Annotated in this window: 52 protein-coding genes, 3 pseudogenes and 1 riboswitch (2 of these 56 cut by a window edge); of the genes and pseudogenes, 18 read left to right on the top strand and 37 right to left on the bottom strand. The window is 71.3% G+C overall.

The genetic code is table 11. The annotated features are described in order from the left end of the window. Positions 1-2335: the 5' portion of a heavy metal translocating P-type ATPase gene (locus tag IF06_RS0114515; protein ID WP_052166178.1), read on the bottom strand. Its footprint begins 11 nt before the window's first position; only the first 2335 of its 2346 coding nucleotides appear in the window; the start codon lies at positions 2333-2335; its stop codon lies off the left edge, out of view. Between the two features lie 493 nt (positions 2336-2828). On the opposite strand from IF06_RS0114515, the gene IF06_RS0114510 reads away from it, so the two are divergent. Then, on the top strand, positions 2829-3632 hold the full coding sequence (locus IF06_RS0114510; RefSeq protein ID WP_030271575.1) for a cytochrome c biogenesis CcdA family protein: 804 nt from the start codon (positions 2829-2831) through the stop codon (positions 3630-3632). A gap of 43 nt (positions 3633-3675) precedes the next feature. On the opposite strand, the pseudogene IF06_RS33130 reads toward IF06_RS0114510, so the two are convergent. The 3 genes and pseudogenes from IF06_RS33130 to IF06_RS0114495 all read right to left on the bottom strand — a co-directional run bounded on the left by IF06_RS33130 (position 3676) and on the right by IF06_RS0114495 (position 5944). After that, a pseudogene (locus IF06_RS33130) lies at positions 3676-4241 on the bottom strand (class F sortase). Between the two features lie 338 nt (positions 4242-4579). Next, positions 4580-5266, bottom strand: coding sequence for a DUF305 domain-containing protein (locus IF06_RS0114500; protein WP_047890780.1), 687 nt, complete (start codon positions 5264-5266; stop codon positions 4580-4582). A gap of 9 nt (positions 5267-5275) precedes the next feature. Then, positions 5276-5944: a DUF3105 domain-containing protein gene (locus tag IF06_RS0114495; protein WP_082171189.1), complete on the bottom strand. Its 669-nt coding sequence runs from the start codon at positions 5942-5944 to the stop codon at positions 5276-5278. Between the two features lie 488 nt (positions 5945-6432). Between IF06_RS0114495 and IF06_RS34870 the strand changes: the two are divergent. From IF06_RS34870 to IF06_RS32140, 3 genes and pseudogenes are all read left to right on the top strand, one after another. Continuing rightward, a pseudogene (locus IF06_RS34870) lies at positions 6433-7452 on the top strand (HAD-IC family P-type ATPase); the annotation flags it as partial. Between the two features lie 106 nt (positions 7453-7558). Further along, a pseudogene (locus tag IF06_RS34865) lies at positions 7559-8008 on the top strand (HAD-IC family P-type ATPase); the annotation flags it as partial. Between the two features lie 325 nt (positions 8009-8333). Then, positions 8334-8585, top strand: a complete 252-nt coding sequence (locus IF06_RS32140) for a hypothetical protein (RefSeq protein ID WP_225319877.1) — start codon at positions 8334-8336, stop codon at positions 8583-8585. Between the two features lie 295 nt (positions 8586-8880). Here IF06_RS32140 and IF06_RS33620 read toward each other — a convergent pair whose 3' ends face one another. Further along, positions 8881-9024 carry a hypothetical protein gene (locus IF06_RS33620; protein ID WP_157551500.1) on the bottom strand — a complete coding sequence of 48 codons (144 nt, stop codon included), beginning with the start codon at positions 9022-9024 and terminating at the stop codon, positions 8881-8883. Between the two features lie 226 nt (positions 9025-9250). Between IF06_RS33620 and IF06_RS0114460 the strand changes: the two genes are divergently transcribed. Next, a complete protein-coding gene (locus IF06_RS0114460) occupies positions 9251-9964 on the top strand; it encodes a ZIP family metal transporter (protein WP_030271561.1) in 714 nt (237 codons plus the stop codon). A gap of 605 nt (positions 9965-10569) precedes the next feature. Here IF06_RS0114460 and IF06_RS0114455 read toward each other — a convergent pair. From IF06_RS0114455 to IF06_RS0114430, 6 genes are all read right to left on the bottom strand, one after another. Continuing rightward, on the bottom strand, positions 10570-11247 hold the full coding sequence (locus tag IF06_RS0114455) for a DUF1775 domain-containing protein (RefSeq protein WP_030271559.1): 678 nt from the start codon (positions 11245-11247) through the stop codon (positions 10570-10572). Between the two features lie 98 nt (positions 11248-11345). Next, positions 11346-13358, bottom strand: coding sequence for a cytochrome c oxidase assembly protein (locus IF06_RS0114450; RefSeq protein WP_030271556.1), 2013 nt, complete (start codon positions 13356-13358; stop codon positions 11346-11348). Next, positions 13355-13942, bottom strand: coding sequence for a copper resistance CopC family protein (locus IF06_RS0114445; RefSeq protein WP_063778292.1), 588 nt, complete (start codon positions 13940-13942; stop codon positions 13355-13357). Before IF06_RS0114445 ends, IF06_RS0114450 begins: the two co-directional genes overlap by 4 nt. 72 nt (positions 13943-14014) lie before the next feature. Continuing rightward, entirely contained in the window at positions 14015-14929 is a 915-nt protein-coding gene (locus IF06_RS0114440; protein WP_030271552.1) for a cation diffusion facilitator family transporter, read from the bottom strand. Positions 14930-14992: 63 nt separating this feature from the next. Beyond that, the gene (locus IF06_RS0114435) at positions 14993-15466 is read right to left on the bottom strand and encodes a PH domain-containing protein (protein WP_167796919.1); all 474 of its coding nucleotides are present in this window, start codon (positions 15464-15466) and stop codon (positions 14993-14995) included. 622 nt (positions 15467-16088) lie between these two features. After that, positions 16089-16532, bottom strand: a complete 444-nt coding sequence (locus IF06_RS0114430; protein WP_030271549.1) for a hypothetical protein — start codon at positions 16530-16532, stop codon at positions 16089-16091. A 71-nt stretch (positions 16533-16603) separates the two neighbouring features. Between IF06_RS0114430 and IF06_RS0114425 the strand changes: the two genes are divergently transcribed. Next, positions 16604-17146: a hypothetical protein gene (locus IF06_RS0114425; RefSeq protein WP_123111663.1), complete on the top strand. Its 543-nt coding sequence runs from the start codon at positions 16604-16606 to the stop codon at positions 17144-17146. Positions 17147-17160: 14 nt separating this feature from the next. On the opposite strand, the gene ccsB is transcribed toward IF06_RS0114425, so the two are convergent. From ccsB to IF06_RS34335, 4 genes are all read right to left on the bottom strand, one after another. After that, entirely contained in the window at positions 17161-18090 is a 930-nt protein-coding gene (gene ccsB / locus IF06_RS0114420) for a c-type cytochrome biogenesis protein CcsB (RefSeq protein WP_030271546.1), read from the bottom strand. A 68-nt stretch (positions 18091-18158) separates the two neighbouring features. After that, a complete protein-coding gene (locus tag IF06_RS33120; protein ID WP_082171188.1) occupies positions 18159-18386 on the bottom strand; it encodes a cation transporter in 228 nt (75 codons plus the stop codon). 159 nt (positions 18387-18545) lie between these two features. Next, complete coding sequence (locus IF06_RS0114410) at positions 18546-18977, bottom strand: hypothetical protein (RefSeq protein WP_030271542.1); 432 nt, start codon at positions 18975-18977, stop codon at positions 18546-18548. 213 nt (positions 18978-19190) lie between these two features. Next, positions 19191-19655 carry a hypothetical protein gene (locus IF06_RS34335; protein WP_225319833.1) on the bottom strand — a complete coding sequence of 155 codons (465 nt, stop codon included), beginning with the start codon at positions 19653-19655 and terminating at the stop codon, positions 19191-19193. Positions 19656-19666: 11 nt separating this feature from the next. Between IF06_RS34335 and IF06_RS34330 the strand changes: the two genes are divergently transcribed. Continuing rightward, positions 19667-20002: a zinc ribbon domain-containing protein gene (locus IF06_RS34330; protein WP_230650663.1), complete on the top strand. Its 336-nt coding sequence runs from the start codon at positions 19667-19669 to the stop codon at positions 20000-20002. A gap of 417 nt (positions 20003-20419) precedes the next feature. Here IF06_RS34330 and IF06_RS0114400 read toward each other — a convergent pair whose 3' ends face one another. Beyond that, the gene (locus IF06_RS0114400; RefSeq protein ID WP_036310744.1) at positions 20420-21220 is read right to left on the bottom strand and encodes a C39 family peptidase; all 801 of its coding nucleotides are present in this window, start codon (positions 21218-21220) and stop codon (positions 20420-20422) included. A gap of 209 nt (positions 21221-21429) precedes the next feature. Continuing rightward, positions 21430-21570: riboswitch (cyclic di-AMP (ydaO/yuaA leader) on the bottom strand. A gap of 994 nt (positions 21571-22564) precedes the next feature. Here IF06_RS0114400 and IF06_RS0114395 point away from each other — a divergent pair. After that, on the top strand, positions 22565-24079 hold the full coding sequence (locus IF06_RS0114395) for a copper resistance CopC/CopD family protein (protein WP_030271539.1): 1515 nt from the start codon (positions 22565-22567) through the stop codon (positions 24077-24079). Between the two features lie 146 nt (positions 24080-24225). Here the strand turns inward: IF06_RS0114395 and IF06_RS0114390 are convergent, their stop codons facing one another. Further along, positions 24226-25647: an MFS transporter gene (locus IF06_RS0114390; RefSeq protein ID WP_030271537.1), complete on the bottom strand. Its 1422-nt coding sequence runs from the start codon at positions 25645-25647 to the stop codon at positions 24226-24228. A gap of 242 nt (positions 25648-25889) precedes the next feature. Here IF06_RS0114390 and IF06_RS34325 point away from each other — a divergent pair, with 242 nt between their 5' ends. Further along, a complete protein-coding gene (locus IF06_RS34325) occupies positions 25890-26174 on the top strand; it encodes a heavy-metal-associated domain-containing protein (RefSeq protein ID WP_036310742.1) in 285 nt (94 codons plus the stop codon). A gap of 86 nt (positions 26175-26260) precedes the next feature. Then, complete coding sequence (locus IF06_RS32130; protein ID WP_047890777.1) at positions 26261-26554, top strand: glutaredoxin family protein; 294 nt, start codon at positions 26261-26263, stop codon at positions 26552-26554. A gap of 37 nt (positions 26555-26591) precedes the next feature. Here the strand turns inward: IF06_RS32130 and IF06_RS0114375 are convergent, their stop codons facing one another. Together IF06_RS0114375 and IF06_RS0114370 are read right to left on the bottom strand one after the other, a co-directional pair. Further along, on the bottom strand, positions 26592-27515 hold the full coding sequence (locus tag IF06_RS0114375; protein WP_030271533.1) for a M56 family metallopeptidase: 924 nt from the start codon (positions 27513-27515) through the stop codon (positions 26592-26594). Then, positions 27512-27874, bottom strand: a complete 363-nt coding sequence (locus IF06_RS0114370; RefSeq protein WP_082171187.1) for a BlaI/MecI/CopY family transcriptional regulator — start codon at positions 27872-27874, stop codon at positions 27512-27514. Before IF06_RS0114370 ends, IF06_RS0114375 begins: the two co-directional genes overlap by 4 nt. Before the next feature lie 484 nt (positions 27875-28358). Between IF06_RS0114370 and IF06_RS32125 the strand changes: the two genes are divergently transcribed. Beyond that, on the top strand, positions 28359-28892 hold the full coding sequence (locus tag IF06_RS32125) for a hypothetical protein (RefSeq protein WP_052166171.1): 534 nt from the start codon (positions 28359-28361) through the stop codon (positions 28890-28892). A 93-nt stretch (positions 28893-28985) separates the two neighbouring features. Here the strand turns inward: IF06_RS32125 and IF06_RS0114360 are convergent, their stop codons facing one another. The 4 genes from IF06_RS0114360 to IF06_RS0114350 form a co-directional block, all read right to left on the bottom strand. After that, a complete protein-coding gene (locus IF06_RS0114360) occupies positions 28986-29666 on the bottom strand; it encodes a C39 family peptidase (RefSeq protein WP_052166170.1) in 681 nt (226 codons plus the stop codon). Positions 29667-29919: 253 nt separating this feature from the next. Beyond that, positions 29920-30576, bottom strand: a complete 657-nt coding sequence (locus IF06_RS0114355; RefSeq protein ID WP_030271527.1) for a DUF305 domain-containing protein — start codon at positions 30574-30576, stop codon at positions 29920-29922. Positions 30577-30647: 71 nt separating this feature from the next. Next, entirely contained in the window at positions 30648-31073 is a 426-nt protein-coding gene (locus IF06_RS33615) for a hypothetical protein (protein ID WP_071098622.1), read from the bottom strand. Positions 31074-31134: 61 nt separating this feature from the next. Next, the gene (locus tag IF06_RS0114350) at positions 31135-31587 is read right to left on the bottom strand and encodes a DUF2752 domain-containing protein (protein WP_030271525.1); all 453 of its coding nucleotides are present in this window, start codon (positions 31585-31587) and stop codon (positions 31135-31137) included. Between the two features lie 468 nt (positions 31588-32055). Between IF06_RS0114350 and IF06_RS0114345 the strand changes: the two genes are divergently transcribed. Further along, entirely contained in the window at positions 32056-32565 is a 510-nt protein-coding gene (locus IF06_RS0114345; RefSeq protein WP_230650666.1) for an ATP-binding cassette domain-containing protein, read from the top strand. Continuing rightward, entirely contained in the window at positions 32562-34130 is a 1569-nt protein-coding gene (locus IF06_RS0114340) for an ABC transporter permease (RefSeq protein ID WP_063778291.1), read from the top strand. Before IF06_RS0114345 ends, IF06_RS0114340 begins: the two co-directional genes overlap by 4 nt. Here the strand turns inward: IF06_RS0114340 and IF06_RS0114335 are convergent. Beyond that, positions 34111-36279 carry a heavy metal translocating P-type ATPase gene (locus IF06_RS0114335; protein ID WP_225319487.1) on the bottom strand — a complete coding sequence of 723 codons (2169 nt, stop codon included), beginning with the start codon at positions 36277-36279 and terminating at the stop codon, positions 34111-34113. The two genes, IF06_RS0114340 and IF06_RS0114335, sit on opposite strands and share 20 nt — an antisense overlap. A 198-nt stretch (positions 36280-36477) precedes the next feature. Between IF06_RS0114335 and IF06_RS0114330 the strand changes: the two genes are divergently transcribed. Beyond that, positions 36478-36696: a DUF2933 domain-containing protein gene (locus IF06_RS0114330; RefSeq protein ID WP_013476072.1), complete on the top strand. Its 219-nt coding sequence runs from the start codon at positions 36478-36480 to the stop codon at positions 36694-36696. An 84-nt stretch (positions 36697-36780) separates the two neighbouring features. Continuing rightward, the gene (locus IF06_RS0114325) at positions 36781-36999 is read left to right on the top strand and encodes an SHOCT domain-containing protein (RefSeq protein ID WP_013476071.1); all 219 of its coding nucleotides are present in this window, start codon (positions 36781-36783) and stop codon (positions 36997-36999) included. 22 nt (positions 37000-37021) lie between these two features. Here the strand turns inward: IF06_RS0114325 and IF06_RS0114320 are convergent, their stop codons facing one another. Together IF06_RS0114320 and IF06_RS0114315 are read right to left on the bottom strand one after the other, a co-directional pair. Then, the gene (locus IF06_RS0114320; RefSeq protein WP_013476070.1) at positions 37022-38137 is read right to left on the bottom strand and encodes a sensor histidine kinase; all 1116 of its coding nucleotides are present in this window, start codon (positions 38135-38137) and stop codon (positions 37022-37024) included. After that, a complete protein-coding gene (locus IF06_RS0114315) occupies positions 38134-38826 on the bottom strand; it encodes a response regulator transcription factor (RefSeq protein ID WP_013476069.1) in 693 nt (230 codons plus the stop codon). The genes IF06_RS0114320 and IF06_RS0114315 overlap by 4 nt, the downstream gene beginning before the upstream one ends. A 152-nt stretch (positions 38827-38978) precedes the next feature. Here IF06_RS0114315 and IF06_RS0114310 point away from each other — a divergent pair, with 152 nt between their 5' ends. Then, positions 38979-40511, top strand: coding sequence for a multicopper oxidase family protein (locus tag IF06_RS0114310; protein ID WP_013476068.1), 1533 nt, complete (start codon positions 38979-38981; stop codon positions 40509-40511). A 79-nt stretch (positions 40512-40590) separates the two neighbouring features. On the opposite strand, the gene IF06_RS0114305 is transcribed toward IF06_RS0114310, so the two are convergent. The 10 genes from IF06_RS0114305 to IF06_RS0114260 form a co-directional block, all read right to left on the bottom strand. Then, complete coding sequence (locus IF06_RS0114305) at positions 40591-41592, bottom strand: C40 family peptidase (protein WP_013476067.1); 1002 nt, start codon at positions 41590-41592, stop codon at positions 40591-40593. A gap of 144 nt (positions 41593-41736) precedes the next feature. Beyond that, on the bottom strand, positions 41737-43146 hold the full coding sequence (locus IF06_RS0114300) for an NADH-quinone oxidoreductase subunit N (RefSeq protein WP_030271518.1): 1410 nt from the start codon (positions 43144-43146) through the stop codon (positions 41737-41739). A gap of 3 nt (positions 43147-43149) precedes the next feature. Further along, positions 43150-44640, bottom strand: a complete 1491-nt coding sequence (locus IF06_RS0114295; RefSeq protein WP_013476065.1) for a complex I subunit 4 family protein — start codon at positions 44638-44640, stop codon at positions 43150-43152. A gap of 4 nt (positions 44641-44644) precedes the next feature. Then, positions 44645-46585, bottom strand: a complete 1941-nt coding sequence (locus IF06_RS0114290; RefSeq protein WP_013476064.1) for a proton-conducting transporter membrane subunit — start codon at positions 46583-46585, stop codon at positions 44645-44647. After that, entirely contained in the window at positions 46582-46884 is a 303-nt protein-coding gene (locus tag IF06_RS0114285) for an NADH-quinone oxidoreductase subunit NuoK (RefSeq protein ID WP_013476063.1), read from the bottom strand. The genes IF06_RS0114290 and IF06_RS0114285 overlap by 4 nt, the downstream gene beginning before the upstream one ends. Then, a complete protein-coding gene (locus IF06_RS0114280) occupies positions 46881-47444 on the bottom strand; it encodes an NADH-quinone oxidoreductase subunit J (protein WP_013476062.1) in 564 nt (187 codons plus the stop codon). The genes IF06_RS0114285 and IF06_RS0114280 overlap by 4 nt, the downstream gene beginning before the upstream one ends. Before the next feature lies 1 nt (position 47445). After that, a complete protein-coding gene (locus IF06_RS0114275; RefSeq protein ID WP_013476061.1) occupies positions 47446-48378 on the bottom strand; it encodes a complex I subunit 1 family protein in 933 nt (310 codons plus the stop codon). Next, positions 48371-49969 (bottom strand): hypothetical protein, encoded by a 1599-nt coding sequence (locus tag IF06_RS34955; protein ID WP_013476060.1) that lies wholly within the window; start codon positions 49967-49969, stop codon positions 48371-48373. Before IF06_RS34955 ends, IF06_RS0114275 begins: the two co-directional genes overlap by 8 nt. Then, entirely contained in the window at positions 49960-50283 is a 324-nt protein-coding gene (locus tag IF06_RS0114265; protein WP_176739798.1) for an NADH-quinone oxidoreductase subunit A, read from the bottom strand. The genes IF06_RS34955 and IF06_RS0114265 overlap by 10 nt, the downstream gene beginning before the upstream one ends. A 325-nt stretch (positions 50284-50608) precedes the next feature. After that, positions 50609-51781, bottom strand: coding sequence for a glycoside hydrolase family 3 N-terminal domain-containing protein (locus tag IF06_RS0114260; protein WP_225319486.1), 1173 nt, complete (start codon positions 51779-51781; stop codon positions 50609-50611). A gap of 171 nt (positions 51782-51952) precedes the next feature. Between IF06_RS0114260 and IF06_RS0114255 the strand changes: the two genes are divergently transcribed. Then, the gene (locus tag IF06_RS0114255) at positions 51953-52399 is read left to right on the top strand and encodes a DUF305 domain-containing protein (protein ID WP_013476057.1); all 447 of its coding nucleotides are present in this window, start codon (positions 51953-51955) and stop codon (positions 52397-52399) included. 132 nt (positions 52400-52531) lie between these two features. Here the strand turns inward: IF06_RS0114255 and IF06_RS0114250 are convergent, their stop codons facing one another. Further along, positions 52532-54589, bottom strand: coding sequence for a heavy metal translocating P-type ATPase (locus IF06_RS0114250; RefSeq protein WP_013476056.1), 2058 nt, complete (start codon positions 54587-54589; stop codon positions 52532-52534). A 351-nt stretch (positions 54590-54940) separates the two neighbouring features. On the opposite strand from IF06_RS0114250, the gene IF06_RS0114245 reads away from it, so the two are divergent. Further along, positions 54941-57671: the 5' portion of a glycosyl hydrolase family 65 protein gene (locus IF06_RS0114245; protein ID WP_052166169.1), read on the top strand. It continues 137 nt past the right edge of the window; 2731 of the gene's 2868 nt are visible here — the first part of the coding sequence; its start codon is at positions 54941-54943; its stop codon lies off the right edge, out of view.

The raw sequence follows: 57671 nt of genomic DNA, 5'->3' as shown, positions 1-57671 counted from the left end.
GCCGCAGCGCGTTGGCGACAACGGCCAGGGTGCTGCCTTCGTGGACCACGATGGCGGCGCCGATACCGGCGATCCCAAGGACGGCGGCGGGTAGCAGGACCGCGATGACGCACAGGGCGACGGCGAGGTTCTGGCGGATGACCCGCCGGGAGCGTCGGCCGAGCCCCACGGCGGCGGGAAGTTTGCTCAGGTCGTCGGCCATGAGGGCGACATCGGCGGTTTCGAGGGCGATGTCCGTTCCTGCGGTGCCCATGGCGATGCCGATGGTGGAGCGGGCAAGCGCGGGAGCGTCGTTGACGCCGTCGCCGACCATGGCCACCACACGATGCTGGCGGGTCAGGCCGGCGATGGCGTCGACCTTGTCTTCCGGCAGCAACCCGGCACGGTAGTCGGTGAGGCTCAGGCTGCGGGCGACATCCGCGGCGACGTGAGGGTTGTCGCCGGTGAGCAGGACCAGCGACGTGACACCGAGACGCCGTAGCTGCTGCAGCATGGGTTTGGCGCCGTCTCGGGGCTGGTCCGCCAGCCCGAGCACGCCGAGGAGGTGCCCGTCGGCGTCGACGGCGATGACCGTCCTGCCGGCGGCCTCCAGTTCGGCGACCGCACCGCGGATCTCGTCAGGCGGGTCCGACGGGAGGACATACCCGGGGCGGCCGACCCGGACCTGCCGGCCGTCCACGGCCGCCGTGATCCCTTTCCCGGCGGCGATGGTGACCTCGCCTGCCCGGCCCAGTGGCAGGCCCTGCGCCGCCGCCACGACAGCCCGGGCCAGGGGGTGGGTGGACCGGCTCTCCACGGTGGCGGCCGTGCTGAGCAGGGCCGCGGGGTCGACGCCGGCGGCGGGGCGGACATCGGTGACAACGGGGTGCCCGCTGGTGAGCGTTCCGGTCTTGTCGAAGGCCATCGCGTCGACCCGGCCCAGGTTCTCCAGGTGCACGCCGCCCTTGACCAGCACACCCGTTCGGGCGGCGCGAGCGATCCCCGACAGCACGGCCGCCGGCGTGCCGATGGCCAGCGCGCACGGCGACGCGGCCACCAGGACCGCCATGCCGCGCAGGAACGCCACCTGCCAGGTCAGCCAGCCCAGCAGCGGCGGCACCGCGATGACCGCCGCGGCCAGCAGCAGCACGGCGGGTACGAACACCGCGGTGAAGCGCTCGGTGAGCCGTTGGGTGGGGGACTTCTGGGTCTGGGCCTCCTGCACCATGGTGACCACCCGGGCCAGGGTGGACTCCCCGGCCAGCCGGGTCACCTCGACCTCCAGGACGCCGTCGTGGTTGACCGTGCCGGCGAACACCGCAGCGCCGGGCGCCTTGTCGACCGGAGTGCTCTCGCCGGTGATCGGGCTCTGGTCGACCGTCGACCGCCCGCCCCGCACGCTGCCGTCGACCGGTACGCGTTCGCCGGGCCGGACGATGACCACGTCGCCGCGCAGCACCTCCCGCACGTCGAGTTCGGTCTCAGTGCCCTCGCGGCGAACCCTGGCGGTGTGCGGGGTGATCGTCCCGAGTGCCTCGATCGCGTGGCGGGCCCGGCCCATCGCCCGGTGCTCGAGCGCGTGGCCGAGGCTGAACAGGAACAGCAGCAGCGCGCCCTCGGCCCAGGCCCCGACGACCGCAGCGCCGACGGCCGCGACGACCATCAGCGCGTCGATCTGCAGCCGTAGCCGCACCGCGGCGGCCGCCGCGTGCCGTGCCGCGGTGAATCCGCCGGTCAGATAGGCCAGCCCGTACGCGACCACGACAACCGTGGCGGGCCAGTCGAGGAACGTCTCACCGGCGAAGCCCATCGCGAGCAGTACGCCGGCGGCCAGCGCCAACAGCAGCTCCGCGCGGGTGCGCACCCACCCTCGCCGGCGCGGGACCTCCACGCCGTAGCCCATGGCGCGCACCAGACGGACCAGGTCGTCCAACGACACGACGTCGCTGTCGAACTCCACCCGCAGCCGCTCCGCGGCGTAACTAACCGAGGCGGCCAGCACCCCGTTCTGGCGGGTGAGGACGTGCTCGATGCTCGCAGAGCAGTCACCGCAGTCCATCCCGGTCACCCGGAGCCACGCATGCCGGTAGCGGTCGCTGACCTGCGCGCCGGTCTGAGACACCACCCGACGCAGCCGGTCCAGCGGCAGCACGACGGGGTCGTAGTGCACGCACACCACTGCCTGCCCGTCGCGGTCGTGCACGTGCGCGTCGCGCAGCCCCCGTGTCCCGGACAGCCGCTCCCGCAGCCGCTGCACGCACTGATCCCGCTCGTCCTGCGCGGCCGGCAGCACCGCTGAAAGCTGGACTTCCAGGGTGCTCTCCGAGCCGGCCGCCCGGCCGCCGGCACCTGCCACCGCGCCTCCCTCACCTTTGCCACCGAGCGGTGGTCGACTGGCAGCGCCACCGCGACCGTGGTCAGCGGAAGGTCGAGCAGCGCGGCGGGCTCAGGGGGTGCGGCGGGGACAGGCTCATCGATCACTGCCGTCCGACCAGAAGACTGTTATTCAGGCTAGATCCTCCGGTTGCGGCGAAGGGAGGAATCCAGGATCGCCGCCACGACCTGCGCGGCCGCCACCACGACGGAGGGTGCTGTGCATCTGACGGCCACGGGCGCGCGACACCGGCCGCGTCCGGGCGCGCCGCAACAGCCGACCCGCGCGGCGGGCCGGTCGGCGTCCCCTGCGGGGCAAGCCGTCCCAGTGCGCGGACGGCACACCCCATACTACGAAAGGTAGTAGCGGCGTGAGACGATGACCGTTGCGCAGCCAGCGCGACCTGAGGGAGGACACATGCCGCGACTGGTGGAACCGGACTCCGTGGCGCGCACGTCGGCCGGAGCCGGCTGACATGGGCGAGCAGTTCGCGGCCATCGCCGCGACCGGGCCCCTCCTGGCCGCGATGGCCGTCGCCGCCGCGGCGGGACTGGTGAGTTTCCTATCCCCCTGCGTCCTGCCATTGGTGCCGGGCTACCTGTCCTACGTCACCGGCCTAGCCGGTACCGACCTCGACGCCGCGGCGCAGCCCACCCCGCCCCCGGCGGCCGGCGCTGTCGCCGTGGCGACCCGGCGGCGGGCGCGGGCGCGGGTCGTGGCCGGCACGCTCGGGTTCATCGCCGGGTTCGCCGTCGTGTTCGTCACCGTGGCCGTGGCGTTCAACGCCGCCGGCCGCGCCCTGGTGACCAACGCGCGCACCATCGAGATCGCCGCCGGGACGCTGACCGTGCTCCTCGGCGCCGGCTACCTCGGGGCGTTCCCGCTGCTGCAACGGCAGGTCCGCGCCACCCGGCTCCCGTCCGCCGGGATCGCCAGCGCACCCGTGCTCGGCGCGACGTTCGGCCTGTCCTGGACGCCGTGCGTGTCCCCCACCCTCGGCGCAGTGCTGGGCCTGGCGGCGGTGGAATCCACCACCGGTAGGGCCACCGTCCTCGCCCTGGCCTACTGCACCGGCCTGGGCCTGCCGTTCCTGCTCGTCGGCCTCGGGTTGCGGCGCACGCTGACCCTCACCCGCTTCGTGCGCCGCCACCACCGGTGGGTCACCCGCCTCGGCGGTGCGCTGCTCGTCGCGATCGGGCTCGCGCTGCTCACCGGAGCGTGGACCGACCTGATGATCTGGCTACGGGCCACGGTCGGGCCGGGCCAGATCAGCATCTGACCGGGCCACACCACGGCGGGCCGGTCCCGGGGACCCCGCTCGGTCAGCGCTGGCGCGAGCCGACCAGCGAGGCGAAGGCGATGGTGTTGTCGGCGTAGCCGACGCTTCCGCCGATCCACGCGCCGCCGCAGGTGATCAGGCGGAGCCCGGGCCCGCCGTCGCCGCCGTAGACCCGGTCTGCGGGCAGGCGGTTCTTGTCGAACCGTTCGACCGAGGTGACCGCGAACACCGCGACCGAACGGTGAGCCCGAGTGATCTCGACGCGGGAGCCCTTACGCAGGTCGCCCAGCCGGTGTCGTCGGCCCGTTACAGCGGGGGCACGGCGATGGACCCGTCGGCCGCCACGCCGACCGGCCCCACCGCCGCGTTCACCTTGATCGCGTCAATGCTGATCCGCACCGGCCGGCTCGGACCCAACGCCTCCGCGCTGCCCCGCTGACCGACGAAAGGCAACCAGCCCAACAGGCCGCTGCCGCTGCCGTTGCTGCCGAGCCCGGCGCCGGTAGCGAACACCCCGGCAAGGATCAGCACGACGGCCAGCGCAACGTGCGGTCGCCGGGCCCGCTCGACGCGGCGCCCAGGCGCCGTCCGCACCCGCGCGCTGGCCATACCCGCTCCCTCCCCCTGCGCGCCAACCCGTCGCGGCGGCCGGGCACGCTGACCAGGACTCCGCCGTTGGAATCGGTCGGACCGCCGGCCACGTCCTGACGGTACGTCGACCACGCCGAGGCGGGCCGGCGGTCAGCGGTTCATCACCATGCCGCCCAAGCGGGCGTTTCGCGCACGGATCAGTGCCGCGCGCCGGCGGTATCCGGCGGCCAGCAGGACAGCCAACGCCCCGCCAGCCATGGCCCACTTTGATGCGGGACCGAGCCAGGTGGCCAGGGTGCGGGCGGAGGCGAGGCGCGTACCCGCCGGCGGCCTGGGCGGCGGGGCCGAGCGACGCGTCAGTTGGTGGACGCATCGGTGGAGGCGGTGGAGTGCAGCCGGTCCAGCAGCTTCTGCAAAGCGGTGATCTCGGCCTGCTGGCCGGCGCGCATCCGCGCCGCCAGGTCGCGGACTTCCGGGCGGGGCTCTGCGGCCAGGATCGCCTCGACCATGGCGAGTCCGCCGCGGTGGTGGCGGATCATCAGCTCGGCGAACCTGATGTCCAGGTTCCGGCCGGTGGTCTCGCGCAGCTGGGTGATCTCGGCCTTGGTCGCCATGCCCGGCATGGGTGCGGCGCCGGTCGCGTCTGCACCGCCGTGGTCCATGCCGTTCATGTCGTTCATCCAGGCCATGGCCGGTTGGCTGCCGGTCGGTGGCAGGCCCCACTGGGTCAGCCAGGTCCGCATGATGCCGATCTGCGCCTGTTGGGTGAGTGCGATGTCCATGGCGAGGGTGGCGACCTCGGGATCGTCGGTACGGGCGTGCACGATCATCGACATCTCCACGGCCTGGGCGTGGTGGGTTGCCATGTCCCGGGCGAAGCCGGCGTCGGCGGACGTGTCGCCGGGTGCCCGCACGGCCGGAACGAGCAGTCCCACGGCGACACCGACGGCGAAGACGACGAGGGCCGCGGCCACGAGCGGCCACCAGCGGCGACTCGCCGGCGGGTCCGGCTGGGGTTGCGGGGGTGTTTGCGCGTTGTCCATGGCTGGCCCCTACTGGCCCTGAGGGGCAAGGTCACGGGGCGTCGTGCCGGTGGCGGTGATCCCACCCGAGCACGTCGCGCCCTGCTCGGGTCCGGCGTTGACCCGGGCCGCGCGGATGAACTCGTCGATCCGCTCGTCGTCGGCGGAGGGGACGGTGAGGCGGTAGCCCCACGCCTGTAGCGAGATCGGCGCGTCGAGGTTGTCGTGCGGGCTGAGCAGCATGTAGTCGACGCCGCGGACCCGCCCGGCCAGGCGCTGCACCTCGTCGGCGGGCAGGTCGGACCGGTAGGTGATCCACACCGCGCCGTGTTCCATGCTGTGGGTGGCGTGCTCGGCGGCGATCGGCGCGTCGTAAACGTCGCCGGTGCAGTTCTGCCACGCGCTGTTGTGGCTGCCACCCACCGACGGGGTCACCTCGTAGGTCAGCGGGCCGCTCTTGTGCTCACTAGCCAGCCACGCCGGCTTCTTCGACGCGTAATCCGTCACGCCGGACAGGCCGGTCAGACGCTGCGCCCAGGGCCGGGTGCCCTGCCACGTGGCGACCGCGGCGTAGCCGATGATCGCCACGCCGAGCACGCTCACCGCCGTGACGACGGCGATGACGCCCCACGGCCGGCCGGGGCGCACCGCGACGGCCTTCGCCGGTCGGGTACGGGCAGAGGACTTGGAAGCTCTCATCACGATGCCTCTCACTAGTGGGAGTGGGGGATGCGCCCGATGGGCGGAAGACATGCCGATGTTCCTGGACGGCTCCAGTCGAATGGAGCCGGTGAGCAGCAGGTGGCTGACGCGTACCCATCGCCCTAACCCGCTCAGGAACGCGACGCGGGCAGGGGATGCGGGGGCCGGAAGCACACCCGGCCAGCGCGGGCAGTGCCTGTCCGGGGCGGTCGCCCGCCACGACAGCCATGGCGATACCCGGTTCCCGCTCGCGGCGGCGAGGCAGGCTGCCTGCGCCGCCGAAGCCATGCCACGCGGAGTGGCTCTTACGTGCGGGACACCGCCAACTGTGTCAGGCGAGGACACAGATGGGTCCCCGGGTCATCCTGATGGATCCGCTCGGCGGGCAACGGAGGCAGTCGCCGGCTCGTCAGAGTCAACGGCCGGATGAGTGAGGCCGTGACCGGGGTAGTGCTCGACGACTGGGTGGGGCAGGCCTGCTCAGCATGGCTGGGGCGGTCCTGGGGACAGTCCTGGCCGTGGTGAGCCACGCTGACACCGGCCAGCGGTTGGGTGTGCCTGCGCGCCGCGCTGGCGCCGGTGACCGGGTGGGCGGCGATCAGCGCCACGAGGACAACCAGGAGCAGGCAGACGACGCGGCTGAGGCGTCCGTCGCCTCGCTGCGCCGTGGTCATCTGCCAGCGTCTCATCGCGGAGATCCTATCCGCCCCGCCGCTGCCCTGCCGTTCCGACTGCATGACGGGATGGTCTGCCCTTCAGGCCCTGCGTCGGCGCTGCCAGGCGTACAGGGCCGCGCCGCCGGCGGCGAGGACGGCCACGGCGGCCCCGACCCGGATCCACAGCCCGAGCAGGCGACGCGGGTGGACCCCGACGGCGGCGAGACAGTGGTGGACACGGTCGAGCTGCGCTTCGGTGACCATGTGCGGGTCCGCCCGGGTGTGCGCATCGGCGCCGACGCGGTCGTCGTCGACGGCATCAGCGAGGTGGACCAGGCCACCATCACAGGGGAGCCGCTGCCTGCGGGCAAGTCGGTCGGCGACGAGGTGTTCGCCGGCACCCTCAACGGCACCGGCACGCTCGTCGTACGCGTGCACCGTGAAGCGGGCGAGTCCGTGATCGCCCGCATCGTCGCCCTGGTGGAGCAGGCGTCGGCGACCAAGGCCAAGACGCAGCTGTTCATCGAGAAGGTCGAACAGCGGTACTCGATCGCGGTGGTCGTCGCCACCCTGGCGCTGTTCGCCGTACCCCTGCTCTTCGGCGCCGACCTGCGCTCGACGCTGTTGCGGTCGATGACGTTCATGATCGTGGCATCGCCGTGCGCCGTGGTCCTCGCCACGATGCCGCCGCTACTGTCCGCGATCGCCCTCGCCGGCCGCCACGGCGTCCTGGTCAAGTCCGCCGTGGTGATGGAACACCTCGCCGACCCCGAGCGGGTGGCGTTCGACAAGACCGGCACCCTCACCGAAGGCCATCCCCGCGTCGTCGACATCCACCCCATCGGCGACGCCCGCCCGGAGGAGGTGTTGCGGCTTGCCGCCGGGGCCGAGCACGCCAGGCGAACACCCCGTCGGTGCCGCGGTCCTCGCGGCGGCGCAGGACCACGGGCTGCCGGTGCCGGCGGCGGCCGACTTCACGTCCGTGCCCGGCCGGGGCGTACGCGCGGTGGTCAACGGCCGGCAGGTGGCCGTGGGCAGGCCGGTCCTGCTCGACGAGCTCACGCCCATGGCCGTGGCCCAGGCCCGGGCCGTGGCCGCCGACGCGCAGGCCACCGGCCACACCGCCATGGTGGTGATCGTCGACGGGACGCCCGTCGGGGTGCTTGCCCTGGCCGACCGGATCCGCTCCGACGCCGTCATCGCGCTGACCCGCCTCACCGGGGCCAGGCCGATGCTGCTCACCGGTGACAACGCCGGCGCCGCCGGGCACCTGGCGGCGGAGGCCGGGATCACCGACGTGCACGCCGGGCTGCTGCCGCAGGACAAGGTCGACCAGGTGCGCGCCGTACAGGCCAGCGGCCGGCGGGTGCTGCTCGTCGGCGACGGCGTCAACGACGCACCCGCCCTCGCCGCCGCCAATCTCGGCGTCGCCATGGGCCGCGGCGGCTCCGACCTTGCCCTCCAGCGCCGACGCCGTCCTCGTCCGCGACGACCTGGCCACCCTGCCCAGCGCGACCGCCCTGTCCCGGCGCGCCCGCCGCCTCGTCACGGCGAACCTGATCATCGCCGGCACCCTTCATCACCGTGCTGGTCTGCTGGGACCTGTTCGGCAACCTACCCCTCCCCCTGGGTGTCGCCGGGCACGAAGGCTCCACCGTCATCGTCGGCCTCAACGGCCTACGCCTACTCGCCTCCTCCGCATGGCGACGCGCCCAGACCGAAGGGGCGCCGTGAGCCGCCGCGGCCGGGACGGCGGCGCGACGGCCGGTTGCACCGTCACGGTCTGCCAGGGCTGCTGCTGCGGCACCTCCGCCGGGTTCGACCACGCCGGGCAACTGGCCCAGCTGCAAGCGGCAGTCGCCGACGTCGCTGTGGTACGGGTCAGCGACTGCCTCGACACCTGCGCGCACGCCAACGTCATCGTCGTACAGCCCTCCCCGCCGGCCGCCGCGCCGGCGGGCGACCGGGCTGGCTCGGCCTGATCAACGACACCGACGCGAGCGACGACATCGCCGCCTGGATCCGCGCCGGCGGCCCCGGCCTGGCCGACCCACCCGGCGTGCTCGACCTCTACGCGTTCACCCCGCCCCGCCGCGTCCGGCAACACCTCACCTGAGACGCGGATGAGGAGTAGCCGGCTCGGGTGACGTCAGAAGCCGGCCAGAAACAGCACGCCGGCGGCGATCAGACCAACCCCCACGACGGCGACGAACAGTCGGTCGCTGATCCGCCCCACGGTCTTCTTGCCCACCCAGGCGCCCAGCAGGGTCGCGGGAGTCAGTGCCACCGCAGTCCGAACAGCGCGGTGAACACGGGCAGCAGCAGCACACCGCCGCCGGGGCCGGCCACCGCCGACATCCAGGCCAGCGCGAACGCGGCCAACGACGCCCCGGCGAGGGCGCCGACCAGATCCGTCGCCATGCCCCCACCTCCACCTGTTCCAGACCACCAGCTACGGAACAGTCCATGCTCGCAGACACCACGACGGCAGCGATCACGACCGCCGCGTCATCGAGCGCGCCTCCCGAAGCTGCTCAAAGTCGGTGGGACCGAGCCGCGCTGGTTTGGCCGACCAATCGCCGGGCACGAACACCAGGGTGCCCTGACGGCGCCTCGCGCTCTGGGTCGAGGACAGGAGAGGACGCCTGTGAACGTAGTCGGCACGGCAGCGATCCTGGTGGCCTTTCCCGTCGTGGCCACCGTGACAGGCGCGGTGATCGCTACGTTGAGGACTCCCGGCCCGGCGGTCTCCAGCGGAATCCAGCACTTCGCCGCCGGAGTGGTGTTCGCCGCGCTCGCTGGCGAGCTGCTGCCGGAGTTGCGCCGAGAAGGCCACCTGCTGATCGTGGTGGGCGCGTTCACCGCCGGCGTGGTTCTGCTGTTGGCTCTGGGGGCCTACTCCCGCCGGGTGGAGGCCACCCGCCCCATCGGTGTCCCCGCCGGGCTGCTGGCCGCGGTCGGTGTCGACCTGCTCGTAGACGGCCTGCTCGTCGGCTTGGGCGTCACCCTCGGAAAGAGCCAGGGCGTCATCCTCACGATCGCACTCACCCTGGAGGTCCTGTTCCTCGGCCTGTCGGTGAGCGCCGCACTGGCCAAGCGAGGTGCGGGCCGGGTGCGGGCCGCCATGATTCCGAGTGCGCTCGGTCTGGCGACCGCTGCAGGAGCGATCGGCGGTGCGGCACTGCTCGGCGGCGCCAGCCGTGGGGTCCTGGCCGCTGTGCTGGCCTTCGGTGCTGCTGCCCTGCTGTACCTGGTCACCGAAGAGCTTCTGGTGGAGGCTCACGAACACCCCGAGACCCCGTGGACGGCCGCCCTGTTCTTCGTCGGGTTCCTCGGGCTGTACACCCTCGCCGGGTTGTAGCGCGTACTGGCAAGCGCCAGGTCACCAGCGCCAGTGGCACTGGCGGGCTTGTCTATGCCCGGTGCCGTGGTGAGCGGCTGTCCCCGGCGCTGCTCAGCCGCATCTGTCCCAGTGCGCACGTAGCTGCTGGTGTCATCGCCACGGGATCAGAGCCGCCGAGAATCACCGCTCAGTCGTGCTCAAGAACACCGCCGCCGAGCAGTTGCAGAAACGCGCCGCTGGTCTACATGCGGTAGGTCGCCTGAGGGCCGCACGGGCGGGCACCTCAGGGTGGGGCTGGCAGGCTCGGCGACGGGAAGTGTGCGGGGCGATTCCGCCGGGCAGGCGCGCGTGACGTGGCCGGGCCGCTCGTCCGGGCAGGGCTGGGCGTGCAGGGCCGTCGAGGACGGGGACGGGTGAGTGACACTCGCCGCGGCCACGTCGAGCGTCCCGTGGGCCGCGATCATCGCGACGACCGCGGCGACGAGGAAGCAGAGCAGCTCGCGCAGACGCAGGCCATCGCGTCGACTGACCGGGTCCCGCCACCGCACCGGCACGGGACGGATCCTATCGGTGGAAGTGTCCACGAAGGGCATCAGCGCCCGAGCCCGACCAGGTCGCCGCACTCAGGGCCGGTGTCGCCGCAACGACACCACGATGCCGGCGGCGGCCAGCAGCGCCAGGACGATCCCGACGACCAGCCACACCCCGCCGTTACCGGCGTCCTGCTGAGTGCTCGCGGCAGGTCCATCGGTGATCGGGGCGTCGGTGGCAGGTGCGACGCTCGGGCTGCTCGCCTCGACGGCGGAGCCGGTCGGGCTGGGGGTCGGGGCGGCGGCGAGTTTCACGGTCGGGGCGGGGTTGGCCGGCTCCGGGTTGGCGGAGCTGGGCACCTCGATCCACCGGTCGATACGTCCGTCGCTGTACTTCTGCAGGATCTTGAACGACACCTGCGCAGTGTTGGGCAGCTGCCGCACGCGTACCTGGTGTTCGGCGTCCTGCCCGACCGGGACGGCCGGTCCGGCGACGGTGTAGCTGTTCGGCGTGGTGGTGGACAGTTTCCAGCCGGGCGGGGCCTTGAGCAGGGTGATGTCTGACGCGGCGATGCCCTCGGGCAGGTAGACCTGCACCGAGGTGGTGCCGGCGGTGCGGGACTCGGCCTCGGCGTCGACGGACAGCACGGCGTTGGCGGCGCCCGCGCGCGCCGGCGTCAGCTTCGCGTCGGTGTGGGCCCACGCGGGGCTGGCCGCCGTGACGGTGGCGGCCGTGACGGCCAGTGCGACGATCGCCCATCGGTGTCTCATCCGAACCAACTTTCTGCCTCGTTCGTGTGCCGTCGTCGACAGGTAGTCGTTGATCGCCCGCTGCCGGTTCCCGGCACCGGCATTCGGCGGGCGGCGGTTCACCGGGGAACCTGCCGGTCTCGTTCGGCGAGTCCGGCGAGCATGCGGTTGTAGGCGGCCAGTTCGTCGTCCTCGCGGCCCTCCGCTTCGGCGCGGTCGGCCGCGCGGTCACGGCGGCGGGCTTCCCGCTCGTCGGCGCGGATCCACTGCAGCATCAGGGCGCCGAGCACGATGACCGTGGGCAGTTCCCCGAAGGACCAGGCGACCCCGCCGGCGTTGCGCTGGTCCTGAAGTGGAGTGGGCCCCCAGGGACGGGCGAGGGCGGTCCACCAGTCGGCGGCGAGAACGCCGCCCGACTGCATGAGCGCCACACCGAGGAAGGCGTGCAGCACCATGCTGATCAGCACCAGGATCGCCTTCAGCGGGTGTGGCACCCGCCGGGGGGCGGGGTCGATGCCGATCACGGTCCAGAAGAACAGGTACCCGACGCCGAGGAAGTGGCCGATCATGGCCAGGTGCGCGGCGTGGGAACGGACCGCCAGCTCGTACAGGCCGGTGAAGTAGAGCACGTACAGGCTCACGACGTACAGGGCCAGCGCGACCACTGGATGGGTCAGCGCGCGGGAGACCCGGGAGTGCAGGGCGGTCTGCAGCCACTCACGGGGGCCGGGCCACCGGGGGTCGGTCGACGGGGGCAGCGCGCGCAGGGCGAGGGTGACCGGCCCGGCGAGCACCAGCAGGATCGGGGCGACCATCATCAGCAGCAGGTGCTGCACCATGTGCACGGCGAACAACACCGGTCCGTAACGGGCCAGGCCGCTGGACGTGGCGATGACGATCACCGCGCAGCCGGCCAGCCACAGCGCGGTGCGGGCGGGCGGCCACGTGTCACCGCGGCGGCGCAGTCGCCACACCCCGGCCAGGTACAGCCCGGCGGCGGCCACCGCGGCGGCGATGATCAGCGGGTCGGGCAGCCACAGCCTCGCCACGGTCTCGATGCTCAACGGTGGCGGCATGGGGAAACCGAGCAGGGCCGCCGTCGAGTCCTCCTCCACCTCACCGAGCGGTGCGGGGGTACGCGACAGCGCCACGGCGGCGCCGAGGGTGGCGGCGAACAGCAGCGTCTCCACCACCGCCACCCGCAGGAACGGACGCCGCCGCCCCGCGCACAGGGCGGGCATCGAACGGCGGCGGTGCAGCAGCCCGGCCACCCCGACCGCGGCGAGCGCCGCGATCTTGACCAGCAGCAGTTGCCCGTAACGGGTGGTCAGCAACTCCGCCGGGGCGGACAGGCGGGTGGCGGCGGACACCAGGCCGGAGGCGCCGACGACGACCAGGCAGGCCAGCGCGAGCGGCGAGAACCGGCGCACCGCGACGGCCAGGTCGGCGGTCGACCCGCGGGCGGTGACGGCCAGGGCGAACAGACCCCCCGCCCACAGGGTGACCGGGATGACGTGTAGCAGCTGCCCGGACACCGCGATCTGGTGGTTGCCGGAACCGGCGGCGTGCCCGGTGAACACCGGCGGGATCGTCGCCGCCACCGCGATACACAACGCCGCCAGGGCACCGCCCGGACGCAGGCTCCTGGCGGCGATCAGCGCCACGAGCAACGCGAGGACGCCGCTGAGGGCCAGCGCCTGCCCGAGCGCCACGCTGAGGGCGAAGTGCAGCACCGCCCGCACGGACAACACCTGGGCGGCGGGCAGCCCGAACAGGTCGACCAGGGTGTAGCAGACCGCCACCGCGGACGCCGCCGCCCAGGCGGCAGCACTGAATGCCGCAGCGCGCAGGCGGCGGTAGCCCAGGGCCGACAGGCGACCTTCGTCGTCGCGGGGCGACAGCATCACCACGGCCAGCAGCAGCCCGACGGTGATGACCGCACCGACCTGCATGCCCAACCGGGCGGCCGGCAGGATCCACGCGGTGGTCGGGCCCGGGTCCGGCAGGCCCGGCACCGTCTGGGGTACCGCGCCGCCACCCCACCACAACAGCGCCGCTCCGACCGCGGCCGCGACGAGGACAGTGCCGACGGGCACCAGCACCGGACGCCGCACGACGCTCTGCATGCTCATCGCCGGGCCGCCCGCTTGCGCCACAGCAGCAGACCCGCCCCGGCCGCCACGAGCGCGAGCAGCACCGCCACCAGCCCGACCCCCATGCTCGGGGCGCCATCAGCGGCGGCGGCCGAGGAAGCGGCAGTGGTCGCCGGCACCGACGGCGGTGTGGTGAGGGCCGACGCCGGCGGTGCGGATGCCGCGAGCGGGGACGCCGACGCGGTGACGGTGAACGTGTAGGAGCTCTGCACCGGATGCCCGTCGACGGACACCACCCGGTACGCCACCGTGTACCTGCCGGCGGGCAGGTCAGACTTGAGCGGCTGGGTGGCGCGGGTACCCGACACGGCCGGCTTGCCGGCGACGGCGGCAACGTCACCCGGGGCGGTGACCGCGATGGTCGTGAACCGCGGATCGAGCCGTTCGACGAAGATCAGCTCGATCTGTTGCGGGGCGGCGGCCAGACGGGCGTTGGCGGCCGGCGTCGAGTCGCGCAGGGCGTTGTGTGCCCACGCCGGCGTGGCCGGCACGAGCAGGGCGGTGGCCACGCAGAGGGCAGCAGCAACACGGACGGGCAGGACGAAACGGTACGTGCGGGTCAAGGCCGGACTCCCAGCTAGCGGGTCATTCCTCAGATAGTCGCGCAGAGGCAGCGGAAAGTTCCCCACAAACCATCACCAACCGCTTGCGTCGCAGACGCCGTCGGCGCCCTGCGGCTCGGCCTGCAGGGTCGCGTGCTCGATGGAGAACCGATCGTGCAACACCTGCCGGGACGCGGCCAGGACCCCCGCCAGGTCACTGTCGCGAGCGAGGATCAGATGCGCCGACGCGACCTCCATCCCCGAGGTCAGGGTCCAGACGTGCAGGTCGTGCACGTCGGCGACGCCGTCGACCGCGGCCAGGGCGTCGCGGACCTGCGCGACGTCCAGGTGCGGCGGGGCGGCCTGCACCAGCACCCGCACCGCGGCCCGGCCCAGCTTGTAGGTGCGGGGCAGGATGAACAGGCCCACCGCCACCGCGATGATCGGGTCGGCGTACCACCAGTCGGTCAGGGCGATGATTCCAGCGGCGACGATGACGCCGACCGAGGTGAACAGGTCGCCGAGCACCTCAAGGTAGGCGCCGCGCACGTTCAGGCTCTCCTCCGAGCCTGAACGCAGCAGGAAGAATGCCGCGATGTTGGCCACCAGGCCGGCCACCGCGACGACCAGCATCGGCCCGGCCAGCACCTCGTGCGGCGCGGAGAAGCGGCGCACCGCTTCCACCAGCACGTAGATGGCGACGCCGAACAGCAGCACCGCGTTGGCCAGCGCGGCGAGGACCTCCATCCGATACAACCCGAATGTGCGCTGCCCGTCGTGAGAGGCCTTGCTGGCTGCGGTGATCGCCGCCAGCGCCATGCCGATGCCGAGCACGTCGGTGAACATGTGCCCGGCATCCGACAGCAGCGCCAGCGAACCGGTCAACCACGCCGCGACCGCCTCGACCAGCATGAAAGCGACCAGCAGGGCGAACGCCGCCCACAACCGGCCCCGGTGCTTCTCACCGGCGCGCATGATCTGCTGCCCGTGGTCGTGTCCCTCGCCCATGCCCGGCTGCCCCTCCTGTCGACCGACCGAGCCAACATATGCTCACATTGCAATAAGTGCAACTCAACTGGAGGTGGATCGATCCCCCGCAGCAGGGGCCGCCCCTTCAACGGCGGGCCCGCCCTCGGCGGGTGGCGCCACGGAACCGGCCCCGTCCGCATCCATGGCCCGGGCGGCGGCGAGCAGGGTTCGCAGACGTCTGACGGCAGCGACGGCGTCCGCGTGGTCGATCACCTGCACGCTCAGCAGCGGCACCACGTCGCCGTTGACCAGATCCAGCGACGCCCACACCGCCTTGCGGTCGAACCGAACCCGCTCCACCACCTGCCACGGCACGGTGACATCACCGAGCAGGTTGCGCACCCGCACCCGCTCGACGTCGGCCTGCACCCGCAGCCGCCACGGCAGCAGGGTCAGCCCGGTGAATAACACCCCGACCCCGATGACTGCCCACCGGTCGGCGGGAAACAGTTTTCCCCCGTTGGAGGTGGTTCCACTCAAGGTGAGCCCCGCGTACACGTTGATCGCCAGGATCACCGCTGCGGCGCCCAGGCTGATCTGCCGTATCCGCCTCGGCCGCACCGTCACGTCCCCGGCCGCCGGATCGTCGTGCCCGGCTGTCGCCGGCGTACTCATGTTCACAGACCCTCCTGGTCCTCGTGGTCAACGTCGGGTGTTCGGCCGCACGGGCCGTCGCTAGCCATGCCGGTCGGCTGGCAAGGCGGGCCGGGCGGAAGCACACCGCAGCGGCGCTCGTCCGCCACCGGTCGAGGACGCCCACGCGTGGGCCGCGACCGACGGTCGAGGCGTGACTTCGACGAGCAGCGGCCGGCAGAACCACGCATGGTCGTCGAGGCGAGGCCCGACGCCAGGAGCTGCCTATCGGGCGCGGCCGCGTCCGCGGGCAGCCGGAGAGCAGCGTGGCGGGAGCCGCCGGCGGGACGCCTCACGGCACTGGAGTGACGACCTTCGCACAGGCGCGGCCGCAGGTGGTTGTCTGCGCAGCGGCGCGGTGGTGGCGGCACGGTGTCGATGCGGACATCTGTCAGCAGGCTCGGCGCCGCGGAGACCGCTGGCGGCATTTGCCTGAGCCGGCAGCCGTCATCGACGCCGGTGCGACGGGACCGTGCCGGCAGCGGCGCGTTCGAGGTGTCGAGGTCTAGCGGTCCTGGAAGCCCGGGTAGTCCGAGACGTGCCGGCGGGGGTCGTCGTTGAGCCACCGCAGCATGTCCTCGTAGGCGGCCACCTGCGGATCCTGGGCGTCGGTCTGCGTCACAGCGGCGGGCGTCATCCGCGCCGGCGCCGCGCCGTCCGGGTCGCTGCGCTCGAAGCGCCAGCTGTGACCCAGCGACGGCACCGCTGCCTGCGGCCTGCCCCCCTGCCGTCGGACGTCGGCGTGGCTCAACCGCTCGCGCACCACCTTGACCCAGAAGAAGACCCCGAAGGCGGCAAAAAGCGGCCACTGCAACGCGTACCCGTAGCTGAGGGTGTTGCCCTGCCGCGCGTGTTGCCACTGCCACCAGCCCAGCCGCAGGAACACCACCGCGACCACACCGACGAGCACGTGGCCAACGAGCCAGCGGGGACGAAGCCAGGGCGACACGCCCCGACGATAGCCGCTCGGGAAGCCAGGCATGTTGTCCGCCCTCTCTCTGCGTGACGTACGGTAGCGGCGTGAAGGTGTTCCCCGTTGCGCTCGACTCCGGCGAGACCGCCAGCCTCCGCTCCGACGACACCACGGTGTGGATCACCCCCGCCGCCACCCGCTGGCGGAGGCTGCTGCACTGGTCCGCCGGAGCGGTGATGCTCGGCCTCGGCCTCGCTGCCATCTCCATCGGTGTCGGCCACGCGATCGGCCCGGCCGTCGGCCTGTGGGCCACCGCCGCGACAGTCGGCCTGATCATCGCCGGCGGCATCGGTGCAGCCGTCGCCGCAGTGCTGCTCTGGCGCGCCGAGCGCCACCCCGGCTCCGCCATCCACGTACGGGACATCAGCGCGGCCCGCAGTGAGCAGGCCAACGGCGGCATCACCGTCACGATCGAACACGTCAACGGGGTGACCCACCGGTTCACGGGCACCGGCATGACCGGCGCCCGCACCGCCCAGCTGTTCGCCCGGCTGCTCTCGGCCGCCGCCGCGCCGCACGACGAGGAGAGCTCCGCGCCGCACGCAGGTGCGACAACCGCCGCGGGCCGCGGCGCAAACCCCGTCAAGTAGCGGCTGACCACGGCTCAGGCCCCCGCGTAGGAGTGCAGACCAGAGATCACCAGGTTCACCGCGAACAGGTTGAACATCATCGTCGCCCAGCCCACCACCGCCACCCACGCCGCGGTGGTGGCCCGCACACTCGCGGTCGCGTTCGCGTGCAGGTAGGCCGCATACACCACCCAGGAGATGAACGCCCACGTCTCCTTCGGGTCCCAGCCCCAGAAGCGGCCCCACGCCGCCTCCGCCCACACCGCTCCGGCCATCACCGCGAAGGTCCACACCAGGAAGCCCGCCCCGTGCATCCGGAACGACAGCCGCCGCCACACCGCCATCGCGGGCAGCCGCGCCGCCAAGGTGTCACGCAGATCCCCCGATCTCGGCGTGCCCCGTCGCTCATAACGCGCCCGTAGCAGCAGGGCCACGGCAGCGACGAACCCGATCAGGAACAACCCGGACGCGATTGCGGCGGCGCTGACGTGCACCGCCAGCCACACCGACTGCAACGCCGGTACCAGCGGACCCGCCGGCGTGTACACGTGCAGGCCCGCCGCGGCGAGCAGCACCAACGCGCACACCGCGACGTACAGGCCCAGTGGCCGCAACGCGGGGCGCCGGACCGCCAGGACCAGCCAGGCGAGCACCCCGACCAGGGTCACCGCCACGATGAACTCGTACATGTTTCCCCACGGCACGCGCCCCGCCGCGGCCGCCCGGGCGACCAGGCTGCCGGCCTGCGCCGCCGCGGCCGCCCCGACCGCGCCCAGGCCGACGACGCGCCCGATGGCAACCCGGCGCGACACGGCAGCCATCGTCGGGACGGCAGCCGCAGGCACCGTCGCAGGAACCGGTACGGCAACCCGCCGCGGTGCCACCTGGGCCGCGGCAAAGGCGATCACGGCCGTGAGGTGGCCGAGGAGAGCAAGAGTGAACAGATTGTCAGATAGAGCAGCCATCGACTCTCCACGAATGAGTCAACCCGCTACCGCACGCCCCGATCAGGAGGCGGCGGGCGGGCCGGAGATCAGAGCGATTCCAGCCGGGACGGATAGCCGGACGCGGCGAGCGCCGCGGTCAGCACGGGAGCGGTGACGACGACCGGGTCGGCGTCCACCACCGCGCGGCCCGCTGCTGCGGACACGTGCGCCCGATGCACCCCCGGCAGATCTTCCAAAATTCGCCGTACTGCGCTCTCCGCACGGTCGCAGCACAACCCGCGCACGGCCAGCATGTAAGTGACGGTGTCGTTCACGGCATCCTCAGACCCGACGAAGGGACAGCCGAGCTTGCTGGCCGACTGGCCAGGACCACGTTTGGCAGACTCGGCAGGAACGAAGGCCCGCGACGGCTACTCAGCCGGCCACGTATCAGGACGCGTGGACCGCCACGGGCTCACAACCGCAAACCGGTTCTACACCCGCGACACGCACAACAGTGACAGCAGCCGGACCGTCACAGGCCGGCTCACCGGCCGGTGACGCAGCCCCCGGCCAACAGGTAGCCGGCGGACCCAGCGCTGGAATGCCCCCAGTACGACAGCGCCGCCGATCACCAGCAACAGCAGGCAGGCCGTCACGGCCACGCTCCCGCCATCTGCCGGCGCATGATGCCCGTCAGTCGCCTCCGGATCGGCGGAGGCGAGGGCATCAGCGAGGCTGTTCAGGGCCGCAGACGCGTCGTAGGAAGCGAGGGAGGTCGTGGAACTGGCAGCCGCCGAAGGTGTCGCAGTGTCCAGACCCCTAGCGCACTGCAGCGCGTGCAGGACCAGAACCGCAGCGACGACGACCGCCACCGCGACAGCGCGGTAGCCGCGCATCGCACCAGCCGGACCGTCCCACGTCACCAGCGCAGACTACGACACTCCACGGCCGCAGCCGTCGTGCGGGTGCGGGTTCCCGTCCTGCCCCGGATGCTTATCTCAAGGTCGGCGAACCACTGCGTCACCACGTCGCGTTCGAAAGTCCCGTGGGCCACTCGTCGGCGCGGCCTGCATCGGGCGGTCGTAGCTGGACCGCCTTGTTCGGGCGGCTACCACCGGCTCCGGCCCGACAGCCCTTCATCCAGCGCAGCGGACTTTTTGTCCGACTCGACCATGAAGATCCTTCGTAGAAATGTTGGCGTGTCGGACCACCAGAGTGACGATCCCGCGGATCCCATGACCCGATGGCTCAACAGCCAGCCGCACGCCGGCGCGCAGCCGCGCGTCCGGCGGCAGGGTGGTCTGCGGTTTGCGTTCTACGGCCGGATGTCGACCATCGAGCATCAAGACCGGGTGACGTCCCGGCACTGGCAGCGGGACTGCGCCAGCGAACTCGTCGCCGGTCACGGGCTGATCGTCGCCGAGTACTTCGATGCCGGCTGCTCGCGCCGCCGCGGCTGGCGGCAGCGTCCGCAGGCCGCCGCGCTGCTGGCCGCGCTCCCCGATCCGCACCGTGGGTTCGACGCGATCGTGGTCGGCGAATACGAACGAGCATTCTCCGCCAACCAGCTGCAGCACCTGGCACCCCTGCTCGAACAGCACGGTGTGCAGTTGTGGCCAGCCACGACGGGACTGCCCGCCGCTACCTGTTCACCGGCCTGCTGCGCTGCGCACCATGCGGCCGAAGACTGGAATCCCACTGGATCAACCAGCGTCCGGGCTACCGATGCCGCCAAGGCCACACCAGCACCCAACAGCCCACCAACGGCCGACGCAAGATGCTCTACCTCAGGGAAGACCACATCATCGCGCGACTGATGGGACATCCCGGCCTCGCCAGCGACGCCCAGAACCCGCATGACCTGGCCGCGCTCCTGCACAGAAACAAGATCAGCATCATCTGCGATCAGGAACGATGTACACCGACCACAGGAGCCTCAGGCAAGTGAGCCCGTTCAACCCATGATCAATATGTGGAGATGTTGTGTCCGAGGGATTCGGACACAAAGTCACGGCACCCATGCTCAGCATGGGTGCTCATGCCGTAATCCTATAGCAGCGAGCGGCACTATGGAGTTTCCCGTGTCGGCGTCATGCCGTTATCGGTGACGCACCAAAGTCCACAGAGGGGCTGGTTCGGATTTCGCGCCGGCGGCCCCGGCCTGGCCAACCCACCCGGCATGCTGGACCTGTACGTGTTCGCCCCTGCCCGCCGCGTCGGGCGGCACCTAACCTGACCGCACAAGATGATCGGCTGAGCCATACCAGAGGGCGCACGACGTGCCGTCCTGCCTGCTACTGGGCGCGAACCGAAAGGCGACGGGCACCGGCTCGAACGAGCCGGTGCCCGAGGGCCGGAGATGGGATCAGGCGGAGTAGCCGCGGGTGGCCATCCAGTTCGCCAGGTCGATGGTGGTCATCCAGTAGGCGGCCATGTTCGGGTCGGCGGAGTCGGCGATCCGCACCGTCCGGCCGTCGTCCTTATATCCGACCACGGCGATGTAGTGGCCGCCGGGGAAGGAGTGCCAGCCGCCGTCTGTATCGGTCGCGGAGCCGACGGTGTTGGCGACCACGGCACGGCCGTCGGTGATGGCGGTGACCACGTCGGCCTGGAGCTGGTCGATCTGCGCCGGCGTCGCGGCCTGGCCCGGGATCATGTGCGTCCGGTACGGGTTGCCCTTGACCATCTGGTTGAGCCCGCGAGTGGTGTCCTCCGCCGAGTTGGTGCCGTTCTCGCCAGCGTTCAGCGGGGCGACCATCGCGTCCTGGGTGGTCTCGACGCCGCTCGCGCTGAGCGCGTTGCGCACAGCGGCCGGGCCGCAGTTCCAGTAGGCAGTCTGCGCCTCGTAGGTGTGGTCGAGGACCTTGGTCGACGGAGGCTTCGGCCTCGCCTTCTTGGTCACGTCCGGGTCGGTCGTGGCCCTGTCCTTCGCTGACGGCGACGGCTCGGCGGCGACGCGAGCCTCGCCGCGGGTGGCGACATCACCGAGCCGCGGAGCCAGCCCGGCGGCGGTGTTCCCCTGGCGGACGGGCGCGTTGTGATCGGTGGCGGCCAGCGCCGTGCCGACGCCGCTGGCGAGCACGAGCGCCGCGGCGGAGCCGGCGATGATCTTGTACGGGCGCTCGGTCACAAGACGCCGCAGCTGACGCTTCATGTGGTGCTTCATGTGTTCCTCCACGGGCTGGAGCGGCACAGGCCGGCCCGACGCGCGGAGGAACTCACGCACGTTGTGACTGGGCGGGGTGCCGCGGGGATGGGGAGCGCCCGGTGGGCCGGGCTGGGGGGCAGTTGCCGGGACTCACAGTCAGGCGAGTGTCGGCACCGCGATGCCGTGGAGGCGTGGGGAGTATCGGGAGGTGTTTCGCACGAGGCTGGCACTCCTTCCGTGGCCGCCTACCGGGTTAGCTGACGGATTCGGGCGGGAAGTACGCCCTACCGCGGGCCGTGGCTCGCGGATTCACCCCGGTGTTGCCTGGGTCCCCGGTTCATGAGATCACGATTAGGCGGGTCGGAGCGGCGTCGCCACTTGCGATCGGAAACCGCACCGGACGCGCCGACATTACCGGTGGGTACGTCGTATGCCAAGGGCTCCCACCTGCATAAGCCTCGAACATCGCTACTCTGATCGGAACCTCCAGTTACTCATGCCACTCAATGGGACGAGCAGTTATAGCGGAACCCTCGGGACGTAACCGGACATCGGAATGCTGTTGGCGCTCAATTGCTTGGCCGATCGCCGCATACTCACCCGAATGGCCGTTTCCTGGGCGGCCGTACGTAGCCCCACACCAATTTCAGTCACAATTCAGCAAACCCGGGCCGGCAGCAGCGGCGGTAGTGGTGGTACGGGCCGAGGCCGCGCGCAGACACAAGTCAGTGCGAGCTCCCCGTTACCGCACAGGCGTTCATGGAGATGAAGTTGGCGGCGCTCGTGACACCCGGCAGTCAGCCCGCGCAGACCGCGGGTAGCTCGACGTTCGAATGTCGACGTGGCTTCGACGAAAATCAACCCAATCCCGGCGGGCGGCGTAAGGCCGGATCGCCGCCCTGCCGACGGTTGGGCGCGCGCCGCGCGAAGCAAGTGGGAACCGCGTACGAGAGCATGATCGTCGCGCTGATCGCGGTGGCCCGCTTCAAAATCCGTCACCGCGGGGCCACAGAGCGACCCGACCACGGCCGACCGGGACCGCGGCAATGCCTCGCACCACTCCCGGCGCAGTCCGTCGCCGTTGCGAGTCGGCGATGCCACCATGCTGGCGCTCTCCCCCAACCTGACTTTCTGGATCGTCGAAGCTGACCCGCCCCTACTAAGGGCGGGTAGTAGTTGACCTAGGATGGCGACCGCACCACGTGGGAGCGATGTGTGGGCACCGGCCCGCGCCTCCTTGGCGGAAGGATCAACAGTGCCTTTCCAGCGGCGTCGCCGGGCGGCCTGACCTTGCTTGCTGCATCGCCGGGTCTCGCATGTCCTCAGTCGCCAGCACGTCGCGCCGCGCGCTGGGCAATTCGGGTGTGGCTGGCGCTGTTTCCCGCCCTCATCGTGGCCCTCGGGTTCGCTTCCCCTGCGGCCGCACATTTCAAGCTGCTCCGGGCCGTTCCGGCCGACGGCGCGCGGATCGACGGCGCCGTCCAGGAGATCCGGCTGACGCTCAGCGCCGCCGGCACGCCCACAGGAGCGGGATTCAAGCTTTCCGACGGCAACGGCATCGGCCTACCGGCCGCCAGCCACACGCCCGACGGAGGCCGAACGTGGCTGGTCCACCCGACCGCTCGCCTGACCACCGGCACGTTCAAGCTGCGATGGAGCGTCGCGGCCCCGGACGCCCACCCCCTGACGGGTGTCATCACGTTTACGGTGGCCTCGCCTCCCCCGACGCCCGGAACGGCCGCTAAACCCCAGGCAACAGCCAGCCCGCACGGACATGCCGGCCATGGTGGGCCAGGTGTGCCCCCGGCTTCGCCGTCGGCACACGCGGGAGGACACGCTGTTGGCCACACCGCCGACGCGGAACAGGCGCCGGTGCGGTTTGTCGGCGCCGTCGGGCGTTGGCTTTCCTACGGGGCGATCCTGCTCGGTGTCGGTGGTCTTGTCTTCGCGTTGACCACACTGGTCGGCACACGCAGTGACATCCGGGTGGTGCAGATCTGGGTGCGGACGGCGGGGCTGGCGGTGGCGGCTGGAGCGGCCTTTGAGCTGGTTGCACTCGCGGCGGTCTTCAGCGAGCAGGGCACCTTCGCCTCGGCGGCCAGCGCCTCGTCGGTGACCGCCCTCAGCCAGACACCGGTGGCCGCCGGCCTGGTCCTGCGACTCACCGGTGCGGCCGGTCTGCTCGTGTCCGGTTCACTCGAAGCGGCGCTGATTCGGGGCCGGCACGCGGTCGGGCGTCACTCCGTTCCGACCGTCGCAGCGATACCCACCGACTCCCGGAACCTGGTGACGGCTGCCGCCGTCAGCGCGGCCGGCGACGGCGTTCAGCGGGTGCGAGCGCGACCGGTGCGGCCTGTGCTCATGGCGGTCACCGTGGCACTGCTGCTGGGTTCCTTTCTGGTCGATGGGCACACCGTCACCGCGGAACCTCGGGCCGTCGTCGTGGCGGCCGATTTCGCCCACACCATTGCCGCCGCGGTGTGGGTCGGCGGAGTTCTTCTCCTGGCTGCCCTGTTGCTGAGCCGCGCCCGCCTCGGCGTACCGACGGGTGCCGCCGAAATGGCGGTGCGATTCTCCATACCGGCCACCGCCGCGGTAGCGCTCACGGGTGTCGCTGGCGTCGCGTTGACCCTGCTGATCCTGGAACGGCCGGGCCATCTCGTGACCACCGACTGGGGGCGGGTGCTTCTCGTCAAGGTCGCCCTGGTGGCGGCTGTTGCCCTCGTCGGGCTGTACAACAGCCGGCGCGTCGTGCCCAGGCTGGATGACCGCGCGATGGACGCCACTTATCAGCTACGCCGCACTGTCCTGGTCGAGGCGTTGCTGATGGTCGCCGTCGTGCTGGTCACCGCGATCCTCGTCAACGCCGAGACGTAGTCGGCAGCAGCGCGTGACAGGAGTCGAGGGCACCTCACCGCCAGGGCCGCCTCGCGTGGGTCGGGCGCTGATCGTATGAATGCGCCGGTGGATCAGTCGGGATCAGACTCATCCACCGGCGTCAGACAGGCGGTTGATGGATTCGGTCAGGCCGCGGGTACTGTCTCGGCCTCGTTAACAGGCTGTCGCTTGGCCGCGCGGAGGGTGAGACCGGCGGTGAGGGCGCCTGCGGCGGCGATGATCCCGGCGCCGACGAAGGCGGCGGAGTATCCGTCGGTGAGGGCGGGCAGATCGCCGAGCCGGTCGGCGCCGGCGGCGGAGGCGACCGCGGTCATCGCGGCCAGGCCGAGCGCGGAGCCGACCTGGTAGCCGGTGTTGACGATGCCGGAGGCGAGTCCGCCCTCCTCGGGGCGGGCGCTGGAGATCGCCGTACCGAGCGACGGGATGAACGCCAGCGACATACCCAGCGCCGCGACCAGCGAGGCCGGCAGCACGTCAACGGTGAAGCTGCCGTCGGGGCGGACCAACGCGAGCCAGCCGAGTCCGACGGCGAGGACCGCGAGGCCGGTGACCACCATGGGCTTCGGGCCGAAGCGGGCGATGGCGCGCGGGGCGAGCGCGATCATGCCGATCATGATGAGGATGGTCATCGGCAGCAGTGCCGCGCCGCTGGGGAAGGCGCTGTAGCCGAGGACCTGCTGCAGGTAGAGGTTGAGGAAGAACCACATCGGGATCCACGCCGCACCGAGCAGAAGTTGGGCGACGTTGGCGGCGGCGAGGTTCGGCGCCCGGAAGATCGACAGCCGCATCAGCGGCTCCCGGCGGGCCGCCTGGATGGCGACGAACGCCGCGAGGGCGACCACGGCTCCGGCGAGCACCAGCCAGGTCTGCCCAGAGGCCCAGCCCACCTCGGGGGCGCGGACGATGCCGTACACCGCGGCGCCGAGACCGATGGTGACCGTGAGGGCGCCGAGCACGTCCAGCGAACCGCGGCGGGTACCGCCGGCGGGCATCAGGGCCGGGGTGGCCAGCAGCGCGAGCGCGGCGATGGGAATGTTGATGTAGAAGACCCACGGCCAGCTGAGGTATTCGGTGATGACGCCGCCGAGGAAGACGCCCGCGGTGCCACCGGCGGGTGCCGCCGCGCCGTAGAGGGCGAGGGCCCGGGTGAGTTCCCTGGGTTCGGCGCCGAAGAGCATCATCAGCAGCGTCAGCGCCGACGGGGCGATCAGCGCCGCACCGGCTCCCTGTACGGCGCGGGCGGCCAGTTCGACCGTGACGCTGCCGGCCAGGCCCGCGGCGGCGGAGCCGATGAGCAGGACACCCCAGCCGGCGGCGAACATCCGCTTGGCGCCGAACAGGTCGGACAGCCGGCCGCCGAGCAGGAGCAGGCCGCCGAACGCGACGACGTAGGCGTTGAAGACCCAGGACAGGCTCTCCGGTGAGAAACCCAGATCCGCCTGTATGCGTGGTAGCGCGACGCCGATGATCGAGGTGTCCATGATGACCATGAACTGGGCGAGGGCGATGAGTCCGAGGGCCCACCAGCGCTTCGATCCGGATGACATCGTGATCACTCCTTTTCTTACCCCTAGGGGGTATGGGTAGCGGCAATTTTGTACCCCCCACCGGTACCTGTCGTCAAGTGATCCGGATGACATGCCAGGGTAAGCACACGGATCGGTCGAGGTCTTGAGGGGCATACCGGGGAGGGGTATATTCAAACGCCTGCGGGCCGGCGCACAGCCGACCGTCGACGGACGGGCCTTGCGCACCGTCACGCCATCGTCTGCGACACCGAGGAGATCCCATGTGCGGCAATGAAGCCAGCTGCGGCTGCGGCACCATCACGATCGACAGCGCCCCGGCGGCCCAGGGCACCGGCAGCGGCGCCCGGAGCACCTACCAGGTGTCCGGCATGACCTGCGGCGGCTGCGCCAAGAAGGTGACCGGGCACGTCTCCGAGATCGCCGGCGTGACCGACGTCCAGGCCGACGTGGCCGCGGGCACCATCACCGTTCTCAGCGAGAACCCGTTGGACACCGCCGAGGTCCGCGCGGTCGTGCAGCGGGCCGGCTACCAGCTCGTGGACTGACCCGCGGGGCATCTCGCATCCCTGGGGCACCGGTTGGCGCCCAGGGATGCCGCCTTGCCATCCGTCCCGGCGACGAGGAGACCGAGTTGACCGTCAACGATCGTTCCCGCCCCGATGAGCTCGTCGTGTACGGCACCGGCTGGTGTCCCGACGTGCGACGCAGCCGCGCCCTGCTCGACGCCGCCCGCATCCCGTACGTGTACGTCGACGTCGATGAGGACCAGGCTGCGGCGGACCTGATCCGTGGCCTGCAGCAGGGGCAACGTCGCATTCCCACCCTGGTGTGGCCGGACGGCAAATTCCTGGTCGAGCCCACCGACGACCAACTGCGTGCCCACCTGACCAGCAGCGGCCATGAAACCGGTGGCCTCGCCGGCTGACGCTTCCATCCCACGCGTCAGAGTGCGCGGCGGCCGTCTAGAGACAGGTGAGGACCGCGGCGAGCATGCCGATGCCCACGGGCGCCCCGAGGGCGGCCGCAGCGAACGCGGTCCGGGTCGCAAGATTGCGGCCGTGCGGGGTACGCGACTGAAGCCGCTGCAACCGGACTCCCACTTCTCCCCCGGCCATCGACAGGGCGGACGGCGGATGGGGCGCACCAGCGAAGCTCAAGAGCGCATTGCGCACGGCCGCATGGCCGCACTCCCGGACGGCCGCAGCGTCCGCACGCAGCTCGACTAGCAGACGGACGGCGGCGGGTGCTTCCCGCGTCAGCGGCAGCCAGGGAACGGCCGATGCAAGCCCTTCCACGGCGGATACCAGCAGGTGGTGGCGCTCGCGCAGATGGGCGCGCTCGTGGCTCAGCACCGCGGCGAGCTGATCCGCCGGCAGATCTCGGGTACAGCTGGCGAGCACAGTCAACCCGCCGGCCCCGCCGAGGCTGTACGCCAACGGGGTGGGGTGTGGGATCCACAGCACCGCCCCGTCACCGGGCTCGGCCGCGCCGCCGGAGAGAGCCAGCAGATCCCCGTGCACGCGCCGGGCGCGACCGGCCGTCCGGGCGCGGCGGACGCAGGACGCGGCGAACTTCGTGAATGCCGCGACCATGGCCAGAGCGCCCGCCCCGCCGAGGACCTCGCCGAGGGCCGGGGGACGGCTGGGCCGCGCCCAGTGCCAACACAGTCGGGCGAGGTCATGCAGTGCCCACTCGTGGGCAGCGCCCGGGGCGAGCAACACGGCGACGGCGACGCCGAAGGTGGCCGTCACGGCGACGAGCAGCCCGAGCCAGCCGAGCAGCACGGCGACCGGGTCAGCAACGTGGCGGAAGCAGAATCGCAACGCGACGGGCCCCCACCAGGCGGCGGCCACGACACCGGCGACCAGTGCCAGCGCGACGCTCACGCCCCGGGCTCCCGCTCGTGGAGCACCTGCTTGATGATGTGCAGTTCCCGATCCGAGGCCGACCTGGCGAAATGCAGAAGCACCAGGTCGGGGTCCGTGCTGGTCTCGAGCACCTGACGCAGCGTGCGAGCGGCGATTTCCTCCCGGCTGCCGGCTGGGCGATAACGGTAGGCCTTGCCATCCTTCGCACGCGCCGCCCAACCCTTGCGGTGCAGGTTGTCGAGCACGGTGAGAACCGTCGTGTAGGCCAGAGCGCGGTCGGTGGTCAGTGCGTCGAGGACCTCTCTGACCAGCAGAGGTTGGCCGGCCCGCCACAGGACGTCCATGACCGCCGCCTCGAGTCTGCCCAGCTCTGCCACGTGCGCTCCCTTCGTGCCCGCAAGGGTACGCGGGGCGACCCGCCAGGCCAGCAAGGCGCACCGGGACCGTGAGGGCTGGCGAGCACAGAGGCCCGATACCTCAGGAGCGCGCGGCCCGGCCAGAACGACCTCGACGATGGTCCATATTTGCAGACGGCGGAAAGGTTGCGTTCCGCAAGGTTCCACCCCCGCCAGGGCAGGCGTATGAAGTGACCCGAGTCGATGCCGTACCCACCCTCCACGGCACTCCCAGAGGAGCTGGAATGCGCAATAAACTGCTGGCCGCCGCCGGTGCCGCCGCCCTCGCCCTGCTGGCCTTCCCGTCGCCCGCCCAGGCCAACCACAGCTGGGGCGGCTACCACTGGGCTCGCACCGCCAACCCGTTCAGCCTGAAGCTCGGTGACAACGTCAGCTCGCAGTGGGACTCGGCGCTGTCCGGCGCCTCCGCCGACTGGAGCAAGTCCACCGTCCTGGAACGACCGTCGTGGCCGGCTCGGTCAGCCCGAAGACCTGCAAGGCCACCGCCGGTCGGGTCGAGGTGTGCAACTCCACCTACGGCAACAACGGCTGGCTCGGCATCGCCTCGATCTCGGTCACCGGCGGCACCCACATCACCCAGGGCACCGTGAAGCTGAACGACACCTACTTCAACACCGCCCAGTACAACACCCCGGCGTGGCGCAACCTCGTCACCTGCCAGGAGGTCGGCCACACCTTCGGCCTCGACCACCAGGACGAGAACTTCAACAACGCCAACCTCGGCACCTGCATGGACTACACCAACGACCCGAGCACCAACCAGCACCCCAACCAGCACGACTACGACGAACTGGTCACCATCTACTCGCACGTCGACTCGACCAGCACGGTCGGCTCCGCGCCGGCAGGCGCCTCGGTCGGCAACTCCCCGGAGTGCTGGGGCACGCTGGTCAGCGGCTCCCGCGCCGACCGGCACTCCACCTACGTCCGGCACTTCGCCGACGGCACCATGGTCGTCACCCACGTGATCTGGGCCTGATCGTCGGATCGACCGCGGTGGAGGGGTCCGTCGCCGGATCGCCGAGCCGCACAGTGGCCCCTCGCCAGAACGGCGAGGGGCCCACGGTGCTGGTCAGGCCGAGTAGCCGCGCGAGGCGGACCAGTTCGCCAGGTCCGCAGCCGAGATCCAGTAGGTGCCATCACCGACAGGCTGCCAGGGATCGGCGATCTTGAGACGGCCCCCGTCGCTGTCGTAGCCGACCACGGTGAGGTAGTGCCCCACGGGGAAGGATCGGGTGACGCCTTCGGCACCCACGGCGGCACCGATGACGTTGACCACCGGGATGCGCTGCTCGTCGATGGCCTTGGTGAGGTCGGCCCTGAGCCGGTGCACCTCGTCGGCGCTGGCCGATTCGTTGGGAATCTCCACGGTCTTGTACTCCCGCTCGCCCAGGCTGTCGTTGAGCACTCGGGTGATCTCGAAGGCCGAGGCGGTGCCGGCGAAGGTGGTGCCAAGTTCACTCGCCAGCTTGTCCTGGTCTTCGATCTTTCCTTGCGCGCTCAGCGCGATCCGCGTGGAGGCAGGACCGCAGTAGTAGATGTTGGGCTGCGCCTGGAACGTGTAGTCGTTCACCTGTTTGCCGGAAGCTGCTCTGGCTGTCGCCTCGGCAGCAGCCGGGTTGGCAAAGGCAGCTGTCGCCGGACCTGCGGCGACGATGCCGGCAAGAGCCACTCCCGCCGCGGCCACGCATTTCCTCACCACGGCGGAGTTGTGGGTGTTGCTGACCGAAAACCGTCGGGCAGGGTTGTTCATGTATCGCCTCTCCTCGGGGAGCCGCAGCGATCACGCGGACCACTCGCCGCTCTTCTCGGTTCGGCACGCGCCTGCGAGCCGGGATACGCACACCCCGGAGCGTCCGGCTCCGGCCTGCGGTTAAGGACCAACTGGCGGCCCGGTTCCCGCATTCCGCAGGTGAGGCCCCGGCCACAGGATTCAGGGCGGTCAGCCGGAAAAGGGACCGGCCGGACTCGAACCAGAGTTCGAGCCCGGCCGGACAGGTACGCGCCTACAGGCGGTCGAGGATCTTCTGGAGGGTCCGCACCTCCGCCGCCTGGTCTGCGGCGATCTTGGCGGCGAGAGCCTTGGCGTCCGGGTTGCTGCCGTTGGCCTGTTCGGTCTTGGCCATCTCGATGGCGCCGTTGTGGTGGGCGATCATCATTTGGGCGAACTTCTTGTCGAAGTCAGTGCCCTTGGCGGCCGTGAGGTCAGCCATCTCCTGGTCGGACATCATGCCCGGCATGTCCGAATTCATCCCCGGCATGTCATGCCCGGGCGAGGCCGACATCCCCGGCATGTTGTGGCCGCTGGGCGGAGACGTGGGCTTCCCCCACGCCGTCAGCCAGCCCTTCATGGTGGTGATCTCGGGATCCTGGGCGGCCTTGATCTTGGCGGCCAGATCCTTCAGCTCCGGGTCCTTCGCGCGGCTCGGAGCGAGGCCGGCCATCTCAACGGCCTGCTGGTGGTGCGGAATCATCATCTGGGCAAACATGACGTCTGCGTCGTTAAACGTGCCGTTCGCTGCGGACGAGGCGCCGGTCGACAGGCTGCTGTTGGAATGGTCCATGCCGGCCATGTCGTCGCCCCCGCCGCAGGCGGCAGTGACGAGCAGAGCGGACAGGGCGACACCGGCAAGGGCAGTCCGGCGCAGGATGGTTCGCTTCATCGAGTGAATGGTCCTTGTCGCTAGTGGTTGGCAGACGGTCCTGTGATGGGGGCTTGGCGGCGCGCGAGGGTCTATGTCCGCAGGACCGACACCGCGGTCATCCGCAGTCCGAGGGGAGGTCGGGGCGGAGGGCCACATCCTCGACCCCACGTCCACTGCCTGGCGCGTGCGGATACGGGCAGTTCTCGTCGGCACCGCCGGAGCATCGACAGGGAGGCGAGAACGACCGCCGCGCCGAGCACCGCCAGACATACGGCGAATGCGTCAACGCCGCGACCGTGGCCGTCCGAGCCGCTGAGGCTCTGCTCGCCTGCCGGCACCACGGGTGTGTGCCGCAGGTCCGCCATCGCGCTTTCGACGCCGGAGCCCCTGAGGCTGGGATGGTGGCCGACGGTGTGCATGCCGAGAACACCGAAGGCCAGTGCGACGAGCAGCATCAGCCACAGGGCCGCGCGCTGCTCCGGCCCGCCCGACGCGCCCGCCTTCGCGCTTTTCATGCTGTACCAGGATAGTCGGTGCAAATCCGCCTGCCAGAGATCGAGGTCTGAAGCCGCCGCATCAAGGGGTCAGGTTCGGGATGTCGAACCAGCTGAACGGTGGCCACGGCAGGTTGCGCAACACGGTGCTGTAGAGCAGGAAGGCGGCACCATAGATCCAGTAGACGCGTGGCGACAACCGCAGCGCAGGCAACTCCCGCCCGAACCAGGCGACGCCGGCCCAGCGAATGCCCGCGTAGAGAAGGAAGGGAACGGCGATCAGAGCGGCCAGATGGTGGCGGGCCGCTTCGAGGAGGTCGCCGTGCAGCAGGTAGTAGAACATTCGGGTGCCGCCGCAACCCGGACCGTTGATGCCGGTCATCGCGTGCCAGAGGCAGGGGCCGGTGGGGTCGGCGACCCGGTCGGTCGGATCGAAGCGAAGGACGAACGCCGCCGCCGCGCCGATGGCGCCGGCCAGTGCCAGAGTCGCCGCGCGCTGCGTCGCGCGATGGGGGTAACCCGCCACCTGTCGCATCGCCACCTCCTCGTGTGTCACGAGAGCACACGTGCCGAGATGGGCAGGAACGAGCGATCCCGACACGCGTCTACTAATCACGCATAGTAGATGGCACGCATGGGCACCCTGCCGAGGGGACCCACACCACGAAGACCAGGATGCCGGGCAGGCGCGCGGAACCACCCGGGACACTCCCGTCGCCCTCACCGTGCGCGGTGGCAGCCGCTGCAGACGGGCCCGGCGTAACGGCGGTACCCCTCCCCCACCGCCCCTAAGCTGGGGCAGTACGAACCCTCGCACCACCACCCCGTGCGCACGGAGGTGACCTGTGACCGGCGGTGAGGAATCCGCAGCCGACCGGCCGCCGGGGACGGCCGTGCTGACGGCCCGGGGCCTGCGCAAGTCCTACCGTCGGGGACCGTTCCGGCGGCGTTGCCCGTGCTGCGTGGGGTGGATCTCGACCTGGGGCCAGGTCAGGTGGTCGGGGTGATCGGTGAGAACGGCTCGGGCAAGAGCACCCTGATGAAGATTCTGGTCGGCGCGCTACGCGCAGACGCGGGGACCGTGTCGCACCGCGGACGGATCGGCTACTGCCCGCAGAGCCCGCAGCTGTATCCGCGGCTGACCTGCGACGAGCACTTCGACCTGTTCGGCCACGCCTATGGCATGGCCGAGGAGGAGACGGAGCGGTCCCGGCAGTCGTTGTATGACCAACTGGGCTTCCCCCGGTACGCCCGCACCCGCGCCGAGCGGCTCTCCGGCGGAACCCTCGCCAAGCTCAACCTGGCACTGGCCCTGCTGCCGGACCCGGAACTGATGCTGCTCGACGAGCCCTACGCGAGCTTCGACTGGGACACGTACCAGAAGTTCTGGGACCTGGTCGGCGAGCGCCGGCGGGCCGGCCGCAGCGCACTGGTCATCAGCCACTTCGTGGTGGACGAGGAGCGCTTCGACCGGATCGTGGCCATCACGGACGGCCGGGTGGCATCCCGGTGACCGTCCTGGCGTTCGTGCGGCGGTTCCTGGCCGACTACGCCCGCAACCGGGTGAACCTGCTGCTGCTGGTCGTCGTACCCGTGGTCTTCGTGGCGGTGGTGGCGGGCACCCTGGCCGATGCCGCGCGGATTCTCGGCGGCCGCGGCGGCGCGGCGGTCGAGAACGCCACCGCCGCGTGGTCGGCGGCGTTCCTCGCCGGCATCGGCATGTACTTCCAGAGCGCCGCCACCCGCGACACTGACCAACGGGTGGTGCTGGCCGGGCTGCGGCCGGCACGCATGGTCGCGGCCCGGCTTCTCACCGGGCTGGCGCTGGCCGTGCTGGTCAGCGCGATCGCGTTGGTCACACTCGCGCTCCGGACCGGTATCGACCGCCCGGGGCACGTGGTGGTCGGCACACTCATGGCGGCGGTCATCTACGTCGCCATCGGCACGGCCGTGGGAACGCTAGTGAGCAACCCGGTCAACGGCTCGGTGGTGGTGCTGTTGATCTGGATCCTGGACGTCTTTCTCGGCCCGGCGATGGGGGCCCAGGAGCGGGTGGGCACCCGGATACTGCCGACGCATTTCGTCACCTCGTGGATGGTGGATCTCCCGTCGGGGCACGCCGGCCGGCTCGGCGACGTCGGCTGGGCCCTGGTGTGGACCGTCGCGGCGGTCGCGGTCGCCTGGACCCTCGCGGTGCGGCGTACCCGCCGCGCCGGGCAGCCCCGTCGCCGGCAGCGGCCGGGCGGGTGGCGGGCCCAGCTTGCGGGCGCCGGCCGGGCGGCGTGGCGCGACGCCCGCCGCAATCCGGCCCTGTGGGCGCTCTACGTCGCGGTGCCGGTGATCTTCATCCTGCTGGCGGACGCGATCACTCCCGACCAGCCCATCACGGTGACGGTGCGGGAGCACGGCCGGCGGCTGGCCGGGAGTTACCCGATGCCCGAGGTGCACGGGGCGACGATGGCGCCCATCGCGGTCGCCTCGCTGGCGGCGTTGGCCGGTCTGTTCACGCTGTTGGACAGCCGCGCCGGCGACCGCCGCGCGGCCCTGGCGGGGTTGCGTCCGGCGGCGTTGCTGGCCGGCCGGCTCGGGGTGCTCGCCGCCGCGGCGTTGCTGGCCACGGTGGTGTCGCTGGCCACCACGGCGTCGGTGTTCGACGCGGTCCGCTGGCCGGTGTACGCCGCCGGGAACCTTCTGGTCGCCGGCACGTACGCGCTCGTCGGTGCGCTGCTCGCGCCGGTCTTCGGCCGGGTCGGTGGGGTGTTCATGGCGTTTCTGCTGCCCTTTCTCGACCTCGGCATCAGCCAGAGCCCGATGCTGCGCTCCCAGCCGCCGTCCTGGGCGAAGGCGCTTCCCGGCTACGGCAGCGTCAGGGTTCTCCTCGACGGCGCGCTGACCCGGGGGTTCGACGAACTCGGCGCGCTGGTGCTGGCCTCCGGGTGGATCGTGGTGCTGTCCCTGGCCGTCGCGGTCGCCTACCGGCGGTCCGTGTCGCCGCCCGGATCCCTCGTGACGGCTCTGGCCCGGCCTGCGGCGAGCCGGCCGGGCCAGAGCGGGACGTTCAACGGCGTCCGGGGGTGAGGCGGACCCGTCGGAGCAGTTGTGCGTTGAGCGCCACCACGATGGTGGAGGCGGACATCAGCACCGCGCCGACCGCCGGGCTGAGCGCCACGCCCGCCCACGCCAGCGCGCCGGCCGCGACGGGGATCGCGACCACGTTGTAGCCGGCCGCCCAGGCCAGGTTCTGCACCATCTTGCGGTAGGACGCGCGGGACAGCCGGATCACGCCGGTGACGCCGCGCGGGTCGGAGGAGGCCAGGACGACACCGGCGGATTCGATGGCCACGTCGGTGCCGGCGCCGATCGCGATGCCGACGTCGGCGCGGGCCAGGGCGGGCGCGTCGTTGACCCCGTCGCCGACCATGGCCACCGTCAGGCCCCGCGCCTGCAGGTCGGCGACCGCGCGGTCCTTGTCCGCCGGGAGCACCTCGGCGAACACCTCGTCCACACCGGGGCGGAAGCCCAGGTCGGCGGCGACCGCCTCGGCGACCGGGCGGGCGTCTCCGGTGATCATCACGATCTTCTTGACGCCCTGTTCCCGCAGCTCGGTGATCGCCTCCCGGGCTTCCGGCCGGACCTCGTCCTCCAGCGCGAACGCGCCGATCGTTTCGGGTCGGCCGTCCGCCGGCAGCCGCAGCAGATGCAGGACGGCCGCGCCGCGGGCCGACCACCGGCTGCTGGCGTCCGCCAGGTCGGCGGGCACAGTGGCATCGAGCTCCCGCAACAGCGCCGGACCGCCGACCGCGTAGGAGGTGCCGTCGACCACGGCCTGGACGCCGCGTCCGGTCAGGGAGCGGAAGTCCCGCGCCGTGGCAATCAGACCGTGCCCCTGGGCTGCCCGCACCAGGGCCCGGGCGAGCGGGTGCTCACTGTCGGCCTCCACCGCGCCGGCGACCCGCAGCACCTCGTCCTCGGTGAGCCCTGCGGTGGCGGCGGTGGCGGTAACGGTGTGGGCGCCCTTGGTCAGGGTGCCGGTCTTGTCGAACAGCACCGCGTCCACGCCACGCATGCGTTCGAGCGCCATGCGGTCCTTGACCAGGATGCCCGCCTTCGCCGACACCGCGGTCGACAGGGCGATGACCAGCGGGATGGCCAGCCCGAGGGCGTGCGGGCAGGCAATCACCAGAACCGTCACCGTACGGACCACGGCTTCGTTGACGTCGCCCAGTGCCCACCAGGTGCCGAAGGTGATCAGCGCGGCGGCGGTGGCGAGGTAGAACAGCCAGGCGGCGAACCGGTCGGCGAGCACCTGCGCGCGGCCGGCGGACGCCTGCGCCTGGGCGACGAGCCGGCTGATGCCGGCCAGGGCGGTGTCCTCGCCGACGGCGTCGACGCGGACCCGCAGGGTGGAGTCGGTGGCGACGGTGCCGGCGACCACCTTGTCGCCGACCGTACGGGGCACGGGCCGGGACTCGCCGGTGACCATGGACTCGTCGAGTTCGGCGGCCCCGTCGACGATCCGTCCGTCGGCGGGAACCCGGCCGCCGGAGCGGACCAGGACCAGGTCGCCGACGCGCAGGTCGCCGGCGGGCACCCGGTGCGGCTGCCCGGCGTCGTCGAGGCGTTCGGCGTCGTCGGGCAGCAGGGCGGCGAGGGCCGCCAGGGCGCCCTGGGCCTGCCCGATCGCCTTCATCTCCTGCCAGTGCCCGAGCAACATGATGGTGACCAGCGCGGCGAGTTCCCACCAGAAGTCGAGGCTGAACGCACCCAGGCTCGTGGCCAGCGAGGCGGCGTACGCGACGGTGATCGCCATCGCGATCAGCAGCATCATGCCGGGAGCCCGGTCGCGGACCTCCCGAACGGCGCCGGCCAGGAACGGCCAGCCGCCGTAGGCGAAGACCAGGGACCCCAGGACGGGCCCGACCCAGGTCATGCCGGGGAAGTCGAGGGTGTAGCCGAACCAGTCCATGATCATGTGGCTGGTGGCGACGATCGGCACGGTCAGCGCCAGGCTCAGCCAGAACTTGCGCCGGAACTGCTCCGGGTCGTGCCCGGCGTGCTTGTCGTGTCCGCCGCCGTGTCCCCCGTGGTGGTCGTGGTGCTGGGGCTGATCCGGCGGGCGACGCTCTGGCGTGTGATCTGCGTGCCGCTCGGCGACGTGGCCGTGAGCGGGGTGCGGGTGCTCGGGTGCCGTCGCGAGCGGGGCATGGTGGGTGTCGTGGCGTGTCATGAGGTCCACCTCCGCCTCGAACATATACCCCTAGGGGGTATAGGGCAAGGCTGCTGGTACGTGGTCTTGAGCGCTTCCTGTTACCGCTACCCGGAGGGGGTAGGACCTTCGACCGTACGGCCGGGGCCGGTAGGCGCTGCCGCCCGGCGGAACCCGGGAGCAGGCTCGGTTTGGGAGCTACGAGAAAGGAGACCGGTGATGAGGCGACATCTGCCGTTGTACGTGACCGCCTTGGTGATCCTCATCGCGGGGGCGCTGGCGATCGGCGTGCCGGCACGTTCGGTGGCGTACGGGCTGCTCGCGCTCGCCTGCCCGCTGATGATGCTGTTCATGCACGGCGGCCACGGTGACCACAGCGGTCACTCCGGTGGCAGCGAGCGCCGCGGCCCGTCGGAGACGAATTCGTCGGTCAGGTGAGCCGGCAGCGGCGACGGGTATGCCGGCGACGCCGTCAGGTCCAGGAGAACAGCAGGGTCCGACAGCGGAAAGGACGTGACCCACATGCATGATGGCAACGGTTGGTTCTGGCCGATGGGTCTGATGATGGTCGGCTGGCTGGTCCTGGCCGTGATCATCGTCGCGGCGGTCTGGCTCACGGTCGGCACCGGCCGACGCGCGACGGACCACGGCGACTCCGCCCGGCGGATCCTGGCCGAGCGCTACGCCCGTGGCGAGCTGGACGACGAGGAGTACCGCCGCAGGCTGGACGGGTTGCGCTGACGGGCCTCCCCCACGCGCTTCGTCAGCTGCCTGCGGCGGGCCCTGCGCCGGGCAGGGCGACGGTGAACATCGCGCCCCGGCCGGGGCCCTCACTGGCGGCGGTGATCCTGCCGCCGTGTTGGGTCACGATAGCGCGGGCGACGGCCAACCCGATGCCCGATCCCCCGTGCTCGCGGTCCCGGGCGGCGTCCGCCCGGTAGAAGCGTTCAAAGACGTGCGGCAGGTGCCGCGCGTCGATGCCGTCTCCCGTGTCGGTGACGCTGACGCGCACCTCGTCGGCAGCCCGGGTGGCGTGCACGCTGACGCGCCCGGTCGGTGGGGTGTGGCGCAGGGCGTTGTCGAGGAGGTTGCCCAGCACCTGCCCCATCCGTACCGGGTCGGCGTCGACCACTCCGACGTCCGGTGCCACCTGCTCGTGCAGGGTGAGGCCCTTCGCCGCGTACCGGGGCCGGGCGGCGGCCACGGCAGCGCTGACCAGCTCACCGACGGCGACCGGTCGGGGGCGCAGGTCGAGTTGGTGCTCCTCTGCGCGGGACACCGCGACGACGTCCTCGGCCAGACGGCGCAGCCGGGTGGTCTGCGCCCGCAGCACCGTCCAGGTGTCCTCGCCCTCGACCGCGATCCCGTCCTCGGCCGCGTCCACGTACGCCTCGATGGTGGCCAACGGAGTACGCAGCTCGTGGCCGAGGTCGGCCAGCAGACGGCGGCGGGTCGCCTCCGCGTCGGCCAGCCGGGCGGCCATCGTGTTGAAGGCGGCGGCGACCGTGTCGAACTCCGGACCGAGGCCGGGACCGTTGACCCGTGCCGCGTAGTCGCCCCGGCTGACGTCCGCGGCGGCGGTCGCCAACTGGGTGACCGGTCGGGCAAGGCGGCGAGCCAGGTAGGCGCTGACGGCGAGGGCGGCGAGCAGCGATACGGCGATCGCGACCCCCAGGGCGAGGGCGCTGGCCGAGGCGTACGCCTGCTCGACGTGATGAGCGGTCCCGGGGTCGACCGGACCGGTCACCCGCCTCAGATGGCTCCGGAAGATCGCCGGCCCGACCACGGCCGCCACCAGGCCGAGGGTTCCCGCGCCGACCAGCACCACGAGGGCCTGGGCGGCGAGAAGCCGGCCCGGCAGTCCCAGTTGTCGTCTCATCCCCGCCCCATCCGGTAGCCGATGCCGCGGACGGTGCGGATGAACCGGGGCCCGGCGGGATCGTCGCCGAGCTTGCGGCGCAGGTGGGCGATGTGCACATCGACGAGGTGCTCGTCGCCGACCCAGTCGGCACCCCACACCGCGTCGATGAGCTGCCGGCGGCGCAGCGCCGTGTCCGGCTGCGCGGACAACGCGGCAAGCAGGTCGAACTCCGTCCGGGTGAGTTCCACGGGCTGCTCGTCGACGTACACCTCACGGCCGGCCAGGTCGACCCGCAGCCCGCCGACCGTCCGGGTCGACTGCTCCGCGGCCGGGGCCACGGCGGCGCGGGGACGGCGCAGCATGGCGCGGATCCGGGCGACGAGTTCGCGCGGGCTGAACGGCTTGGTCAGGTAGTCGTCCGCGCCGACGCCGAGGCCGATGAGCTTGTCGACCTCCTCGCTGCGGGCGGTGAGCATGACCACGTAGCAGTCGGTGAACGTGCGGATCTGGCGGCAGACCTCGATGCCGTCCAGGCCCGGCAGGGCGAGGTCCAGCACCACCACGTCGGGCCGGTCCCGCCGGGCGGCCGCGACCGCCGACCGGCCGTCGAAGACGCAGCTCACCTCGTGACCGTCGCGCTCCAGATAGCTGGCGACGACCTTGGCCAGGCTGCGCTCGTCGTCGACCACCAGCACACGTACACCCATGGGCCAATCCTGCCCTGCCGGTCAGGCCGGGCGGACCCAGGTCACCGGCGATCGCTCATGAAGATTCACTGAAGAAAGCCGTGCGACGTGGCCGTCGGCCCGCGGCGAAGGTCAGGCTGCAGACAGGGTTCCTCGCAGCCGAAGGAGCAGCCATGTCCCCCACCCTCACCCGCCGACGACTGCTGGCCGGAATCGCCGGCACGGTCGGTATCGCCGGCACGGCCGGCGCCGCCGCCTGGGCCGGCGGGCTGTTCGACCCCCGTCTCGTGGCTCCGGGCGGGGACCTGGTGGCCCGGACCGAGGCAGCGCGACGGCGGGCCGGCGCCCGCACCGTGTCCGCGAGGCTCAACCCGCGCCCGGTCACCCTCGACCTCGGCGGCCGGCAGGTGCAGACCTGGGGCTACCAGGATTCCGCGCCGGGTCCGCTGCTGCGCGCGCGGGCCGGCGACGTGCTCCGCGTCGAGGTGGCCAACGGTCTGGCCACCGAGACGAGCGTGCACTGGCACGGCGTCGCGCTGCGCAACGACATGGACGGCGTGCCCGGAGTGACCCAGCGGTCGATCGCTGCGGGCGGAACGCACACCTACGAGTTCACCGCCCCTGACCCGGGCACCTACTTCTACCACCCGCACTCGGGAGTCCAGCTCGACCGCGCTCTCTACGGTGTGCTCGTGGTCGACGACCCGCACGAGGCCGGCCGGTACGACCAGGAGTGGATCGTGGTGCTCGACGACTGGGTCGACGGCACCGGCCGCACACCCGACGACGTGTTGGCGTCGCTGCAGTCGATGGGCGGCCACGACGACATGGCCGGCATGAACGGCATGGCCGGCATGGAGCACGGCGGCATGAGCGGCATGTCGATGGGCGGCATGGAGAGCATGACCTCGCCCCTGCTAGGTGGGGCAGGAGACGTGGTCTACCCGCACTATCTGATCAACGGCAGGGCACCGGACGCCCCGGTGACGTTGACCGGTCGACCGCGCCAGCGGGTGCGGATCCGCCTCGTCAACGCCGCCTCCGACACCGCGTTCCGGATCGCCCTCGGCGGCCACCGTCTCACCGTCACCCACACCGACGGCTTCCCCGTCACCCCCACCACCTGCGACGCCCTGGTGCTCGGCATGGGGGAACGGGCGGACGTCACCGTGGACCTCGGCGACGGCGTCTTTCCCCTGGTCGCGGTCGCCGAAGGCAAGAGCGGCCAAGGCGTGGCCGTGGTCCGCACCGGCGCCGGCAGCCCGCCGGCCGCGACTGTCCACCCTGCGGAGCTGGACCTCCGAGTGCTGCTCACCGGCGGCCTGAGCCCTGCCGACGCCGTCAAACTGGAGCGCCGCAAGGCCGATCGGGTGCACCGCCTGGAACTGGGCGGCTCGATGATGCCCTACCGGTGGACCATCAACGGCACCACCACCGACAAGCTCGACCCGCTGCTGGTCGGCCAGGGCGAGCGGGTGCGGCTGGAGTTCGTCAACCAAAGCACGATGTTCCACCCCATGCACGTGCACGGCCACACGTTCGCCGTCACCGACACCGGCGTCCGCAAGGACACGGTGATCGTGGTGCCGAAGCAGACCGTCGCGGTCGAGTTCGACGCGACCAACCCGGGCCAGTGGATGACCCACTGCCACAACATCTACCACGCCGAGACCGGCATGATGATCAACCTGGCGTACCAGGAGTAACAGCCTGACCTATCCCCCGGGGTGACAGGAGGCTCCCGCGGCCTTCGGCCATGGGAGCCTCCTGTCATCGACCGACGGTTCAGGTGACGCGGCGGAAGCCGGCGACCGGCATGTAGGTGATGCTCAGGACGTTGACCGGCTTACCGGCCCGCGGCGCGTGCACCATCAGGCCGTTACCCAGGTACAGCCCCATGTGGTGCAGGTCGCTGAAGAAGAAGATCAGGTCGCCGGGGCGGGCGTCGGCCCGGGACACCGGCCGACCCTCGTTCCACTGCGCGCCGGTGAAGTGAGTGAGCGAGATACCCGCGGCCTTGTAGGCGTACTGGGTGAGCCCAGAACAGTCGAAAGCGTCCGGGCCGTCGGCCCCCCAGACGTACGGGTCGCCGACCTGCTGGCAGGCGACGCGGATCGCCGTCTGCGCGGCGCTGCTGACCACGCCGCTGATAGTGGGGCAGCCCGTTACCTTCACCGTCGTCTTCGGCAGCGACGCGGTCAGGCGTTTGATCTCGGCGTCGATCTGCTTCTTCTTCGCCGCCAACTCGTCCTGCTGCTTGACCTCCGCGGCGATCAGCTCGTCCAGCTTCTTCTTCTGCGCCTGGTACCGGTCGCGGACAGCCAGCACACCGGCGATTTCCTGGTGCTGCTGGGCCGCAAGCCGGTCGAGGATCACCAACTGTTCGGCGAGGGTCCCAGGCTTGGTGCTCACCAGAAGGGCACCCAGTTCCTGCGAGGGGCCCCGCACATAGTACCGGGCGGCGATAGCGCCGACCCGGTTCATCGCCAGCGCGGACTCCAGTTCCAGCGGGGCCATCTTCTTCTCGAGGTCCGCCGCCTTCTTCTGGTTGACCTTCAGCTGGGCCCGCACCTTGTTGAAGCCTTCGATGGTGGGCTCGAGTTGTTCCCACTGCTTGTCGATCTGCGCTTCGATCTCGTCCGCCGAGGGCGCGGCGTGGACCGGTGCCGCCAGGAGCCCGGCGCCGAGCGCAGCGGCCGCGAGCAGGACGAGTGCACGGCGGGCCAGCCCGCCGCGACGGACGGGCGGGTGGCTCGCGGGGGGACGGCGAAGGGGCAGGGATGCCACCAGCACGGACTCCTTCTGGCCTTGGGAAGCGGGCGGGGCTGCGCGGTAGCGGCCCCACCCGCGGCGGGTTCGCCCACATCCTTACCTACTATTGGCCGATAGTTGAAGAGGGGACGGCCCGAGCAGCCAAAGTGTCACCGAGGGCTAGCGGCTGACCACGTACCAGAGCGGTCCGGCCACCAGCCCCAGCGCCAGGCTGACGGCCGACGCGAGGATGGCCGTCCGCGCCGTGACGCGCCGCAGGACGGCCTCGGAGGTCACCGCCGAGTCGCCGGGCTCTCGGTACACGGGAACGATCCAGCGCAGGTAGTAGAAGAGGCTGAGCACACTGTTGACGAACACGACGACGGCGAGCCAGGCGTACTCGCCGTCCCAGGCGGCGGTCGCGGTGGTGAGCTTGCCGACGAACACCGCCGTCGGCGGGGTGCCCACCAGGCCGAGGAGGGCGACCAGCAGGGCCGCGGCGAGCCCCGGCCGCCGGTAGGCCAGGCCCCGGAAGTCGGTGAGGTCGCGGTGCTCCGGAAGGGCGGCGGTGACCGCGAACGCGGCGATGTTCGTCACCGTGTAGCCGGCCAGGTACAGCAGCAGCGACGGCAGTGCCAGGTCGCTTCGTCCAATGGCCACGATGGGCACGAGCAGGAACCCGACCTGGCTGACGGTGGACCAGCCGAGCAGCCGGCGTGGGTCCGATTGCCAGTAGGCGGCCAGGTTTCCCAGGGTCATGCTGACGGCTGCCACGACAGCCACCGCGACCGCCCAGGACACGGAGGTGGGAAGGACGCCGGCGAGTCGGAAGACGGCGATCAGCGCGCCGATCTTCGGAACGGTGGTCAGGAACGTCGCCGCGGTGGCGGAGGTGCCCTGCGCGGCGTCGGGCACCCAGAAATGCGCGGGTACGCCGCCGGCCTTGAACATCAGCCCTGCGAGGAGAGCCACCGCAGCGACCGCGACCGCCCCGCGGGGCATGTCCGGCAGGCGCTGCGAAAGTTCGGGATAGGTGGTGGTGCCGGACAGGCCGGTCAGCACGGTGACGCCCAGCAGGAGCAGGATCCCGAACAAGGCTCCCAACAGGTACGTCTTCAGCGCGGCTTCGGCGCCGGCAGCGGTGTGGGCAAGACCGATCAGCGCGTAGAGCGGGATGCTGGCGAGCAGGAACCCGACGGCGAGGGCGAGCAGGTCGTTCGCCCCGGCCAGCAGCACCGCGCCGGCGGTGGAGAACAGGAGCAGGCTGTAGGTTTCGCTCTCCCGCGCGGTACCGGAGATCTCGTCGGCCGCGATCGCCAGGATGAGCAGGGTGCCGGACGCCGCGAGGATGCGGGCGATCCCGGTGGCCGTGTCGACGGCGAACGAGTTGTCAAAGGCGCTCGTCGCCGGCTCGCCCAACTGGATCGCGGCGACGACGATCGTGGCGACGAGCACGACGGCGGTGAAGATCCGGATGATCCACTGCCGGTGGCGGGGGACGAAGGAACCGCCGATCAGAGCGGCGAGGGCGCCGCCGGCGAGCAGCATCTCGGGGACCAGCAGCAGCGGTCGCATCATCTCCGTTTCCACCGGTCACCGCCCGAGCAGGCCGACGACGGCGTGGGCTGCCGGTTCGATGACGTCGAGCAGCGGGCGCGGCAGCACCCCAATCAGCAGGGACAGCAGCAGCAGCGGCCCGACCGACCAGAGTTCGCGGGCGCGCAGGTCGGTGAACCCGATGGACCTGCCGGTGGTGTCGCCGGTGAAGACGCGTTGCAGCGCGCGGAGGAACAGCGCCGCGGTGATCAGGATGCCGAGCACGGCGACGGCGGTGACCGGTGCCGCGGCGACGCTGCCGGTGAAGATCTGGAACTCGGCGATGAAGCCGGAGAAGGCGGGCAGGCCGAGGGAGGCGAACGCACCCACGGCGAACAGCGCGGCGAAGGTCGGCGCGGGCGCGCCGAGCCCGCCGAAGTCACGCATGTCGTAGGTGCCGGCGCGGTCCCGCAGGACGCCGGCGAGCAGGAACAGCGCCGCGGTGATCAGGCCGTGGCTGACCATCTGGGTGACCGCCCCGACGACCGCCACGCCGCGAGCCTGGGCGGTGTCGGCGGCGACCAGGCCGGCCACGCCGACGGCGAGGACGATGTAGCCCATGTGGTTGACCGACGTGTACGCGATCATGCGTTTGACGTTGGACTGGGCCAGCGCGACGAGCGCCCCGTAGAGCACCGACACGACGCCGACGACGACGACCACCCAGGCCCACGCCCTCCACGCCTGCGGGAGCATCGGCATGGCGATGCGGACGAAGCCGTAGGTGCCCATCTTCAGCAGCACCCCGGCGAGGACCGCCGAGCCGACGGCCGGTGCGTCGGTGTGTGCCGGCGGCAGCCAGGTGTGGAAGGGCACGGTCGGCGTCTTCACCGCCAGACCGAGCAGGATCGCCGCCAGCACCAGCCCACCCGCGACCGGCCGGCCCTGCAACGGCGGCGTGGCGACGAGTTCCGGCATGTCGAACGTGTGCGGGGCGGCAGCGACGTACAGGCCGATGAACCCAACCAGCAACGCGAGGGAGCCGAGGAAGGTGTAGAGGAAGAACTTCAGCGCCGAGTGTGCCCGGTTGCCATGGCCCCAGCCGGCGATGACAAAGTACATGCCGACGATGGACAGATCGAAGAAGACGAAGAACAGGACCAGGTCGGCGGCGACGAACAGACCGAGGCTGACGCTCTGCAGGAACAGAAACAGCGCCGCCTGCCCTCGGGGCCGGTGTCGCTCGTGCAGTGCGTACACCGCGCAGGCCAGGAAGATCACGGCGGTCATCACCACCAGCGGCAGCGAGAGCCCGTCCACACCGATGTGGTAGCTGCTGTTCACGCCGGGAATCCACGCCGCCCGCTCGGCGAAGGCGAGCTCACCGGTCGGCGGGGTGTGGTAACGCCACCAGACGACGGCGATCAACGCGAGATCGACGGCGGTCACGGCGATCCAGGTCCAGCGCGCCGCGGTGTCTCCCAGCCGCGGCAGCGCGACCAGTGCCACCGCTGCGAACAGGGGAAGGAAGACAATCACGCTGAGCACGGGTTCACCCCAACACCACGAGGACGACGACACCGACGAGGAGCACCACGACGGCCTGTAGGTAGTACTGGTAGAGCTGTCCGGTCTGCGGCCGGCGCGCGAACTGCCCGAGCCGGCGCATCCCGGCGGCGAACGCCTCCACCGCCCCGTCGAGCCACCGGTCGTCGGCCCGGCCGGCCCGAGCGGCCATCCGTAGCGTCCGGGCCGAGGCGAATTCGACGCCCCGGTCGAGGACCCGGTCGTCGAACGAGCCGGCCCGGCGGGACAGGCTCAGCACCGTGCGCGCCAGGGCTACCGCGGCCCGGTCCAAGACCCGGTCGTCGAAACGGGCCAACGCCTCGGCGCAGCGCAGCGTCGGTCGGACGACCAGGACTCGTGCTGCGGGCTCCAGCCCGAGCCAGTGCAGCGCCCAGCGCGGCTCGGGGATCGGGCGGCGGGCGACCGCCAGGACGACGACCAGTGCGATCACCGCCGACACCCCAAGCTCCGGCAGCGACACGTGGAACTTCTCCGGCTGCCCGACGGTCCGCGCGACCGTGGCGCCGACCGGTGGCAGAGCCAGCAGGCCAGCGAACCCCGCACCGATCGCGAGCGCGACCAGCGGCGCCTGCTGTAGGACGCCGACCCGCCTGGTGGCCGTCTCCTCCTCGTCCCGGTGGGCGTCGACGTCGGCCTGCTGGTCGGGGGGGACCCGCCGCCAGATGACCACCAGCACCTTCCCCGCGTAGGCGGCGGAGAGCGCCGACGCGGCCAACCCCACCGCGTAGAGCCACGGCGACTGCTCGAGGGCCGCCGCGAGGACCTCGTCCTTGGTCGCCCACAGCGACAGCGGCGCCATCCCCGCGAGCGCGAGCGCACCGACGGTTGCCGTCCACCCGACCCACGGCCACCGAGCGACGACCCCGCGCAGCCCGGCGAGCTGCTTGGTGCCCAGCGCCGTCAGCCAAGCTCCGGCCGCGAGGAAGAGCAAGGCCTTGGTGGCGGCGTGCGCGATCAGGTGCGTCGCGCCGCCCGCGATCCCGCCGGCCCCGGCGGCTAGCACCACGAAACCAAGCTGGGCGGAGGTGGAGGCGGCGAGGAGTTGCTTGAGGTCCCGCTGGGCGACCGCCACCGCCCCCAGCAGGAGCGCCGTCACCGCTCCGGCCCACATGGTGGCCGGGCCCGCCCACCCGGTCGTGGCCAGCAGCGGCTCGACGCGCAGCAGCAGGTAACCGCCCATGGCGACCATGGCCGCGGAGTGCAGCAGCGCGCTGACCGGGCTCGGGCCGGCCATCGCCCGAGAAAGCCAGAACGAGAAGGGCAGTTGCGCGGCCTTGCCCAGCGCGGCGATGAGCATCCCGGCGGCGATGAGGTGCCGCCAGCCGGGGCTGCTGTCGGGCAAATCGCGCAACGCCAGACCGGCGCCGCCCGCGAGGGCCGCGCCGGCGGCGAGGTAGAGGCCCAGGTCGGCGGCGCGCGTGGTGACGAACGCGGTCAGGCCTGCGGACACCCGGTCGGAGTCGCGCCACCAGAACCCAATCAGGGCGTACGAGGCGGCGCCCATGATCTCCCAGGCGAACAGCAGGGTGGGCAGCGTCGCCGCGGTGGCGGTGAGCGCGACGGAGGCGGCGAAGAGCAGCATCAGGCCGTGGAAGCGGGCCCGGGAGCGGCGGATCTCCCCTGCTGCGGCGAGTAGCACGAGCAGGGTGACCACCGTCAACATCGGCAGCACCAGGGCGGCGAGCCCGTCGACGGCGAGCGCGAACTCGGTGCCGGCGAGGAACGGCGCCGCCACCCGCGGCCGGGCCACCCCGACCACCGCCGACAGGGCCACCGACCCGGTGGCAACGGTGAGCGCGACGGGTGCCGCGAGCCGGTCAGCCCGCCGGTCGAACGCGAGCAACGCGCCGACGCCAGCCGGTAGGGCCACCAGTGACCAGAGCGCCGCCTGCGCAAGCCCGTTCATCGGGACAGGTCCGCGGCCATGTCGGTCATGTCGGTGCGGCGTACCCGGTGCAGGTGGGTGGCCACGGCGAAGCCCATCGCCATCTCGACGGTCATCGCCGTGATGATGACCAGCAGCAGGACCTGCCCGGACGGGTGCGGGGCGAGGAACCACCAGAATCCGGCGCCGGCCAGGATGAGACCGTTGAGCATCAGCTCCAGCCCCATCATCACCATGACGACGACCTGCTGGGACAGGGCGCCGTAGAGGCCGACGCTGAACAGCGCGGCCGCGACGAGCAGCACGGTCTGCAGGGTCATCGGCCGACCCCTCCGGGCTGCGGGTCGTCGGCCGGTCGCCGGCGCAGGTCGTCGCCGAACCGGTCGTAGCGGGTCCGGTGGGCGGCGAGGACCACGCCGGCGACGATGGTCACCGCCATGACCGCCCCAACGCCGGTCATGACCAGCATCTTCGGACCCATCAATTCCTCCCCCAACGCCTCGGTGACGTCGACGGGCGGGGCACCGCGCCGCGTGGGCCACGGCACGAGCAGCACCCCGGCGGCCAGCAGGACGAACACGCCGATGGACACCGCCAGGGCGTGCCGGTTGTCGTGGACCATGCTCATCGGCATCAGCGCCGGGTTCATGCCCATGAACATGACCATGTAGACCGCCATGACGGCCATCTCCATGACCATCATCAGGATCGTCACCACCCCGACGTAGTTCTGCTGCATCAGCAGCACCTGCAGACCGACGGCGATGAACGACACGGCGAGCGCGTAGCTGGCGCGGGCCATCGAGTCGACGACGAACACCGCAGCGCCGGCGAGCACGGCGACAACCGCCAGGGCCCAGAACACGACGTGGGTGACCACCTCAGCCCCTCCCTACGGCGACGACCGCGACGACCAGGTCCTGCAGCAGCACCGCGGGCAGCAGCACGATCCACCCGACCTCCATGAACACGTCCGGTCGTACCGCGGGCAGGCGGCGGCGCAGCCACACCAATGCGGCCAGCAGGGCAAGGGTCTTGATCAGCACCCAGGCCCAGTCGGGCAGCAGCGGGCCGGCGCCGCCGCCGAGGAACATCGGCACCGCGAACGCGGCCCCGGCGGCGAGCAGCGCGTACCGGCCACCCTGAAACAGCAGCCGGTCGACGCCGGACAGTTCGGCGGTCACACCGCCGGCCACGTCGGCGCCGAGGGCCGGGGAGAAGGGTCCCCAGACGGCGATCGCGAGGACGCCCAGGCAGAAGACGAGGAAGGCCACCGGCATCCAGACGACGAACCAGAGGCCCTGCTGGGCGGCGGCGATCGTCCCGACGTTCAGGCTCGACGCACCTACTGCGGGTGCCACGAGCGCGAACATCAGCGGCAGTTCGTAGGCCAGGCCGTGGGCGAGGAACCGGTAACCGCCGATCAGGGAGTGGGCCGAGTTGGCACCCCAGCCGGTCAGCCACACGAACGCCCACGCCAGAACGTCCATGGCGTTGAACCAGATCACCCCCACATCGAGGTTGAACAGCGTCCACCGCCCCAGCGGCACCACCGTGATGATCATCAACGCCATGAACAGCAGTCCCGCCCCGCCGATACGCCACAGCAGGCTGTCCCCCGCTACCGTGGTCCGCCGCCGCTGGCGCATCAGCCGGGCCACCTCACCGAACGGCTGACTCAGCCCTGAGGAGCTTGCGCCGGATGCCCATGAGGCCAGGAACCCGTCAAAGGCGGCGGCCGCGGCCGCCAACAGTCCGAGCAGTGCTGCGGCGGCCAGCGCCCAGCCGGCGGGGAGCACGGTGACGTCAGGCATGACTCACCTCGCGGTCCGTGACGAGGGGGTCGAGGTCGAGGCTGGCGACGATGAGGCGGGCGGTGGCGAGGTCCCACCCGCGTACGAGATCAGGGATCGCGTCGACGGGTACGCCGAGCGACGAGCCAGCGGGCCGCTGGCCGCCGATACTGTTCGCCGCGTGATTGAGCATGGCCAGCAGCCGGTCACGCACGTCGCCTGCCATGGTGGCCGGCAGACCCCGGCGGGCGAGGTCGTCCGCATCCAGTGGCCCGATGCGGTGCAGTGAGCGCCGCAGCCACCACGACCGGCCGACCACGCGGCGCAGCCGTTCGAGTTCCCCTGCTGGCCCGTCACGGTCATCGGTGAACAGCAGGGCGTCACGGATACGCCGAGCGCGGGAGGCGGCATCACCCCAGCCGGCGAGGCCCAGGAGGCTGGCGGCGTTGTCGCAGCGTCTGGCGGCGAACCGGCGCAGGTCCTCCGGCGCGTACCGGCGCTCCGGCTCGGCGGCGGGATCGGTCGCGGTGACGAGGCTGGTCTCCGCATCGACGATGACATCACCCTGAAGGGTGCACCGCAGGACGAGGCCCGCCGGCCAGTACGCCAGGACCGGGCCAAGTCGCAGGTGCAGGAAGTCCATCTCCAAGCCGTCGCGGTCCTCACCGCCGGAGGCGAGCGGGATACCGCCGGGGGCCATGTCCATACCCCCGTGCTCCATGCCGCCGTGGGCCATGCCGCCATGCTCCATTCCGCCGTGGCCCTCGTGCGTCATTGCGCCGTGGGAAGACTGCCCCATCCCCTTGTGATGGACGTCTTCAGAATCGGCGTGGGCGGCGTGCCCGGCATGGCTCATGTCGCCGTGGCCCTCAGAGGGCAGGTCCTCGTGCCCGGGGTGCGCCGCACCACCACCATGACCCGCCTGCCCACGGGCCGCCTTCTGGTCGTGGTCGCCATGCTCGGTGTGGCCGTGATCGCCATGCCCCTGGCCGCCGTCGTCGTCGGCGTGCTCACCGCCGCCGCGTGGCGGTTCCTCGTGGCCGACGTGGCCGTGCCCCTCATGCGCCGGCGCTGCGCGGTGTGGACGTTCCTGGCTTCCCGCGGAGTCGGCGCCGTTGCCGTGGTCGGCGTGCGGCTCATGGGCCGCCTCGTCCTGCTGTCCGCCGCCATGGCGGCGCTCCGGGGTGTGGTCGGCGTGCTCCTGTGGCGCGTGCCGTTCGTGGGGCAGCTGGTCGCCGGTGTGGGCATGGCCGATCGCGGTGTGGCCGGATGACCGGTCCTGGCTGTCGGTCCGCTGCCGGTTGAGGTCGAGCAGATCTTCCTGCGCTAGGACGAGGGCGGGCGGGACGGCATGCGGGGATTCGACATCGATGCGAGCCCGCGGGCCGGGCATCTGCTCCCACAGCCGGTGCAGCGGCTCCGCCAGCTGCGAGGGCGGTGGGCCGCAGACGGCCAGGATGTCGGCCTCTGCCGGGGACAAAGCCAGCCGCCAGCCGCGCGCCAGGACGTGGCGCTCGACCGCGGCCCGGGTCACCCAGTGCCCCGGCGCCTCTGCTACAAGCACGTGCGCGTGCCGGACGGCGAGCCGACTCACCGCGTCGCTCAGACCCATCGCAGCGCGCCTTCCCGCCAGGCCCACAGCACCGCAAGGAAGACTCCCCCGAGGAAGACGAACATCTCGACGATCGCTGTGGCCCCGAGCCGGGCGACGACCACCGACCACGGGTACATGAACAGCATCTCCACGTCGAACGCGAGAAAGAGCAGCGTGGCCAGGTACCACCGAACGTGGTAGCGCGACAACGCGTGCTCCTCAGGCTGCCACCCGGACTGGAAGGGCACGCTCCCCAGCGGTGAGGCAGCGATCGCCAAAGCCCGGTGGGCCAGGTACAGACCGCCGACAATGAGCGCGGCCACCAAGGCCATGCTCGCTGCCCCTGCGTACATTCCGCTTCCCTCCGCGCTGCTGACTCCCAAGCTGCTCACCGAGCGCTCGGCCATCCGGGGCCCCGCCGGCCGGTGCTGTCTCCCTTCGCCGCTCGCCGTCAGGCACTGTGCGAGATCTTGGGCCGAAATCAGAGGGTGCCCTGCCTTACCGGACCCTCACCCGGCACGTGACAAGCCCATCGTCGGGTCCGGCGTCTGCCGATCCAGCCGTCTCCTCACCCACTTCTACTATCATGAGGTAGTAGCCGACGCATGTTGTGCCGCGAGCACGCACACGGGTTGGAGCGTGCCCGGAGCACCTCGGTCAGCGTTTCGGGCGGAGGGAATCCACTCGCGCGACGGACTGGTCGATGCGGTCCTCGGTGATGCGCCCGGCCCGGACGAGATTGGTGATCGTGTCGACTGTTTCCTCGACGACTCTCTCGTTGTGTACCTGCTGGTTGGCGAAGACGAGCAGGTCGAGGCCGGCCTGCAACGCCAGGGCGACCGCCTCGGCGGCACCGTACCGGTCGGTGATGGCGACCGCCTGCATGTCGTCGCTGACCACCGGCCCGCGCCAGCCGAGCCGGCCGCGCAGCAGATCGGTCACGGTCGCGGCTGACAGCGACGCCGGGTACGCCGGGTCGAGCTGCTTGTTCAGCACGTGGGCGGCCATGACGGAGTCGGCGAGGCCGGCCTGGATCAGCCGTTGGAACGGTTCGAGTTCCTTTACCTGCCAGGTGTCGCTGACGTCGACGACCTCGAAATCGGTGTTTCCGGCGGCGCTACCCGATCCGGGAAAATGCTTCAGGCAGGTTTTCACACCAGCCGCCCGGTGCGCCTGGATCTCCTCCGTGGCGTTGCTGACGACCACGTCCGGGTCGGCCGAGAAGCTGCGACCCAGCTTGCCGATAGCCCTGCTGTCGGGGTTGATGTTCAGGTCGACGACCGGGGCGTAGTTCAGGTTGACCCCGATCCGCGTCAGCCCCGCCACCAGTCCTCGCGCCCAGTCGCCGGTCGCCGACGTGGAGTTCTCCGCGCCGATCTCGGCCTCCGACCTGGTCGCCGGGAAGCCGTTGCTCGGGTTGAGGCGGGCGGTACGGCCACCTTCCTGGTCGATGGAGACGATGAGCCGGCCGGGCGAGGCGCTTTTCAGGGTATTCACCAGGCCCGTAACCTGCTCGGGCGAGCGGATGTTACGCACCGACTTGCTCTCCAGGTCCTGGTCGAAGAGGATCACACCGCCCAGACCGTCCCGCACCGCCTTGATGATCCAGTTCGGGGCTTGGGCGCCGCGAAAGCCGACCACGAGCAGGCTGGCGATCTTTCGCCGCAGCGCCGCCCCGGCTCCGCGCGATGCGCCGGTCGGCCGTGGGCTGCTCGTTGGCCGGGGCGTCGAGGATGTGGCGCGGTGCGACTCGCAGCCGGCAACGGCTGCCACTGCAGCTGAGCCGAGTCCGGCGAGCAGCAGCCGGCGGGGCAGGTGAACGCTGTCCACCCCCGCACGTTAGGACCCATGCCCGCCCGATGCGTCCTCACCCAGAAGATGTCATCCGCTGGTGGGACGCCTCGACGAAGCGTGGTGAGAGTTGCGTCGGTTGGATCTGGTCTACCCGGGTACTGAGGGCCCTTGCCCGATGCTCACCACGCTGTCCACTCCGGAGGAGCGATGAAGCAGAACTATGTTCGGTTCGGTGTCGTCCTGGCGGTGAGTCTGGTCGTCATGTTCGTCCTGACCCTGTCGCAGATCCGCCGCTTCGGCGACTTCTACCTCAACCTGAGCAACTTCTACATGTCACTGATCATGGTGTCGATCATGGGCGTGATCATGATGGGCGTCATGAGCAGCATGTTCACCAACAAGCGTCTCAACATCATGCTGTACATCGCGTTCGCTGCTGTCTTCATCGGCGGATTCGCTGCCGTGCGCACCGAGCCGTTCGTGGGTAACGAGGGCTTCTTGAAGTCGATGATCCCGCACCACTCCCGGGCCGTGCTGGTCTGCCAGGAATCAGATATCACCGACCCCGAGATCATCGAGCTCTGCGACCAGATCGTGAAGTCACAGGAGGAAGAGATCACACAGATGAAGAAGATCCTCAAGGACCGCTACTGACTGGGTCGGCACTGAGGACGACCGAGGTCCGGTTGGGCCCTCAACCTCCCCCGGACGCGTCCCTACCGCGCCGTGACGGTCAGCGGGGCGACCGTTGCCAGCGCCAGCGACTGACAGGACTGACATGCGTCTTCAGTGGTCCTGTGGTGTGAGGTGCACCCAGCGCAGCGTCTGGGCGTTGAGGGCGACGACGATGGTCGAGGCGGACATGAGCACGGCGGCGGCGGCCGGGCTGAGTGCCACACCGGCCCAAGCGAAGACGCCCGCGGCGACGGGGATGGCCACCACGTTGTAGCCGGCGGCCCAGACGAGGTTCTGGACCATTTTGCGGTAGGACGCCTTGGACAGGCGGGCGGTGGCGGAGATGCCACGCGGGTCGGAGGAGGCGAGGACGACGCCGACGGATTCGATGGCCACGTCGGTGCCGGCGCCGATGGCCAGTCCGACGTCCGCGCGGGCGAGGGCGGGGGCGTCGTTGACGCCGTCGCCGACCATCGCCACCCGGTGGCCGCGCTGTTGCAGGCCGGCGACGATCTCGTCCTTGTCGGCGGGTAGCACCTCGGCGAAGACCTCGTCCTCGCCGGGACGGAAACCGAGATCGGCGGCGACCGCGTCGGCGACCGGGCGGGCGTCACCGGTGATCATCGCGATCTTCCGAATTCCGAGTTGGCGCAGCTCGGCGATGGCCTGTCGGGCCTCCGGGCGTACCTCGTCCTCGAGCGCCAGCGCGCCGAGCAGCTGGGGCGGGCCGTCGAGGCGGGCCAGGTAGAGCACGGCGGCGCCGCGCGCCGACCACGCCTGCTCGGCCTGGCGCAGTTCGGCAGGGACGTCGGCGTGCAGTTCCCGCAGCAGGGCCGGGCCGCCCACCGCGTATGCCGCCCCGGCCACGGTGGCCTGCACCCCGCGGCCGGGCAGCGACCGGAACTCCGAGCCGCTTGCCGGTCCGACTCGTTGGGCGGCGGCGACGATGGCCCGGGCGAGGGGATGCTCGCTGTCGGCCTCAACTCCGGCGGCCAGGCGCAGCACCTCGTCCTCGTTGGTGCCGTCGGCGGCGGCGACGCCGGTGACGGTGTGCTGGCCTTTGGTCAGGGTGCCGGTCTTGTCGATCAGGACCGCGTCGACGGTGCGCATCCGTTCCAGGGCGAGACGGTCCTTGACCAGGATCCCGGAGTTGGCCGCCACGCTGGTCGACAGGGCGATGACCAGTGGGATCGCCAGGCCGAGGGCGTGTGGGCAGGAGATCACCAGCACGGTGATGGTACGGACGACGGCCTGGTCGACCCGGCCGAGCGCGGACCAGACGATCAGGCTGAGCAGCGCGGTGGCGGTGGCGATGTAGAACAGCCACGCGGCGAACCGGTCGGCCAGCGCCTGCGCCCGCCCACCGGCTGCCTGCGCCTGCGCGACCAGCCGTTGGATGCCGGCCAGGGCGGTGTCCTCCCCCACCGCGTCGACCTGGACGCGGATCGCCGAGTCGGTGGCCACGGTGCCGGCGACCACCCGGTCCCCCACCCGACGTGGGACCGGCCGCGACTCGCCGGTGATCATCGATTCGTCCAGCTCGGCGCCGCCCTCGACGACGTGCCCGTCAGCGGGCACGCGTCCACCGGGGCGGACCAGCGCCCTGTCGCCGACCCGCAACTCGGCCGCCGCCACCCGCTCGACGGCTCCGCCCGGGCCGACCCGCTCGGCCTCATCGGGCAGCAGGGCGGCCAGCGCGGCCAGGGCCCCCCGGGCTTGGCCGATGGCTTTCATCTCCTGCCAGTGGCCGAACAGCATGATCGTGACCAGGGCGGCGAGCTCCCACCAGAAGTCCAGGCGGAACAGGCCGACACTCGTCGCCGCGGAGGCGACGTACGCCACGGTGATGGCCATCCCGATCAGCAGCATCATGCCGGGGGCGCGGTCGCGGACCTCGCGGACCGCGCCGACGAGGAACGGCCAACCGCCGTAGAAGAACACCACCGACCCGAGCACCGGACCAACCCACAAAACACCGGGGAAGTCCAGCGAGTAACCCAGCCAGTCCATGATTAGACGGCTGGTGAGGACGACCGGGATGGTCAGCGCCAGACACACCCAGAACCGGCTGCGGAACATCTCGGGGGTGTGGCCGGCGTGCTTGTCGTGCTGCGGGTGCGTCCCGGCGCCGCCGCAGGCATGGCCGGGCTGCCCGCCGCCGTGGTGCACCTGCCTCGCCTCCCGAAACCTGTCTGCGGCCGCCGGGTGCCACGCTCACCGCCCCGGCACATCAGCGGCTGGGGCGGCGCTGCGCCGACGCCCCAGGTCTTCACCATCGCGGGTGCGACGGCGCGCCGGTGGGATCTCAGCGATTCCGCCGCTGGCTGGCCTGGCCACGGATAGGGTCTCGCTGGAAGGTCTGCGGCTCCTGCCGGGCGGGCCTCCTCACCCGAAGGCTCGTGGAGGCGGGTGGTGACTACTTGCGGCGACAGTGGCATCGACGCGCGAGACAGCTGCGGTGCTGACAGGTTTCGCCTGCCCCTCGAACGTCTCGACGCGGTCCTGTTCGACCTGGCAGCGGTGTCGGAGCACAACCCACCGGCCACCTGGGGGCCGCCGACTGCGGTGATGGTCGCGGAGGCGCAGAGCCTGCTCGGGTCGCTGCGCCGGTCGGGGCTGACGTCCGGAGTCATCGGCCGGCCTGGCAACGGATTCGGCATCGACCAGCTGACCGACCTCGTGCTAGACGGCCAGGAGGTTACGGCGCGGCTGCCGGACCCGGCGGTCCTGCTGCAGGCGGCAAGGCTGCTCGGGGTGCATCCGGCGCGAACCGCGGTGGTGCATTGCGCGCCGGCGGGGGTGCAGGCCGCCTGTCGCGGCGGGTTCGGGCTGGTCGTGGGTATCGCGTACGGCGGGGCCTGGGCAGCGGCCGAACTGCGGGCGCACGGCGCGGAACCGGTGCTGCGCGGTCTGGCGTACGTGACGGTCGACGAACAGGCGATGCGACGCCGATGGTGGCAGCCGGCGTCGACGGCCGGCGCCGAGCACGCCGGCTGGCTTCTCGACTACACCGGCGTCGACCTCGCGACGGAGGGGATCCGCGAGACGCTGTGCACGATCGGCAACGGCTACCTGGCCACCCGCGGCGCGGCACCGGAGGCCGATGCCGGCCGCAGCCACTACCCGGGCACCTACGCCGCTGCGATCTTCAACCGGCTGCGGACGCGACTGCATGAGCACGTCCATGAGGACGAGAGCCTGGTCAACCTGCCGAACTGGCTGACGCTGCGCTGGCGACGGCCCGGAGAGCGGTGGGTGAGACCGGACGCGCGCGGCGTCAGCGAGCACCGGCAGACGCTCGACCTGCGAGCCGGGGTGCTGCACCGCCGCTACCGGCATGTCGACGGTTCGGGCCGAGCCACCACCATGGTGTCGCGCATGCTCGTCTCGATGGCGACGCCGCACCTGTCCGCGTTGGAGACCACGCTGGTGCCGGAGAATTGGTCGGGCACGCTGCAGGTGCGCTCGGGCATCGACGGTCGGGTCGCCAACCGGCAGGTCGCCGAGTACGGGCCGCTGGCCGGCCGGCACCTGCGCCCGGACGGGCAGGGACGAGACGGCGACGACGGACTGTGGCTGCGGGTCAGCACGACCCAGTCCCGGGTCGAGGTCGCGACCGCCGTGCGTACCCGGCTGTTCCAAGCCGGCGTCCGCGTGGACGCACAACGGCGCGTGGACATGCTGCCCGGTCGTCCGCAGGAGACCTGGACGGTCGCGGTGCGCGCGGGCCAGCCGCTGCGCGTGGAGAAGATCGCCGCCCACCACACCTCCCAGGACCGGGCGGTCACGGAACCTGCCGCCGCGTCCCGGGACGCGGCGGCCCGGGCCGGCTCCTTCGCCGAACTGCTCGGTGAGCAGGTCCGCGCGTGGCGGCGGCTGTGGGAACGCAGCCACATCGAGCTGCACACGGACCATCCCTGGCCATCGCTGGAGCTCAACCTGCACACCTTCCACCTGCTGGTCGCCACCTCGCCGAACGTCACCGACCTCGACGCCGGCGTCGGTGCGCGCGGCCTGCACGGCGAGGGGTACCGGGGTCACGTCTTCTGGGACGAGGTTTTCGTCCACCGGGTGCTGGCGCTGCACCTGCCCGAGGCCAGCCGCGCGCTGCTGCTCTACCGGTGGCGTCGCCTCGACGCCGCGCGGCGGGCCGCGGCCGCGATCGGCTGCCGGGGGGCGATGTTCCCGTGGCAGTCCGGCAGCGACGGCCGGGAGGAGACGCCGAGGGAGCTGTTCAACACCCGTACCGGCCGGTGGATGCGGGACCGGTCGGCGCGGCAACGGCACGTCGGCCTGGCGGTCGCGTACTCGGTGTGGCAGTACCACCAGGCCACCGGGGACCTGGACTTCCTGCGTACGCATGGCGGGGAGCTGATCCTGGAGACGGCCCGGTTCTTCGCCGACCTGGCGCGGCGCAACCCGCGCACCGGACGGTACGAGATCACCGGCGTGATGGGCCCGGACGAGTTCCACGACGGCTACCCCGACCGCGAGGCACCCGGCCTGGACAACAACGCCTACACCAACGTGATGACGGTGTGGCTGCTACGCCAGGCCCTCGCGGTGGTCGACCTGCTGGCCTGCCGAGACGGCACGAGCCTGCCCGACCGGCTCGGCATCGACGACGGCGAGCTGGCGCGGTGGGCCGAGATCACCACCAGGATGTACGTGCCGTGGCACGACGACCGGATCATCAGCCAGTTCGACGGCTACGCCGACCTCGCGGAACTCGACCTCGACGCCTACCGCCGCCGGTACGGGAACATCGGCCGGCTCGACCTCATCCTCGCCGCCGAAGGGGACTCCCCCAACCGCTACCGCATCGGCAAGCAGGCGGACGTGCTCATGCTGCTCTACCTGCTCTCCGCCGAGGAACTGCGCGAGCTGCTCGCCGGCCTGGGGTACCACTGGCCACCGGAGGCCCTGCCCCGCACCGCCGGCTTCTACCTGCACCGGGCGAGCCACGGATCGACGTTGAGCAGGGTGGTGCACGCCTGGGTGCAGGCCCGCACCAACCGGACCGCCTCCTTCGGAAACTTCACCGACGCGTTGGCCGCCGACATCCGCGACACCCAGGGCGGCACCACCCGGGAGGGCATCCACCTCGGCGCCATGGCCGGAACCCTCGACCTGGCCGAACGCTGCTACCTGGGAATCGAGACCCGGCAGGACGCCCTCTGGTTCAACCCCCGCCTACCGCACGAGATCACCCGGCTGCACACCCTGATCACCTACCGCGGCCACCAGCTGC

Source organism: Micromonospora globosa (assembly GCF_000717585.1).
GTDB classification, from domain to species: domain Bacteria; phylum Actinomycetota; class Actinomycetes; order Mycobacteriales; family Micromonosporaceae; genus Micromonospora; species Micromonospora aurantiaca.
This window is presented reverse-complemented; position numbering and strand designations above follow the sequence as displayed.

Excerpts from the sequence above, each read along its gene's own strand:
- IF06_RS0114510 (WP_030271575.1), top strand. The coding sequence starts at position 2,829 with ATGGGCGAGCAGTTCGCGGCCATCGCCGCGACCGGGCCCCTCCTGGCC.
- IF06_RS0114500 (WP_047890780.1), bottom strand. The coding sequence starts at position 5,266 with ATGGACAACGCGCAAACACCCCCGCAACCCCAGCCGGACCCGCCGGCG.
- IF06_RS0114495 (WP_082171189.1), bottom strand. The coding sequence starts at position 5,944 with ATGAGAGCTTCCAAGTCCTCTGCCCGTACCCGACCGGCGAAGGCCGTC.
- IF06_RS33620 (WP_157551500.1), bottom strand. The coding sequence starts at position 9,024 with ATGGCGACGGATCTGGTCGGCGCCCTCGCCGGGGCGTCGTTGGCCGCG.
- IF06_RS0114455 (WP_030271559.1), bottom strand. The coding sequence starts at position 11,247 with ATGAGACACCGATGGGCGATCGTCGCACTGGCCGTCACGGCCGCCACC.
- IF06_RS0114450 (WP_030271556.1), bottom strand. The coding sequence starts at position 13,358 with ATGAGCATGCAGAGCGTCGTGCGGCGTCCGGTGCTGGTGCCCGTCGGC.
- IF06_RS0114440 (WP_030271552.1), bottom strand. The coding sequence starts at position 14,929 with ATGGGCGAGGGACACGACCACGGGCAGCAGATCATGCGCGCCGGTGAG.
- ccsB (WP_030271546.1), bottom strand. The coding sequence starts at position 18,090 with ATGGCTGCTCTATCTGACAATCTGTTCACTCTTGCTCTCCTCGGCCAC.
- IF06_RS0114400 (WP_036310744.1), bottom strand. The coding sequence starts at position 21,220 with ATGAAGCACCACATGAAGCGTCAGCTGCGGCGTCTTGTGACCGAGCGC.
- IF06_RS0114390 (WP_030271537.1), bottom strand. The coding sequence starts at position 25,647 with ATGTCATCCGGATCGAAGCGCTGGTGGGCCCTCGGACTCATCGCCCTC.
- IF06_RS34325 (WP_036310742.1), top strand. The coding sequence starts at position 25,890 with ATGTGCGGCAATGAAGCCAGCTGCGGCTGCGGCACCATCACGATCGAC.
- IF06_RS0114360 (WP_052166170.1), bottom strand. The coding sequence starts at position 29,666 with ATGAACAACCCTGCCCGACGGTTTTCGGTCAGCAACACCCACAACTCC.
- IF06_RS0114355 (WP_030271527.1), bottom strand. The coding sequence starts at position 30,576 with ATGAAGCGAACCATCCTGCGCCGGACTGCCCTTGCCGGTGTCGCCCTG.
- IF06_RS33615 (WP_071098622.1), bottom strand. The coding sequence starts at position 31,073 with ATGAAAAGCGCGAAGGCGGGCGCGTCGGGCGGGCCGGAGCAGCGCGCG.
- IF06_RS0114350 (WP_030271525.1), bottom strand. The coding sequence starts at position 31,587 with ATGCGACAGGTGGCGGGTTACCCCCATCGCGCGACGCAGCGCGCGGCG.
- IF06_RS0114335 (WP_225319487.1), bottom strand. The coding sequence starts at position 36,279 with ATGACACGCCACGACACCCACCATGCCCCGCTCGCGACGGCACCCGAG.
- IF06_RS0114330 (WP_013476072.1), top strand. The coding sequence starts at position 36,478 with ATGAGGCGACATCTGCCGTTGTACGTGACCGCCTTGGTGATCCTCATC.
- IF06_RS0114325 (WP_013476071.1), top strand. The coding sequence starts at position 36,781 with ATGCATGATGGCAACGGTTGGTTCTGGCCGATGGGTCTGATGATGGTC.
- IF06_RS0114320 (WP_013476070.1), bottom strand. The coding sequence starts at position 38,137 with ATGAGACGACAACTGGGACTGCCGGGCCGGCTTCTCGCCGCCCAGGCC.
- IF06_RS0114315 (WP_013476069.1), bottom strand. The coding sequence starts at position 38,826 with ATGGGTGTACGTGTGCTGGTGGTCGACGACGAGCGCAGCCTGGCCAAG.
- IF06_RS0114310 (WP_013476068.1), top strand. The coding sequence starts at position 38,979 with ATGTCCCCCACCCTCACCCGCCGACGACTGCTGGCCGGAATCGCCGGC.
- IF06_RS0114290 (WP_013476064.1), bottom strand. The coding sequence starts at position 46,585 with ATGAACGGGCTTGCGCAGGCGGCGCTCTGGTCACTGGTGGCCCTACCG.
- IF06_RS0114285 (WP_013476063.1), bottom strand. The coding sequence starts at position 46,884 with ATGACCCTGCAGACCGTGCTGCTCGTCGCGGCCGCGCTGTTCAGCGTC.
- IF06_RS0114275 (WP_013476061.1), bottom strand. The coding sequence starts at position 48,378 with ATGCCTGACGTCACCGTGCTCCCCGCCGGCTGGGCGCTGGCCGCCGCA.
- IF06_RS34955 (WP_013476060.1), bottom strand. The coding sequence starts at position 49,969 with ATGGGTCTGAGCGACGCGGTGAGTCGGCTCGCCGTCCGGCACGCGCAC.
- IF06_RS0114265 (WP_176739798.1), bottom strand. The coding sequence starts at position 50,283 with ATGGCCTTGGTGGCCGCGCTCATTGTCGGCGGTCTGTACCTGGCCCAC.
- IF06_RS0114255 (WP_013476057.1), top strand. The coding sequence starts at position 51,953 with ATGAAGCAGAACTATGTTCGGTTCGGTGTCGTCCTGGCGGTGAGTCTG.